This is a genomic window from Paraburkholderia sp. BR10936 (assembly GCF_040965735.1).
Taxonomy (GTDB): Bacteria; Pseudomonadota; Gammaproteobacteria; order Burkholderiales; family Burkholderiaceae; genus Paraburkholderia; species Paraburkholderia nodosa_A.
Map to the genome: position 1 here is coordinate 170101 of NZ_JBFRCM010000008.1, position 56798 is coordinate 226898.

Annotated in this window: 50 protein-coding genes (1 of these 50 running past the window's edge); 30 read left to right on the forward strand and 20 right to left on the reverse strand. The window is 63.7% G+C overall.

From position 1 onward, the window contains the following. The first annotated feature begins 207 nt into the window (after window positions 1–207). Window positions 208–477: a hypothetical protein gene (locus tag AB4Y36_RS18780; protein ID WP_256094966.1), complete on the forward strand. Its 270-nt coding sequence runs from the start codon at window positions 208–210 to the stop codon at window positions 475–477. A gap of 63 nt (window positions 478–540) precedes the next feature. Here the strand turns inward: AB4Y36_RS18780 and AB4Y36_RS18785 are convergent, their stop codons facing one another. Next, window positions 541–2358 carry a winged helix-turn-helix domain-containing protein gene (locus AB4Y36_RS18785; RefSeq protein WP_368683780.1) on the reverse strand — a complete coding sequence of 606 codons (1818 nt, stop codon included), beginning with the start codon at window positions 2356–2358 and terminating at the stop codon, window positions 541–543. A 242-nt stretch (window positions 2359–2600) separates the two neighbouring features. Further along, entirely contained in the window at window positions 2601–3413 is an 813-nt protein-coding gene (locus tag AB4Y36_RS18790; RefSeq protein WP_368683781.1) for a crotonase/enoyl-CoA hydratase family protein, read from the reverse strand. 119 nt (window positions 3414–3532) lie between these two features. Here AB4Y36_RS18790 and AB4Y36_RS18795 point away from each other — a divergent pair, with 119 nt between their 5' ends. Continuing rightward, on the forward strand, window positions 3533–4063 hold the full coding sequence (locus AB4Y36_RS18795; protein ID WP_141710832.1) for a hypothetical protein: 531 nt from the start codon (window positions 3533–3535) through the stop codon (window positions 4061–4063). A 98-nt stretch (window positions 4064–4161) separates the two neighbouring features. Here AB4Y36_RS18795 and AB4Y36_RS18800 read toward each other — a convergent pair whose 3' ends face one another. Continuing rightward, complete coding sequence (locus AB4Y36_RS18800; RefSeq protein WP_368683782.1) at window positions 4162–5124, reverse strand: LysR family transcriptional regulator; 963 nt, start codon at window positions 5122–5124, stop codon at window positions 4162–4164. Between the two features lie 588 nt (window positions 5125–5712). Here AB4Y36_RS18800 and aspT (AB4Y36_RS18805) point away from each other — a divergent pair. From aspT (AB4Y36_RS18805) to AB4Y36_RS18815, 3 genes are all read left to right on the forward strand, one after another. Then, window positions 5713–7395 carry an aspartate-alanine antiporter gene (aspT, locus tag AB4Y36_RS18805; protein WP_368683783.1) on the forward strand — a complete coding sequence of 561 codons (1683 nt, stop codon included), beginning with the start codon at window positions 5713–5715 and terminating at the stop codon, window positions 7393–7395. A gap of 98 nt (window positions 7396–7493) precedes the next feature. Continuing rightward, window positions 7494–9179, forward strand: coding sequence for an aspartate-alanine antiporter (gene aspT / locus AB4Y36_RS18810; protein ID WP_069267746.1), 1686 nt, complete (start codon window positions 7494–7496; stop codon window positions 9177–9179). A gap of 71 nt (window positions 9180–9250) precedes the next feature. Beyond that, window positions 9251–10912, forward strand: a complete 1662-nt coding sequence (locus tag AB4Y36_RS18815) for a bifunctional aspartate transaminase/aspartate 4-decarboxylase (protein ID WP_069267745.1) — start codon at window positions 9251–9253, stop codon at window positions 10910–10912. 143 nt (window positions 10913–11055) lie between these two features. Here AB4Y36_RS18815 and AB4Y36_RS18820 read toward each other — a convergent pair whose 3' ends face one another. Beyond that, a complete protein-coding gene (locus tag AB4Y36_RS18820; RefSeq protein WP_368683784.1) occupies window positions 11056–11640 on the reverse strand; it encodes a YceI family protein in 585 nt (194 codons plus the stop codon). Between the two features lie 489 nt (window positions 11641–12129). Between AB4Y36_RS18820 and AB4Y36_RS18825 the strand changes: the two genes are divergently transcribed. Genes AB4Y36_RS18825 through AB4Y36_RS18835 form a run of 3 tightly spaced genes read left to right on the forward strand, consistent with a single transcriptional unit; the run spans window position 12130 to window position 14178 of the window. Continuing rightward, a complete protein-coding gene (locus tag AB4Y36_RS18825) occupies window positions 12130–12723 on the forward strand; it encodes a cytochrome b/b6 domain-containing protein (protein WP_368683785.1) in 594 nt (197 codons plus the stop codon). Window positions 12724–12729: 6 nt separating this feature from the next. Beyond that, a complete protein-coding gene (locus AB4Y36_RS18830; RefSeq protein ID WP_368683786.1) occupies window positions 12730–13515 on the forward strand; it encodes a molybdopterin-dependent oxidoreductase in 786 nt (261 codons plus the stop codon). A gap of 48 nt (window positions 13516–13563) precedes the next feature. After that, a complete protein-coding gene (locus AB4Y36_RS18835) occupies window positions 13564–14178 on the forward strand; it encodes a hypothetical protein (RefSeq protein WP_069267741.1) in 615 nt (204 codons plus the stop codon). A gap of 458 nt (window positions 14179–14636) precedes the next feature. Here AB4Y36_RS18835 and AB4Y36_RS18840 read toward each other — a convergent pair whose 3' ends face one another. Next, window positions 14637–15887: an MFS transporter gene (locus tag AB4Y36_RS18840; protein WP_083245529.1), complete on the reverse strand. Its 1251-nt coding sequence runs from the start codon at window positions 15885–15887 to the stop codon at window positions 14637–14639. Between the two features lie 475 nt (window positions 15888–16362). On the opposite strand from AB4Y36_RS18840, the gene xdhA reads away from it, so the two are divergent. Genes xdhA through xdhC form a run of 3 tightly spaced genes read left to right on the forward strand, consistent with a single transcriptional unit; the run spans window position 16363 to window position 20895 of the window. Continuing rightward, window positions 16363–17901 (forward strand): xanthine dehydrogenase small subunit, encoded by a 1539-nt coding sequence (gene xdhA, locus AB4Y36_RS18845; RefSeq protein ID WP_368683787.1) that lies wholly within the window; start codon window positions 16363–16365, stop codon window positions 17899–17901. A gap of 40 nt (window positions 17902–17941) precedes the next feature. Beyond that, window positions 17942–20308, forward strand: a complete 2367-nt coding sequence (gene xdhB / locus AB4Y36_RS18850; protein WP_368683788.1) for a xanthine dehydrogenase molybdopterin binding subunit — start codon at window positions 17942–17944, stop codon at window positions 20306–20308. After that, a complete protein-coding gene (gene xdhC / locus AB4Y36_RS18855) occupies window positions 20305–20895 on the forward strand; it encodes a xanthine dehydrogenase accessory protein XdhC (protein ID WP_368683789.1) in 591 nt (196 codons plus the stop codon). The genes xdhB and xdhC overlap by 4 nt, the downstream gene beginning before the upstream one ends. Window positions 20896–20982: 87 nt before the next feature. Here xdhC and AB4Y36_RS18860 read toward each other — a convergent pair whose 3' ends face one another. The 3 genes from AB4Y36_RS18860 to AB4Y36_RS18870 all read right to left on the reverse strand — a co-directional run bounded on the left by AB4Y36_RS18860 (window position 20983) and on the right by AB4Y36_RS18870 (window position 24385). Then, entirely contained in the window at window positions 20983–21993 is a 1011-nt protein-coding gene (locus AB4Y36_RS18860) for a LysR family transcriptional regulator (protein WP_368683790.1), read from the reverse strand. A gap of 159 nt (window positions 21994–22152) precedes the next feature. Continuing rightward, window positions 22153–22806 (reverse strand): 2-hydroxychromene-2-carboxylate isomerase, encoded by a 654-nt coding sequence (locus AB4Y36_RS18865; RefSeq protein WP_342947738.1) that lies wholly within the window; start codon window positions 22804–22806, stop codon window positions 22153–22155. Window positions 22807–22885: 79 nt separating this feature from the next. Continuing rightward, complete coding sequence (locus tag AB4Y36_RS18870; protein ID WP_069267736.1) at window positions 22886–24385, reverse strand: TAXI family TRAP transporter solute-binding subunit; 1500 nt, start codon at window positions 24383–24385, stop codon at window positions 22886–22888. A gap of 570 nt (window positions 24386–24955) precedes the next feature. Here AB4Y36_RS18870 and AB4Y36_RS18875 point away from each other — a divergent pair. Together AB4Y36_RS18875 and AB4Y36_RS18880 are read left to right on the forward strand one after the other, a co-directional pair. Then, window positions 24956–25309, forward strand: coding sequence for a BON domain-containing protein (locus AB4Y36_RS18875; RefSeq protein WP_069267735.1), 354 nt, complete (start codon window positions 24956–24958; stop codon window positions 25307–25309). 338 nt (window positions 25310–25647) lie between these two features. After that, window positions 25648–25908, forward strand: a complete 261-nt coding sequence (locus tag AB4Y36_RS18880) for a hypothetical protein (RefSeq protein ID WP_158757093.1) — start codon at window positions 25648–25650, stop codon at window positions 25906–25908. A gap of 31 nt (window positions 25909–25939) precedes the next feature. Here the strand turns inward: AB4Y36_RS18880 and AB4Y36_RS18885 are convergent, their stop codons facing one another. Then, window positions 25940–26728, reverse strand: a complete 789-nt coding sequence (locus AB4Y36_RS18885) for a sulfite exporter TauE/SafE family protein (RefSeq protein ID WP_368683791.1) — start codon at window positions 26726–26728, stop codon at window positions 25940–25942. A gap of 323 nt (window positions 26729–27051) precedes the next feature. On the opposite strand from AB4Y36_RS18885, the gene rarD reads away from it, so the two are divergent. Continuing rightward, the gene (rarD, locus tag AB4Y36_RS18890; protein WP_342947740.1) at window positions 27052–27939 is read left to right on the forward strand and encodes an EamA family transporter RarD; all 888 of its coding nucleotides are present in this window, start codon (window positions 27052–27054) and stop codon (window positions 27937–27939) included. A 178-nt stretch (window positions 27940–28117) separates the two neighbouring features. Next, window positions 28118–28498: a DUF5594 family protein gene (locus tag AB4Y36_RS18895; RefSeq protein ID WP_368683792.1), complete on the forward strand. Its 381-nt coding sequence runs from the start codon at window positions 28118–28120 to the stop codon at window positions 28496–28498. Window positions 28499–28522: 24 nt separating this feature from the next. Here AB4Y36_RS18895 and AB4Y36_RS18900 read toward each other — a convergent pair whose 3' ends face one another. The 4 genes from AB4Y36_RS18900 to AB4Y36_RS18915 are packed head-to-tail and all read right to left on the reverse strand — an operon-like array spanning window position 28523 to window position 31400. Then, window positions 28523–30139, reverse strand: coding sequence for a sulfur transferase domain-containing protein (locus AB4Y36_RS18900; RefSeq protein ID WP_368683793.1), 1617 nt, complete (start codon window positions 30137–30139; stop codon window positions 28523–28525). Window positions 30140–30179: 40 nt separating this feature from the next. Beyond that, window positions 30180–30632, reverse strand: coding sequence for a YeeE/YedE family protein (locus tag AB4Y36_RS18905; protein ID WP_069267731.1), 453 nt, complete (start codon window positions 30630–30632; stop codon window positions 30180–30182). A 1-nt stretch (window position 30633) separates the two neighbouring features. After that, on the reverse strand, window positions 30634–31068 hold the full coding sequence (locus AB4Y36_RS18910) for a YeeE/YedE family protein (RefSeq protein ID WP_368683794.1): 435 nt from the start codon (window positions 31066–31068) through the stop codon (window positions 30634–30636). Further along, entirely contained in the window at window positions 31065–31400 is a 336-nt protein-coding gene (locus tag AB4Y36_RS18915) for a metalloregulator ArsR/SmtB family transcription factor (RefSeq protein WP_028202089.1), read from the reverse strand. The genes AB4Y36_RS18910 and AB4Y36_RS18915 overlap by 4 nt, the downstream gene beginning before the upstream one ends. 116 nt (window positions 31401–31516) lie before the next feature. Here AB4Y36_RS18915 and AB4Y36_RS18920 point away from each other — a divergent pair, with 116 nt between their 5' ends. Further along, window positions 31517–32404, forward strand: coding sequence for an MBL fold metallo-hydrolase (locus AB4Y36_RS18920; RefSeq protein WP_368683795.1), 888 nt, complete (start codon window positions 31517–31519; stop codon window positions 32402–32404). A gap of 81 nt (window positions 32405–32485) precedes the next feature. On the opposite strand, the gene AB4Y36_RS18925 is transcribed toward AB4Y36_RS18920, so the two are convergent. Continuing rightward, entirely contained in the window at window positions 32486–33682 is a 1197-nt protein-coding gene (locus AB4Y36_RS18925; RefSeq protein WP_368683796.1) for an acyltransferase family protein, read from the reverse strand. Between the two features lie 176 nt (window positions 33683–33858). Here AB4Y36_RS18925 and AB4Y36_RS18930 point away from each other — a divergent pair, with 176 nt between their 5' ends. Together AB4Y36_RS18930 and AB4Y36_RS18935 are read left to right on the forward strand one after the other, a co-directional pair. After that, window positions 33859–34827, forward strand: a complete 969-nt coding sequence (locus tag AB4Y36_RS18930; protein WP_368683797.1) for a zinc-binding alcohol dehydrogenase family protein — start codon at window positions 33859–33861, stop codon at window positions 34825–34827. A gap of 28 nt (window positions 34828–34855) precedes the next feature. Continuing rightward, entirely contained in the window at window positions 34856–35032 is a 177-nt protein-coding gene (locus AB4Y36_RS18935) for a DUF1427 family protein (protein ID WP_342947748.1), read from the forward strand. A gap of 70 nt (window positions 35033–35102) precedes the next feature. Here the strand turns inward: AB4Y36_RS18935 and AB4Y36_RS18940 are convergent, their stop codons facing one another. Then, window positions 35103–35558, reverse strand: coding sequence for a host attachment protein (locus AB4Y36_RS18940; protein ID WP_028202093.1), 456 nt, complete (start codon window positions 35556–35558; stop codon window positions 35103–35105). A 306-nt stretch (window positions 35559–35864) separates the two neighbouring features. Between AB4Y36_RS18940 and AB4Y36_RS18945 the strand changes: the two genes are divergently transcribed. Beyond that, complete coding sequence (locus AB4Y36_RS18945; RefSeq protein ID WP_368683798.1) at window positions 35865–36557, forward strand: pyridoxamine 5'-phosphate oxidase family protein; 693 nt, start codon at window positions 35865–35867, stop codon at window positions 36555–36557. 35 nt (window positions 36558–36592) lie between these two features. Here the strand turns inward: AB4Y36_RS18945 and AB4Y36_RS18950 are convergent, their stop codons facing one another. The 3 genes from AB4Y36_RS18950 to AB4Y36_RS18960 form a co-directional block, all read right to left on the reverse strand. Then, window positions 36593–36727, reverse strand: coding sequence for an entericidin A/B family lipoprotein (locus AB4Y36_RS18950; protein WP_069267714.1), 135 nt, complete (start codon window positions 36725–36727; stop codon window positions 36593–36595). A 159-nt stretch (window positions 36728–36886) separates the two neighbouring features. Beyond that, complete coding sequence (locus tag AB4Y36_RS18955; RefSeq protein WP_069267713.1) at window positions 36887–37990, reverse strand: glycosyltransferase; 1104 nt, start codon at window positions 37988–37990, stop codon at window positions 36887–36889. Window positions 37991–38080: 90 nt separating this feature from the next. Then, the gene (locus tag AB4Y36_RS18960; protein ID WP_368683799.1) at window positions 38081–39286 is read right to left on the reverse strand and encodes a calcium-binding protein; all 1206 of its coding nucleotides are present in this window, start codon (window positions 39284–39286) and stop codon (window positions 38081–38083) included. Window positions 39287–40041: 755 nt separating this feature from the next. On the opposite strand from AB4Y36_RS18960, the gene AB4Y36_RS18965 reads away from it, so the two are divergent. The 11 genes from AB4Y36_RS18965 (at window position 40042) to AB4Y36_RS19015 (ending at window position 54921) form a co-directional block, all read left to right on the forward strand. After that, a complete protein-coding gene (locus AB4Y36_RS18965; protein WP_368683800.1) occupies window positions 40042–41148 on the forward strand; it encodes a sugar transferase in 1107 nt (368 codons plus the stop codon). Window positions 41149–41425: 277 nt separating this feature from the next. Then, the gene (locus AB4Y36_RS18970) at window positions 41426–42520 is read left to right on the forward strand and encodes a polysaccharide biosynthesis/export family protein (protein WP_342947752.1); all 1095 of its coding nucleotides are present in this window, start codon (window positions 41426–41428) and stop codon (window positions 42518–42520) included. A 112-nt stretch (window positions 42521–42632) separates the two neighbouring features. Next, window positions 42633–44831 carry a GNVR domain-containing protein gene (locus AB4Y36_RS18975; protein ID WP_368616834.1) on the forward strand — a complete coding sequence of 733 codons (2199 nt, stop codon included), beginning with the start codon at window positions 42633–42635 and terminating at the stop codon, window positions 44829–44831. Between the two features lie 387 nt (window positions 44832–45218). Beyond that, the gene (locus AB4Y36_RS18980) at window positions 45219–46322 is read left to right on the forward strand and encodes a glycosyltransferase family 4 protein (protein ID WP_368603976.1); all 1104 of its coding nucleotides are present in this window, start codon (window positions 45219–45221) and stop codon (window positions 46320–46322) included. Beyond that, a complete protein-coding gene (locus AB4Y36_RS18985) occupies window positions 46310–47527 on the forward strand; it encodes a glycosyltransferase family 4 protein (protein ID WP_368683801.1) in 1218 nt (405 codons plus the stop codon). The genes AB4Y36_RS18980 and AB4Y36_RS18985 overlap by 13 nt, the downstream gene beginning before the upstream one ends. Before the next feature lie 63 nt (window positions 47528–47590). Continuing rightward, window positions 47591–48991: a hypothetical protein gene (locus AB4Y36_RS18990; protein ID WP_368683802.1), complete on the forward strand. Its 1401-nt coding sequence runs from the start codon at window positions 47591–47593 to the stop codon at window positions 48989–48991. Further along, complete coding sequence (locus AB4Y36_RS18995) at window positions 48984–50282, forward strand: oligosaccharide flippase family protein (RefSeq protein WP_368683803.1); 1299 nt, start codon at window positions 48984–48986, stop codon at window positions 50280–50282. Before AB4Y36_RS18990 ends, AB4Y36_RS18995 begins: the two co-directional genes overlap by 8 nt. A 142-nt stretch (window positions 50283–50424) precedes the next feature. Then, window positions 50425–51363, forward strand: a complete 939-nt coding sequence (locus AB4Y36_RS19000) for a glycosyltransferase family 2 protein (RefSeq protein ID WP_368683804.1) — start codon at window positions 50425–50427, stop codon at window positions 51361–51363. Window positions 51364–51370: 7 nt separating this feature from the next. Beyond that, window positions 51371–52465, forward strand: a complete 1095-nt coding sequence (locus tag AB4Y36_RS19005; RefSeq protein ID WP_368683805.1) for an acyltransferase family protein — start codon at window positions 51371–51373, stop codon at window positions 52463–52465. 237 nt (window positions 52466–52702) lie between these two features. Further along, window positions 52703–53809, forward strand: a complete 1107-nt coding sequence (locus AB4Y36_RS19010; RefSeq protein WP_368683806.1) for a glycosyltransferase family 4 protein — start codon at window positions 52703–52705, stop codon at window positions 53807–53809. Between the two features lie 35 nt (window positions 53810–53844). Further along, on the forward strand, window positions 53845–54921 hold the full coding sequence (locus AB4Y36_RS19015; protein ID WP_368603917.1) for a glycosyltransferase: 1077 nt from the start codon (window positions 53845–53847) through the stop codon (window positions 54919–54921). Between the two features lie 76 nt (window positions 54922–54997). On the opposite strand, the gene AB4Y36_RS19020 is transcribed toward AB4Y36_RS19015, so the two are convergent. Both AB4Y36_RS19020 and AB4Y36_RS19025 read right to left on the reverse strand, forming a co-directional pair. Continuing rightward, window positions 54998–55873, reverse strand: coding sequence for a transcriptional regulator (locus AB4Y36_RS19020; RefSeq protein WP_368683853.1), 876 nt, complete (start codon window positions 55871–55873; stop codon window positions 54998–55000). Then, on the reverse strand, window positions 55770–56798 hold the 3' portion of the coding sequence (locus AB4Y36_RS19025) for a hypothetical protein (RefSeq protein ID WP_368683807.1). 969 nt of this gene lie beyond the right edge of the window; only the last 1029 of its 1998 coding nucleotides appear in the window; its start codon lies off the right edge, out of view; it ends in the stop codon at window positions 55770–55772. The genes AB4Y36_RS19020 and AB4Y36_RS19025 overlap by 104 nt, the downstream gene beginning before the upstream one ends.

A 56798-nucleotide genomic window follows, 5' to 3' on the forward strand; every position in this document is an offset into this window, starting at 1 on the left:
GACTCCGTTCACCGTTCCTTCATATTTCTTGACGATTTCTACAGGTTACGTGCATGGCGCAACGCGCTCGCGGGCAGCACGATACCCACACGATCCAACGAGCGAAACAGTCCGCCCACCGGCCCGCCCGCCGGCGGTCGCCGCCCTCGCGTCGTCCGTCCCGCGCATGACGGAACCGAATATGCGCAACCTTCCTGGAGCGATGTCATGAACACGATGACCACAGTACGCATCGCGGTGGCCGCAGCGGCCGCCTTATTCGCAGGTAGCGCGCTGGCGCAATCGCAGAGCGACGACCCGTCACAACAGGCCAGCACACCGCCGGCTGCGCAGGACGTGGGCGGCTCGCCGATGTCGACGAGCGCATCGGGCGCGCCGATGAGGCTCACGCACGCGCAGGTCTATCAGGACCTGGTGCGCTCCGAACAATCGGGCCAGCAGAAGGCGCTGAACGAAGGGCTCTATCACGGGAACTGAGTCGGCAGGGAGACCCAGGCATCAGGACGGCGACCCGACGCGCTCTCGCAATCTGCGCCACGCTCAGCGTGTCGGGGCGCCGCCAATATGTTTTTCGATGAGCCGCATGCGCCCCGTCGGGCGCCAGGGCGCGAACCATGGATTCGTGCGCAACTCACATAGCCGCGAACTGCGCTCGGCCAGCGCCGTTTCGAGCCAGCGGAACATTTCGTCGGGCTGCGCGAGCCGCGCGTGGGCCTCGGCGATGAGCAGCGGCGAGGTGTATCGCGCCCGCCGCCGCGCGAGCAGATCTTCCAGATACCAGCGCAGCACCGCGTCATAGCCGCCCGTTTCCCAGCGGGCGCGAATGGTGGTCGCACGCGCCTGCTGGTTGCAGCGTTCGAGCGCCTCCACGGTGGCGTCCACGGCCTGCGCATACAGCTTTTTCACTTCGAACGCGGTAGCGAGCAACTGATAGACGAGCGGCGGATGGTCCATGTGCCCCGGCGCGAGATATTCACTCACGACTTCCGCATGCCTGCCCGACATCACCATGCCGAACGCGCGCGAGCCCTGGAACGCCAGCGGATCGATGCGTTCGGCGCGCTCCATCGCGGCGTCGCCTTCGGCGCGGCGTCCCGCCGCCACCAGCATGCGCGCATAGAGCCGATGCGCCTCCGGGTAACTCGGGTTGCGCCGCAGGGCATCCTTGAAGCCGGCCTCGGCCTGGTCCCAGTCCCAGTCGTAGAAGTAGCGCACGGCCGCGAGCGCGTGATGCGCCTCGGGCAGATCCGGGTCGAGTTCGAGCGCGCTTTCGGCGAGCGAGCGCGCAACCGGCCAGCCGTCGTCGGGCGCGACGAAGCCATGCACAACCGTCGATCCGTAGTAGTTCGAAAGGCCCGTATAGCCGAGCGCATAACTCGGGTCGTGCTCGAGCGCGGACTCGAAGTAGGTTCGGCTGCGCACGAAGTCTTCGCCGTCGATGCCGTGATGCGCGCAAAAGCCCGCTTCGAAATGCACGCGTCGATACCAGAAGAAACGCCCGCGCACATACGCGTCGTGCGCGGCGGGATCGACAGGCAGGCGCCGCTCGAGGCGCGTGCGCTGCTGCTCGGAAAGCGTGGTCGCCAGGTTCTCGGCGAGCGCCGCGACCGCTTCCTTGAGGATGTCGAGTGCGCCTTGCGTGGCGCTTTCGTGCGCGCGGCTCCAGATCTGCGCTTCGTCGGCGCAGCGGATCAGACGCGTGAGGATGCGGGTTTGCTGCCCCGCGCGCGTGAGCGAGCCTTCGAGCACGTAGTCGAGCTTTAGTTCGCGCGCGATCTCGCCGATGCTCTTTTGTGTCGCGCGGTAACGCGCCGCCGTGGTGCGCGCGATCGTGAGGAGGCGCTCGGGGTTGAGCGCGCCGAGGGTAACCGAGATCTCATCGGCGAGGGCGCTGCACAGGCTGTCCTGGCTCGCGTCGCCGGTGTGGTTGGTGAACGGCAGCACCAGCATGCGTACGGCGGGCGGCGCGTGCTCGCTCTCGCGCGTCGCTAGCGGGTCGCGCGCGGCAGCCGACGCACCGTGAGCCTCGGACGGCTCGGGCAGGATGCCGTCGAACCGGTAGCCCTTGCCCTTCACGGTGATGAGGTGGCGCGGTTTGGCGGGGTCGTCGGCGAGCGCGATGCGGATCTTGCGGATCGCCGTGTTCAGGCCGTTGTCGGTGTCGCGAAAGGGGCTGCCGGCCCACAGCCGGTCGACGATGTCCGCGCGCGAGATCAACTCGCCGCGGCGCGAGGCAAGCAGGATCAGAAGATCCATCGGCAACCGCTCCAGCTTGACCTCCATACCTTCTCGGCGCAACTGGTACCGCTCGACGTCGAGTTCGAAGTCCGCGAAGCGGATGATTCGATCCGTCGGCATGAGATCTCTCCCGTGATGCGGCATCAGGGAAGGGGGCGCCGGGGCGGTTCGTCTGAAGATTGCCGTTAGACGACGCAGCAGTCCTCAGCGTCATTACACATGGCGGCAGGGGCGGGGGCAGCGGCGCGGATCAATTTCAATGTAGTGGGTCGGGCGCGCGCCTTCAAGCGTCAAGCACTGCGCATTGTGGCCATCGACACGTCAATCGGCTGTCACGACGTTCGCGTGCGATTTTGTTTAGCTCACTTCTGTTTCAGCGGATCGAGCGGTTCGCCGTGACGGCCCGCGCCGGCCGCGAAGCGCGCCGCGAGTGCGAGCCCCTCGTCGAGCACCGCGCGATAGCCGAGCGCGCCTTCGCGGCGCAACGCCTCGGCAGTGTCGGGCAGCATGCTGTGTTCGAGCGCCGAGCGGCGGTCCGCGAGCAACGCGGCTTGGGGCAACGCCGCGAGTTGTGCGGCAAGTTGCTCGGCGGCCTGGCGCGCGCCGCCTTTGGCGACCACACGATTGGCGAGGCCGAACGCGAGGGCTTCCTGCGCATCGACGGCGCGCCCCGTGAGGATCAGATCGAGTGCGCGCGACAGCCCGATCAGGCGCGGCAGGCGCACCGTGCCGCCGTCGATGAGCGGCACGCCCACACGGCGGCAGAACATGCCGAGCACGGCGTCTTCTTCGACCACGCGCAGGTCGCACAGCAGTGCGAGTTCGAGGCCGCCCGCAACGGCGTAGCCTGAAATCGCCGCGATTACGGGCTTGCTGAGCGACATGCGCGTGGGGCCGAGCGGGCCGGGGCCGCTGCCGTCCGCGCGGATTTCATTGCGGCGTTCGGGGTCGGCGAGCGCGGTGAGGTCCGCGCCCGCGCAGAACGTGCCGCCCGCGCCGTACAGCACACCCGCGAGCCATGCGGGATTTTCTTCGAAGCGTGCAAAGGCGGCAGCGAGTGCAGTCGCAACGGGTCTGTCGATGGCGTTGCGCTGCGCCGGGCGGTCGAGCACGACAATTGCTACATGTTCCTGGCTTTCGATACGCACGTGCTCGCCGAAGGTTTCGATCGTCATGTGTCAGTCCTCGATGCGCCCCGCATTCGTCATAAAAATTTAATGGCTCATCCGTAGCTTAGGCCGGTTTCATTTCCTGAACTACGTCTCCACCAAAAGCACGCATGCAATCGACGTCCATGTCCAGCATCACCTCCGTTTCGGATTCCTCGCCGTATCCCGCTTGTGGACCTCTTTGGACTGTCCCGTTGCCCGACCACGACGCGTATGACCATGTGCGCTTCAAGCGCGTCTTCACGACCGACGGCACGCGCCACGTCGTCGTGATCGTCGATCTGCAAAAGCTGCTTCTCTGTGCCGACCGCGACGACACCGACTACGTGCTCAAGCCCGTCGACGACTGGCATAGCGGCAAGATTCGCGGCATACGCGAGTTTCTCGATCCGGACAACGAGCGCGTGCCGCAGATGCCCTACGTGACGATCAGCAAACGCCGCGTGGCGGGGCTGGCCGGATGGCTCGGACTTGCGCACGAGGGGGTAGTGGCGTTTCGCAACGGCCAGCATCGCGCGCGCTACCTCTCCTGGGCGGGGGCATTGTGGCTACCCGTGGAAGTGCACGAGCGCGAGGCGGCATTGCTGCGCGAACTGTGCGGCGCGGGCGACGGGGGCCTGCTGGTTCCGGTCGACGGCAGTTCGCCCCGGCTCTGATGCATCGTCGCGCGAACGGCATGTTCGCTAACGGCGCATTTGCAAGCGGCATGTTCTCAAACCATCGGGTGGGCACATTACGCCCGCCCGCTGTGTGCTTACGCCACGCTCAGCGGCCGGCTCGCTGCACCATTGGAACTCGCCGCCATGGGCGATGCATGACGCGCAAGCTCGAAATGCTCGACCGTGTAGTCGACGAAGCGACGCGTCTTCGCGGGCAAATACTGGCGGCTCGGATAGACGATGGACATGCGGGCGTCGGGATCGTCGATGTCGTAGTCGGGCAGTAGCCGCCGCAGCGTGCCCGCGGTGAAGTCGTCGGCGACGAGCGGCGCGGGCACGACCGCCACGCCCATGCCGGCCAGCGCGGCGAGCCGCACCATCAGCATGTTGTTGACGGCGTAGCCAGGCTGCAGCGTGACCTGCTGTGCACGCTCGCCGGGCTTCGCGAACTGCCACGTCGCGCTGCGCTCCTCGGGAGGCAGTGCGACCGCCGCGCATTGCGCGAGCTCCTCGGGCGTATGCGGCTCGCCGTGCTCGGCGAGCCATGCGGGCGCAGCGCAGGGGACGAACGTCGTGGTGCCGAGCGCGCGCTCCACGCACTCGCCGTTGCGTGCGGGCGTAGCGCCGACGATGCCCACGTCGAAGCCGTCTTCCATGAGATCCACGGGCCGTTCGGCGAGCGTGAGGCGCACGTTCACGCGTGGATACAGACGCCGGTAGCCGTCGATGAGCGGCGTGAGCGTGGCAAGCGAGAGCGCGCCGGCGGCCACCACGCGCAGCGTGCCGCTCGGCTCGCTTTCCGAGTGCGCCAGCGAACGCTCCAGATGATCGAGTTCCTCTAGCACGCAACGACAGCCTTCGAGGTAGCGCTGACCCGCCTCGGTGAGCGCGAGATTGCGCGTGGTGCGATTGATTAGGCGTGCATTCAGGTGCGCCTCGAGCATCGCGACGGAGCGCGTGACGAGCGCGTTGGAGACGTCGAGCTGCTGCGCGGCGCGACGAAAGCTCCCGGTTTCCGCCACCCTGACGAAGACGCGCATGGCATGTATCTGGTTCATGTGTAGCCTCGTATGCTCGATGCATGGACCGGTTGAGGGACACCGCAACTGCTGGCGAAGTTGAGGAACGAAGCGATGTGTCGCGTTGTTATGGTCAATGTGCCTCGAATGAACTACTGCGATGGACGACCGCGGGAATCTAACAAAAATAATATTGACAGTCCGTGAGAATTACAATATCTATCTCAACACGCGGCAGCATTTCTTACTTGTAAAAGATCCAATACGCAGTCGGCATGTATTGAGTGAGGAATGCGTTGTGCGTTTTTGTCACTATCTAAATATTGTGCATTGCGGATAACGTGTTTGCGTAATTCACGCGAGCAGCGGATGTCTGTCAGAACTGCCAGCTTCCAGGCGGGACGCCCTTTGCCTCTGGCGAATTGTGAGTCATTGCGGTCGGTGAATTTCCCGTCATTTACGAGCCGGAATTAAGCGCGCGTTGACGCTTTTTCTGTGTGAATGAATTGTTGTGCGTGAGGGCAAATAACGACCGGGAATTAGCGCTGCATGTTATTTAATGTGCATTACCGCTCGTTTTTTGAGCACGCTTTCGGGCTAACTAAAACGTAAATCGGCAGACCAGACATGATCGTCGAATTGCTGAAGTCGCAACCCGAGATTGCCCTGTTCGTGAGCCTCGCGCTCGGTTATCTGATTGGTTCGATCCGCTTCGGTCCGATTTCCCTCGGAGGCGTGTGTGGCACGCTGATCGTCGCGCTCATGCTCGGGCAAACCGGCGCGCGCATCTCGCCCGACCTCAAGAACGTCGCCTTCGCACTCTTCATCTTCGCGCTCGGCTTCACGGGCGGTCCGCAGTTCTTCGCGAACGTCGGGCGCGGCTGGCGCTACGGACTGCTCTCGATCGTCGAGATCGTCTCGGTCATGGCGCTCGTCATGATCGCGGTCGTCGTGATGAAGCTCGATGCGGGCACAGCGGCGGGCCTGCTCGCGGGCGCGGCGACCGAATCGGCCGTGATCGGCACGGCTTCCGAAGCGATCACGCGGCTCGGCCTGACCGACGCCCAGGTGAGCACGCTGCAGGCGCATATCGTGACCGCATACAGCGTGAGCTACCTCTTTGGCCTCATCACCATCGTGCTCTTCACGAGCCAGATTGCCCCGCTGATCCTGCGCGTGAACCTGCGGGAAGAGGCCGCGCGCCTGTATCGCAAGCTCGGCGGCGACGGCGCGCTCGACGAAGGACAGCGGCTCGCGCTCGCGCCGCTCGAAGGTCGCGCCTTCAAGGTGGGTCCCGCAGCCGGCGCCGCAGTCGCCGCCTTCGAGGCGCGTTTTGGCAATAACGTCACGATCGAGTACGTGCTGCGCGAGGGACGCCAACTGGACGCCAATGCGCAGTCCGTGCTGCAGCCGGGTGACATCGTGCTGATCGCCGGGCGCCGCGAAGCCGTGATCGAAGCAGCAGGCAGTCTCGGCGAAGAGATGCCGGGCGAGGGCTTGTTCAAGCTGCTCGCGAAACGCGTGGACGTGATGGTCACGCAGCGCGACGTCAGCGGCCTCACGCTCGCGCAAATGCGCGAGCGCGCCGCGCCGGAAGCGGGCCGCGGCATCTACGTCGGCGCGATCACGCGGCTCGACAACACGGTGCCCGCCTTGCCCGGCATGGTCGTGCATCGCGGCGACGTGCTGACGCTGGTCGGCACGCCCAGCGACGTTGCGCGCGGCGCGAAGCGTCTTGGCTACGTGATCCAGCAGACCCAGAAGACCGACTTCGTCTATCTGGGCCTCGGCGTGCTGGTCGGCATGATGATCGGGCGTTTCGGCGTGAACGTGGGCGGCGTCACGCTGGTGCTCGGCACGGGCGGCGGGTGCCTGCTCTCGGGTCTGTTCTTCGGCTGGCTGCGCTCGCGTTACCCCCTGGTAGGCTCGCTGCCCTCGGCCGCCGCGCAGGTGCTCAAGGACTTTGGTCTTGCCACCTTCATCGCGGCCGTCGGGCTTTCCGCCGGCCCCGACGCCATCAAGCTCGTGCGCGAGTACGGTCTCGCGCTGCCGCTCGCAGGCATTCTGATGGTGCTGATTCCCGGGCTCCTCTCACTGTGGATCGGGCACATGTTCCTCAAGCTCGAAGCGCCGATGCTGCTCGGCGCCATCGCCGGCCAGCAGTGCAGCACGCCGGCGATCAGTGCGCTCGTCGGCGTAGCCGGCAACTCGACTCCCGTGATCGGCTACACGATCACCTACGCGCTGTCGAACATCCTCTTGCCGCTCATGGGCCCCGTGGTGGTAGGGCTCGCGGCGAAGTTTGGCTGACGCATCCTGGCTGGTGTTTTCGGCTCGATCTGGCCGGCGGTGTCTCATTGCCGGCCATCCCCAGCAGCAAGGGGGTTCTTTCTCAAAGCGAGGACACGATGGAATGGCTACATGACATCTTTCACAAATCCCCGGAAATCGCGCTATTTCTTTCTCTGGCCGTTGGCTACTGGATCGGTCAGATCAATTTCGGCAAGTTCCAGTTAGGCGGCGTGGGCGGCTCGCTGCTCGCCGCGGTCGTCGTGAGCCAGGTGGGCGTGACCGTCGACAACGGCGTGAAGGCGGTGATGTTCGCCGTCTTCATCTACGCCGTGGGCTACGACTCGGGCCCCGGCTTCTTCAACTCGCTCAACCGCAAGACGCTGCGCGAAATCGCCATGGCCGTGTTCATGGCCGTGGCGGGTCTCGCCACCGTGCTGGTTTGCGCGAAGCTCTTTCACCTCAACAAGGGCCTTGCCGCCGGTCTCGCGGCGGGCGGCATGACGCAGTCGGCCATCATCGGCACGGCCGGCGACGCGATCGCGCGCCTGGGCTTGCCGCCCGACCAGGTGAAGGCCATGCAGGCCGACGTCGCGATCGGCTACGCCGTCACCTACGTGTTCGGCTCGCTCGGCGCGATCATCGTCTGCGTGAACATCCTGCCGAAGTTCATGGGCCGCAGCCTCAAGGACGCGTCCGCGGACGCCGAGCGCGAGATGTCGGGCGGCAACGCCGCTGCGGGGCCGGGCCAGATCACGGCGTTGCCCGAGTTGTTCGGGCGCGTGTTCCGTGTCGAGAAAGCCGCGGGCAAGACCGTCAAGCAGATCGAGCTGGCCGAGAGCGATTTCGTCGCGGTCGAGAAGATTCGCCGCGCCGGCAAGGTGCTCGACGCCACCCCCGACTTCGTGCTGAGCCGCGACGATGTCGTGCTGGTCGTGGGCCGCCGCGAGCAGATGGTCGAAGTGGGCGCGCTGATCGGGCCGGAAGTGCCGGACTCGGGCGGCATGAGCCTCGTGATGCAAACGCGCCAGCTCGTCTTCACGCGCAAGGGCATGAACCACACGACGATTGCCGAAGTGCGCAAGAACGTGGACCGCGATCTGCGTCACGGTGTGTACATCGAGAAGATCGAACGTGTTGGCCAGCCCGTGCCGCTCCTGCCCGAAACGAAGCTCGAGCACGGCGACGTGGTGACGATCTATGGCACCGCAACGGATACGAAACGCGCCGTGCAGGCCGCCGGCTACGAACTCGCATACAGCAACAAGACCGACTTCATCTACATGGGCGTGGGCCTCGTGCTCGGCCTGCTGGTGGGCCTGATCGTCGTGAACGTGGCCGGCATTCCGCTCACGCTCGGCTCCGGTGGCGGCTGCCTGCTCGCGGGTCTCGTGTTCGGCTGGATGCGCGGCAAGCACCCCATGTACGGCGTGATGCCGCCTGCGGCTTCGCAGCTGCTCAAGGACTTCGGGCTTGCGGCGTTCGTCGCGGTGGTCGGCCTGAACTCGGGCCTGCAGGCCGTTGTGACGGTCAAGCAGAGCGGCATCACGATCTTCCTGCTAGGCGTGGTGGTGACGCTGGTACCGCTCTTCCTCACGATGCTGTTTGGCCGCTACGTGCTCAAGTACAACAACGCGGCCATTCTGGCGGGCGCGCTGTCCGGCGCGCGCAGTGCGAACCCGGCGTTCGGCGGCATTCTCGACAAGGCGGAAAGCGCGGTCCCCACCGTGCCGTTCGCCATTACCTATGCGATCGCGAACGTGCTGCTCACGCTGCTCGGGCCGCTCGTGGTCGGTCTTGCATGACATGCACTCAACGTGTGCTGCGCGAGGAAAAAAGCGCGCGGCACACGCAACGTCTTCCAATGGAGAACACCATGGCAACGAAAGCGAAGGGTAACGGCGCGAAAGAAAAGTCGGGTCTCGATGCACTGAGCCCGTTCGAGCTGAAGGACGAACTCATCAAGGCGGCCGGCGGCGGCGCGACCGCGCGCCCGGCCAATCTCGCGATGCTCAACGCGGGCCGCGGCAACCCCAACTTCCTCGCCACGATTCCGCGTCACGGCTTCTGGCAACTCGGCCTCTTTGCCATGCGGGAGTCCGAGCGCTCGTTTGCCTACATGCCCGAGGGCGTGGGCGGCTTCCCGCAGCGTGACGGCATCGTCGAGCGCTTCGACCTGTTCGTGCGCGAGAACAAGGGGCAGCCCGGCATCAGGTTCCTCGCGGGCGCGGTGTCGTACGTGCGCGATCAGCTGGGGCTCTCGGCGGGCGACTTTCTCTATGAGATGTGCGAAGGCATTCTCGCCTGCAATTACCCGGTGCCGGACCGCATGCTCAAGCTTTCGGAGATCATCGTCGGGCAGTATCTGCGCCGCGAGATGATCGGCAAGCATCCGTTCGTCGGCGAGTTCGACGTGTTCGCGGTAGAAGGCGGCACGGCGGCCATGACGTACATCTTCAACACGATGCGCGAGAACTTCCTGATCAAGGCGGGCGACACCATCGCGCTCGGCATGCCGATTTTCACGCCGTACATCGAGATTCCGGAACTCAACGATTACCAGCTCAACGTGGTGCATCTGAACGCCACGGTGGAAAACAACTGGCAGTACTCGAAGAAGGAGCTCGACAAGCTGCGCGATCCGAAGGTCAAGGCGTTCTTCCTTGTGAACCCGAGTAACCCGCCTTCGGTAAAGATCGATGACGCGAGCCTCGAGTACATCGCCGAGATCGTGAAGGAGCGTCCGGACCTCATCATCCTGACCGACGACGTGTACGGCACCTTCGCCGACAACTTCGTCTCGCTCTTCGCGCTCGCGCCGAAGAACACGATTCTCGTGTACTCGTATTCGAAGTACTTCGGCGCGACCGGCTGGCGTCTGGGTGCGATCGCCACGCACCGCGACAACGTGCTCGACCACACGCTCGCAAAGCTGCCGAAGGACGAGAAGAAGGAACTGCACAAGCGCTACGAATCGATCACCACCGAGCCGGACAAGCTCAAGTTCATCGACCGTCTGGTGGCCGACAGCCGTACTGTCGCGCTGAACCACACGGCCGGTCTTTCGACGCCGCAGCAGGTGCAGATGGTGCTGTTCTCGCTGTTCTCGCTCATGGACACGCCCGACGCGTACAAGAACGCGCTCAAGCGCCTCATTCGCAACCGCAAGCGCGCGCTCTTCGAGGAAATGGGCGTGCCCTACGGCGAGGGCGATCCGAACCAGGTCGACTACTACACGATCCTCGACATGGAATACATGGGCGAGAAGCGTTTCGGGCGCGAATTCGTCGACTGGCTGCTCAAGCAGGTCAAGCCCAACGAGTTGCTGTTCCGTCTCGCGGAGGAAGCGCGCGTGGTGCTGCTGCCGGGCAAGGGTTTCGGCACGCCGCATCCGTCGGGGCGCGTGTCGCTCGCGAACCTCAACGAGTCGGACTATCGCAAGATCGGCCGCGCGGTGCGCAAGCTCACCGAGGAATACGTGCAGCGCTATAACGAGGCCACCGGCAAGAACCTCGATCCGACTGCCGTGAAGAAGTAAGCGCAGGCGGCGCCTGGCCACCTCGAGTCCCAATACGTTTGCAGTCCGGGCCGCATCCGGCGTAGTTGCCGGGTGCGGTTTTTTATGGTTCCTGGCAGATTCCCGGGATAGGTCTCTGTTCGAACCGGAAGCAGACCGCCGATTCACGGATCGGCACGTTCCTTGACGAATTCGGCGCGGATTCTCATGTGCACGTCATCCCCGACAGCGGAGGACCATTTCGTCAGCCCGAACGCTGCCCGGCTGAAATGGCCGTCGGCGGAGAAGGCCAGCGTCTCGGGAGCGCCCGGTGGATCGTCCGGGGCTGTGTCGAAGGTGACATCGAGCGTGACGGGGCGAGTCGTCGTGCGGATCGTCAGATCCCCTGTCAACAGGCCATTGAACGGACCAATCCGGACAAGGCGGGTGCTGACGAAGCGAATGGCCGGATAATGCGCCACGTCGAGCATGCCGCCGCTTTCGACGATTCGGGTGACAAACGGCGCGTTCGCTTCGAGGCTTGTCGCGTCGATCGTCACCACCACGCGGCCCGAAGTCGCGCCCTGGAATCCATCGAGCTCGGCACCTACGCGGCTAAAGCGCATCGTGAGATTCGAGTGCCAGGCGTTCGCGACGTCGAATGTCACACCGGAACGGGCCGGATCCAGCCGATACTGTGCCAGCGGTGCGGACGTGTCGACAGGAGCGGCGCTGACCCCGACAGCTGCAATGGCAGTGCAGGCAAACATTGCGATTGCGCTTGCGTGGGGTTTGAGACAAACCATGGTCACGCCACGCCGACGGATGGGGTTGCGACCCAGCACGCTCTTTTACCTCCACTTTTCCGGGCGGGAGCCGCCCGCGGCGAGCAGCAATCGCATGTGCTCGGACGCGCGCAAAAGTTGTGCCGCCACCGTACTGACAGGTGGACCACCCTTTGGTTGCCGGCATGCCCCATTCACGCGGAAAGCATCTGTCGAGATAGCACCACGGCCTTGTGACGAAATGAGGACACCGGGAAAACGTCCTGCATGCTCCCTTTATTTCACTGCGCTTGAAAGCCCGATGCGCTCAACGTGATTTCGGCGTTCGTGCCTGTCGGAAAACTGAAAGGAAAAAATTCCCGGCAGCAGTGGAATAGGGACGTGAGTAGGAGGTTTACCCACCAACAAGGAGCCGACCACGGAACGATCGGGCCAGATCCGATCGCAGACGAACAACTTCCACGAAACCTGCACATGAGCCGAACGATCATTCAGCCTCTCTGGGTCCGCGCGACACACTGGATCAACGCCGTCGCGGTCGTGCTGATGGTGACCAGCGGCTGGCAGATTTACGATGCCTCGCCTATCTTTGCCGGCCTGAAATTTCCCGCGAGCATGACCTTGGGCGGCTGGCTGGGCGGCGCATTGCAGTGGCATTTCGCGATCATGTGGGTGCTGGTCGCGAATTACCTCGTCTACGTGTGCCTCAATCTCCTTTCAAGGCGCTTGTGGAGAAAGCTTCTCCCGATCCGCTTGAGTACGCTACGCCGGGACCTTGTCGCCGCGCTGCGCGGCAAGCTGGCACACGAAGATCTGGCGCGCTACAACGCCGTTCAGAAACTGGCGTATGTCGTGGTTATCGTCGACATTGCAGTCGTGATCCTTTCCGGCCTCGCGGTCTGGAAATCGGTTCAGTTTCCCCTGCTGCGAACGCTCATGGGGGGGTACGACAACGCACGGGTCGTCCACTTCTTCGCCATGAGCGTTCTCGTAGCGTTTTTCGTGGTGCACGTCGTCATGGTCGCGCTTGTGCCGCGCTCGCTGCGCCTGATGGTTCGCGGACGGTGATCGAACATGCCCTCTCGCAAAAAACCACTCAATGCGTTTCTCGTTTCAAACGCGGATTCGATCATCAAGGACGCTCGCGGCGAATTGAAGAGTCCCGCTCGCAGGTTGCTCGGCAGACACATACTCACGCTCGGCGGCATTGCGATGCTCTCGGGCTGCGATCTCTCGAACGACAAGTCGGTGAATACCATGCTGCGCAAGATGTCGTTCTTCAATGACCGCGTGCAGGCGCTGCTGTTCGATCCGAACAAGACGGCGCCGACGTATCCGGAGTCGATGATCACGCGGCCTTTCCCTTTCAACGCGTTCTATGACATCGACGACGTACCGGAAGTCGATTCCGCGACCTATCGGCTGCAAGTGGGAGGACGTGCGAACGGCAAACGCATATGGACCCTCGACGAACTGCGAGCGCTGCCACAAGAAAGCCAGATCACGCGCCACATCTGCATCGAGGGCTGGAGCGCCATTGGGCACTGGGGCGGTGTGCGTTTCTCCGATTTTCTCCGCCGTGCCGGGGCCGACACGACAGCGAAGTACGTCGCGTTCCATTGTGCCGACAACTATTGGACCAGCATTGATATGCCAACAGCGTTGCACGCGCAAACGTTGCTTACGCTGACCTATGACGGGGACGTGCTGCCGCCGAAATACGGCTTTCCGATGAAGCTGCGCATGCCGACCAAACTCGGCTACAAGAATCCAAAGCATATCGTCGCCATCACGGTGACGAACGAGTATCCCGGCGGTTACTGGGAGAACCAGGGCTACAACTGGTTCGGCGGTTCCTGAAGTCCAATCGACTCTTTCCTCAACGCATATCCGCTACATGGAGCATTCATGACCATTCGACTCAAAGTTGCAGCGACTCTTGCCGCAATGGCGCTTGCCGGCAGCGCGCTGGCGCAAACGCCTGACGCGAAGCCCGTGCGTATTCGCGGCAGTATCGTTTCTCTCGATGGCGATGTTCTCAAGGTCCATCGACGCAGTGGCGATACGGTGTCGATCGATCTTGCGGCCAACGTTCCCGTCTCGTCTGTCAAGGCGATGCAGCTATCCGACATCAAGCCGGGTACGTTCGTCGGCACGGCCGCGACGACCGGTACTGATGGCAGGCTGACGGCGACCGAAGTCGTGGTCTTCCCGGAAGCCGCGCGCGGCACGGGCGAGGGACACTACGCGTGGGACCTCGGCCCGAACAGCACGATGACCAACGCGAATGTCGATACTGTCGTGCAGGGCACGGACGGCCGCAATCTGAAGCTGTCGTACAAAGGCGGCAGCAATGAGGTCACGGTTCCGCCCAATGTACCGATCGTCACCTTCGTGCCGGCTGCGCGCTCCGATCTGGCGCCAGGCAAGCAAGTGTTCGTGGTCGCGAAATCCGCGTCACAGGGTGCGTATGCCGCGCAGCGCGTGGTGGTCGAAAAGAACGGCGTCGTCCCGCCGATGTAAGCGAACGCGTCCGGGTTTCCCGGAAGTTCCTGGGCAACCACACAATCCGCGCGCCGGACCGGAATGCGAACGAATTTACAGTCCGGCGTGCCTTGTGGGCCAGGAAGTTTGCGCCCGGCGACGTACCGCGCAATGCGGCTTGCGGTGCTCAATAGCCACCGCCTGAAGAGTTGGTTGAACTGCTCGACGCGCCGTTACCGCCTTGATTCATATCGCCACTCGCGGCAACGGACCCGGAAACCGCGGCCATGCCGAGGCAGACGAGACACGCAAGAACCATCCTGAATCGCTTCATGATGATTTCCTCCTGGGTAAGCTCGCAGGAAGTCCCGCGCAGGGGCATCCGGCGAGGCATTAGCCGCGCGATTGCCAACGACGCCGACCTGCGGGTGCATTGCGGACGCGTCGCGCGGCTTGTCGCGAACGCTGGCATCGACATAGTAACTAACGCCGCCCGCCTACGACTTATTCCCCGCGGCGGGGTTTGCGTTGCTCGTGCTTTGCGTATCTTGTCCCGCGTGCGCGCGCACGCTCTTGCGATGAAGCGAAACCGAAAGCGCCACGGCGGACGCTGCGGCGATCGCGGCGAAAAGAAACACCGACCCATAGCCGAACAGATTCGCCACGTAGCCTGCGAGCGGGCCGGTAATGCCCAGCGAGAGATCGAGGAACACGGAGTAGGCCGAGAGCGCCGCGCCGCGGCTGGCGGGCGGCACGAGCCCGACCGCCTCGACGCCGAGCGCCGGGAACACGAGTGCGAAGCCGAAGCCGGTGAGCGCCGCGCCCGCGAGCGCGACTTGCGGCGTGGGTGCGAGCCACAACAGCAAGAGGCCCGCGCATTCGCACGAGAACGAGACGATGGCGACGCGGAAGCCGCCGAAGCGCTTGATGGTATTGGCGAACAACAGACGCGCGCCGATGAACATCAGACCGAACACCGTGAGCGTGAACGCGGCGTTGGGCCAGTGGCGCGCGGCGTAGAACAGCGTGATGAAGGTCGCGATGGAGCCGAAGCCCGCCGAGCCGAGCGCGAGGCCGATGCCGTGCGGCAGCACGCGCGTGAACACGCTGCGGTACGACATGCGCTCGCCGTGCACGACCGGCACCGGCGCGATGGGCCGCGCGAGCCAGAAGCCGAGCGCGGCCATTGCGATGACCGAAATGCCGAGCATCCAGTATCCGAGGGCGTGCGCCATCACGACGCCCAGCGGCGCGCCGATCGCGAGTGCGCCATAGGTGGCGATGCCGTTCCACGAGATCACCTTCGCGTTGTGCGCGGTGCCCACGCGGCCGATGCCCCAGAGGATCGCGCCGGTGCCGCACAGGCTTTCGCCGCAGCCGAGCAACAGGCGGCTCACCACCAGCAGCGCGAGCGAGAGGCCGGGCCAGTGATCGACGAGCGTGCCGAGCAGCAGCAGCACGCCGCTCGAGCCGCAGATCGTCAGGCCGATCGTCACGGTTTTCTTGGGGCCGAGCGTATCCGCCGAGCGGCCCGCGAGCGCGCGTGAGCAGAGCGTGGCGATGTACTGCACGCTGATGGCGGCGCCCGCCACCACGGTGCTGAAGCCGAGGTCGTTGTGCACGTAGCCCGGCAGCACGGCGAGCGGAATGCCGATCGTCAGGTAGCAGAGGAAGGTGAAAAAGACGACCGGAATGATCTGCAGGGTCGTCGACGCGGCTTTGCGCGGGGGCGCCAAATCAGCGGACATGGGGAAAATGCGGATGGAAAACGGCGGGAAAGGCGTGATTGTCCCATGGAACCGGTTTTTATGCAGAAACTGAAAAGCTGTTCCGGCGCGCGGAACACGCGTTTTCTGCGCTGATGACGGCCTTTTGCAACCGGGAATCCAGCTGCGAAGATCCCGCGATTTTGCGCGACGTTGGCGGCAATTCGCGTTGCCGCGGCGCCTTGGCCCGACCGTGCGGGCGGAGAAATCAGCATCTGAACGGGTTAATAGTCAGTCGAATATGTCCGATATTCGCCAATCGGCTCTGAAATCGCGCAATCGAGACGCTTCGACATAAGCACAGCCGCACTGCAGCACACCGATTTATCGACTCAACGATATATTCCCCATGCTCCTCTCGCTATGGGTTGCCAATATTGGCAGTGATAGTTTTCGAACCGTCCACTCGAGCGGCATACGCCTTTTGCGAGCTGCATCCAACGACGAGCCAGAAACCATGAGCCAGCCGATCCGCTTTTACCACCGCAACGCGATTCGCGAAATCAGCGACGCGGGCGTCACCCGCACCGTTCTCCAGTACCTGCGCGAAGACGCACGCTGCACCGGCACCAAGGAAGGCTGCGCCGAAGGCGACTGTGGCGCCTGCACGGTCGTGGTGGGCGAGCGCAATGAGGCGGGCGGCGTGAGCTTCAAGGCCGTCAACGCCTGCATCCAGTTCCTGCCGACGCTCGACGGCCGCGCGCTCTTCACCGTCGAAGACCTGCGCCAGCCCGACGGCTCGCTGCACCCCGTGCAGCAGGCCATGGTCGACTGCCACGGCTCGCAATGCGGTTTTTGCACGCCGGGCTTCGTGATGTCGATGTGGGCGCTCTACGAGAAGCATGGCCACGAGCACGCGGGCCAGCCCAACCACGCCTGTGCTACGAAGGGCGCGTGCAGCGTGCCTTCGCGCGACGAGATCGCCAATGCGCTCACGGGCAACCTGTGCCGCTGCACGGGCTACCGGCCGATCCTCGACGCCGCCGAGCAGATGTTCAAGGCCGATGCGCCGAAGCAGCCCATCGACGTGAAGGCGCTCGCCCAGACCCTCGCCACGCTCGAGCGCGAGGACACCTTCCACTACGAGAGCCGCGGCCAGCAGTACGACGCGCCGCGTACCGTCGACGCGCTCGCCGCCATCAAGGCCGCGCGCCCCAACACGCGCATCCTCGCGGGCAGCACCGACATCGGCCTGTGGGTCACGAAGCAGATGCGCGAACTTGGCGACATCGTCTACGTGGGCCAGGTCGACGCGATGCGCCGCATCGACGTGAGCGACGACTGGATCGAGATCGGCGCGGGCGTAACCGTCGAGCGCGGCTATGCGGCACTCGCGAAGCATTACCCGGAACTCGAAGAGATGTGGCAGCGCTTCGCCTCGCTGCCGGTCCGCAACGCGGGCACGATCGGCGGCAACGTCGCGAACGGCTCGCCCATCGGCGACTCGATGCCCGGGCTCATCGCGCTCGGCGCGCGCGTGGTGTTGCGCGGCGGCGAGATCGAGCGCGAAATGCCGCTCGAAGACCTCTACCTCGCCTATCAGAAGAAGGACATGGCCGAGCACGAGTTCGTGCTCGCGCTCAAGGTGCCCACGCGCACCGGCGCGCGCGCGAACCTGCGTTTTCGCACCTACAAGGTCTCGAAGCGCTTCGACTCGGACATCTCGGCCGTGTGCGCCGCCTACGCCTATATCGCCGATGGCGACGTGATCCGCGAGCCGCGCATTGCGTTCGGCGGCATGGCCGCTACACCAAAGCGCGCGACTCACGTGGAAGGCGTGCTCGCCGATGCGCAGTGGCACGAAGCCACCGCCCAGGCCGCGATGATCGCGCTCGGCAAGGACTACGCGCCTCTATCCGACATGCGCGCGACGAGCGACTACCGCCTCGAAGCCGCGAAGAACACGCTGTACCGTTTCTGGCTCGAAACGCGTCCGCATAACCCGCTCGCGCCGCAAGCGCTCAATGTGCGCAACGTAGCCGCAGAAACCGCTTGAGACATTCGGGAAACGGAAAAGACATACGGAGAACGAAACAATGAACCAGCAAGCCGAACCGTTCCTGGACGAACTCAAGGCACGCGAGCCCTTCGCGCAAGTGCACGTCTCGCGCCCGCACGAATCCGCGCATCTGCACGTGAGCGGCCGCGCCACCTATACCGACGACATTCCGGTCGTGGCCGGCACGCTGCACGCCGCCCTCGGGCTTTCGCAGAAGCCGCACGCCCGCATCGTGTCGATGAACCTCGCGAAGGTGCGCGCGACGCCGGGTGTCGTAGCGGTGCTCACCGCCGAGGACATTCCCGGCGTGAACGACTGCGGCCCGATCATCCACGACGATCCGGTGCTCGCCGACGGCGTCGTGCAGTACGTGGGCCAGCCCATGTTCATCGTGGTGGCGACGTCGCACGACACGGCGCGCCGCGCCGCGCGCCGCGCCGAGGTGCAGTACGAAGAGCTGCCCGCCGTGCTTACGGCGCAGCAGGCGCGCGCTGCGCAGCAGTCGGTGCTGCCGCCGATGAAACTTGCGCGCGGCGAGGCGTCCACGCGCGCGGCACGCGCCGCGCATCGGCATGAAGGCGAGATGCTGCTGGGCGGCCAGGAGCAGTTCTACCTCGAAGGCCAGATTGCCTACGCGGTGCCGAAGGACGACGACGGCATGCACGTGTGGTGCTCCACGCAGCACCCGAGCGAGATGCAGCACCTCGTCGCGCATGTGCTGGGCGTCGCCTCGCACAACGTGCTCGTGGAATGCCGCCGTATGGGCGGCGGCTTCGGCGGCAAGGAATCGCAGTCGGGCCTCTTTGCCTGCTGCGCGGCGCTCGCCGCCTGGAAGCTCCTGTGCCCCGTGAAGCTGCGCCCCGACCGCGACGACGACATGATGGTCACGGGCAAGCGCCACGATTTCCACTACACCTATGAAGTGGGCTACGACGACCAGGGCACGATCGAAGGCGTGTCGGTCGACATGACCTCGCGCTGCGGCTTTTCCGCCGACCTGTCCGGCCCGGTGATGACGCGCGCCGTTTGCCACTTCGACAACGCCTACTGGCTGCCCGACGTGTCGATCGCCGGTTTCTGCGGCAAGACCAACACGCAGTCGAACACGGCGTTTCGCGGCTTCGGCGGCCCGCAGGGCGCGTTCGCGATCGAGTACATCATGGACGATGTGGCGCGCACGCTCGGTCTCGATTCGCTCGACGTGCGCCGCCGCAATCTCTACGGCAAGACGCAGAACAACGAAACGCCCTATGGCCAGGTCGTCGAGGACAACGTCATTCACGAGCTGATCGACGAGCTGGTGGAAACGAGCGGCTATCGCGCGCGCCGCGCCGCGATTCGGGAATTCAACGCGAACAACGATGTGCTCAAGAAGGGCATTGCGCTCACGCCGGTCAAGTTCGGCATTGCGTTCAACGTCACGCATTTCAACCAGGCGGGCGCGCTCGTTCACATCTACACCGACGGCTCGGTGCTCGTGAACCACGGCGGCACCGAAATGGGCCAGGGCCTGAACACGAAGGTCGCGCAGGTGGTGGCGCACGAACTGGGCATCGAGTTCGGCCGTGTGCGCGTGACCGCCACAGACACGAGCAAGGTCGCGAACACGTCCGCCACGGCGGCATCGACCGGCACCGACCTGAACGGCAAGGCGGCGCAGGACGCCGCACGTCAGTTGCGCCAGCGCCTCGCCGCGCTGGCGGCGACGACCTACGGCAAGGGCGAAATCAGCGCCGCGGACGTGGGCTTTGCCAACGACTCCGTGATCGTGGGCGAGACGATCGTGCCGTTCGAGACGTTGGTGTCGAAGGCCTATTTCGCGCGCGTCCAGCTCTGGTCCGATGGTTTCTACACCACGCCCAAGCTGTACTGGGATCAGGCCACGCTGCGCGGGCGGCCGTTCTACTACTACTCGTATGGCGCGGCGGTGTCGGAAGTCGTCATCGACACGCTCACGGGCGAAATGCGCGTGCTGCGCGCCGATGCGCTGCACGACGTGGGCGCGTCGCTGAATCCGGCGCTCGACGTGGGCCAGGTGGAAGGCGGTTTCATTCAGGGCATGGGCTGGCTCACCACGGAAGAACTGTGGTGGAAGCCGGACGGCAAGCTCATGACGCACGCGCCGTCCACCTACAAGATCCCGACCGTAAACGACACGCCAGCGGAATTCAACGTGCGGCTCTTCAAGAACCGCAACGCGGAAGACAGCATCCACCGCTCGAAGGCCGTGGGCGAGCCGCCGCTGTTGCTGCCGTTCTCGGTGTTCTTCGCGATTCGTGACGCCGTGGCGAGCGTGGCCGATTACCGCTTCAATCCGCCTATGAATGCGCCGGCCACCGCCGAGGAAATCCTGAAGGGCGTGCGCGCGGTGCGGGCGATGGCGCGCGAGGGGGCTGCAAAATGAATCGTCATCCTCAGCATTGCGTGCGCGTCGATGAAACCGGGCGCGTGATCATTGGCCGCCGCAGCACGCCGGTGCCGCACTACGGGCCGATGCACATCGTGCTGTTCGGCGCGGGCCACGTGGGCCATGCGCTCGTCACGCTGCTCGGCATGCTGCCGTGCGTGGTGCAGTGGGTGGACGAGCGCGACGAGCTGTTCCCCGACGAGGTGCCCGCCAACGTGCAGATCGAAGCGACGGACACGCCGGCGGCCATCGTCGACGAAGCGCCGGCGGGCGCGTACTTCCTCGTGATGACGCACAATCACGCGCTCGACTTCGAGTTGAGCGAACGCATCATGCGGCGGCGCGATTTCGCGTGGTTTGGCCTCATCGGCTCGAAAACGAAGCGCGTGAAGTTCGAGCGGCGGCTCATGGAGCGCGGCGTGGAAAGCGAGCGCATGGACGAGATGACTTGCCCTATCGGCGTGACGGGGATCGTCGACAAGGCGCCTGCGTCGATTGCGGTGGCGGTCGCCGCGCAACTCATGCAGATGCGGGTGGTGCAGCGCCCGGCGGTGGTGAGAACGGTCGCGCTCGAGCGCGCCTGATTCCACGCGCCATACAAGCGAAACGGGCGCGCCTCGATGATGAGGGCGCCCGTTTGCGTTCGCTTTGCGTTATCGCTTTGCGTTATTTCAGGCAGCTTCGAGCGGCGGCGTGGGCGTCGCTTCGCTCTTCGCGCTCGCGGCCTTCTTCGTCGCGGCACGCTTCGTCCCGCGCTCGGCGGTCAACGATCCCGACACCTCTTCGATCAATCCGCGCAGCCATCCGACATCGCTCGGCCTGTCCGGCAGCGGATGCCACATCTGATAGCAGTGAATGCGCGGAAACGCGAACGGCGTCTCGACGACGGCGATGGGCAAGAGCCTCGCGTAGTGCTGCGCGAAGCGCCGTGTCGTCGTGAAGATCAGATCCGATTTCAGCAAGACCTGCGGCACGAGTCCGAAGTAGGGCAGCGTCGCGACGATGCGGCGCTCGGCTTTCGCCTTCGCAAACCCCAGATCGATCGCGCTCGCATGGGAGCCCGTATAGGGCGTGGGTGCGAGATGGGGAGCTGCGAGATAGGCGTCGCGCGTGAGTTCGCGGCGCGCGAGCGGATGGTCCGCGCGCATCATGCAGACGACCTTGTCGGAGAAGAGGTCGCTGCGCGCGAAACGCGCCTCGGGCTTCGGCCAGTTGCCGATCACGATGTCGAGTTCGCCCGCGTCCAGCGCGCCGTGATGATCGAGCGTGGGCGAGAGTGAGAGGATCTCCAGCCGCGCCGCCGGCGCCGTCTCGCGAAAGCGCGCGATCAGCGTCGGCATGAAGAAGTCGTTGAGGTAGTCGGGGGCGGCGAGGCGGAACGTGCGCTTCGAGCGTTCCGGGTCGAAGTCGCCGTGCGGCGTGGCCACGAACTCCACGTCGCGCAGTATGCGCTGCGCGTGCTGCAGCAGCGACTCGCCGTACTCGGTCGGCACCATGCCGGCCTTGCCGCGCACGAGGATCGGATCGCCCAGGATCTCGCGCAGCCGACGCAATGCCGTGCTGATGGCAGGCTGGGTCTGGTTCAGGCGCAGCGCGGCCTGTGTGACGCTGCGCTCGACCAGCAGGGTGCGCAGCACGCGCACCAGCCAGATGTCGAGGGTGAGGGCGTTATCGTCGTCCATGGGGTGTGGCGGGCAAGGGCGCGTGCGCGACGACGCATAGCGTTGCGCGCACGGATTCAGCCATAACCATATGCCTGCTCGCGCGCCACCGCCATAGGGTGCGCGGCATGACCGGCATCAGAAGGGCACGCGTTGGATGGTTCCGCGGCGCGCAGCCCGTCACTCGGTAACCGGTTTCGCGAGCCCCGAAGGCAGCGTGCTGATGCGCTTGACCTCGCGCGAGTCGAGCCAGTTCGGGCTGCGTGCGCAGTAGAGCACCATCGGCAAGGCGTCTTCGCCCCAGAAGAGCTGCTTGTTCATCCAGAACGTCGGCACGCCGAATACGCCCATCGCGATCGCGTCGTTGGTGTTGCGGCGCAACTGCGCGCGCACGACTTCTTCCTCGATCAGCGACTCGCCGTGCGGAATGCCCACGCGCTCGCAAAGCTGCTCGAAGCCCTCGTCGCTCGACGGGTCGCGCCCCTCGCGCCAGATGAAGCGGAAGATCTCGCGCACGCACGCGAACTCGCCGCCCGCCGCAATGGCGAGCAGCATCGGCCTGACCGAGTCGAACGGATGAGCGGGCGGCATCTTGAACGGAATGCCGAGTTGCTCGGCGCGAAAGAGCGCGTGCCGGTACGTGAACACGCGCTTGGCCGGGACCGCGGAGCCGAACGGCTGGCCCCAGTGGCGGTATAGCTCGGAAAGCAGCACCGGCGTCGGCACGAAATCGAAGCCGGGCCACTTGTCTTGCTGCTCCAGCAACAGATACGAAAACGGCGACACGAAGTCGTAGAACCAGGCCGGCTGGCTGGCGTCGATGCCGTCGATCATGCTGTTTCTCCTCTCCAGGGCGATATCCGGGCCATTGCTTGCATGGCCCATTGTTCGGTTCAAAATGCGTGCAGCGGCGCTAATGCGTGCGCTCGCCTGTTTCATTGCCGCCGCTTTCGTTTGCATGGCTCGCCTCTGTACCCGCTGTGCCTGCGTCGTTGCTGCCGCCTTCCGGCGCCTCTGCCTCTTCTGCGCTTTCCGCTGTCTGCTCTTCTTCTGCCCCAACGCCTGCGTCCGGCGCTTCGCGCGTGCCGGACAGCCGCGCGCGCACGAAGCCGATATGCTCGCGCAGCACGTAGAACTGCTCCGCGTAGGCGAGCGGCATTTTCATGCCATTCACCGATTCCTCGATCTTGTCGAGCTGGCGGATCAGCGCCCGGCGCTCGGTGGGCGAGTTGTCGGCCATCGCGGCGCGCTCGAGTGCGATGAGCGAGCCGTACCAGCGGTAGATGCGCGATTTTACCCGCCACGCGTAGAGCGAAGGCACGATCCGCAGGCCCGGAATCAGCACGACGATGATCGGCACGAGCAGCACGACGAGCCGGTCGGCGAGGCTCGCCACCCAGAAGGGCAGCACGCGGTAGAGGAAGCTCTTGCCCGACTTGTAGTAGCGCGCGGCGTCGGCGCTGATCGGGAAGTCCTGGGCGCGCGGCGCGGGGAATTCGCCGGCGCGTTGCAGCAACGTGGAGCGGCCATGCACCTCCTTGGCCGCTTCGATCAGGAGGTCGGAGAGCGCGGGATGCAGTGAGTCGCGCGCGACCAGTTCTGCCGTCGGCGCGATGAAATGCAGGGGCGCTGCCGGCAGGTTGCGGCCGAAGTCGAACGCGCCCATCGGGATCGTGATGGCCGTGAGGAACGGAAAGCGCCGCGCGTAGGCGTCGGCCTGGACGAAGTCGAAGAAGCGCACGCCCGGCATGCGCATGAGGCGGCCCATGACGGGCGGCTGCGCGGAGTCGCCCGCGAGAATCGCGACGTCGATCTTGCCGGCCACGAGTTCGCGCGCGGCGTCGTCGCCGGAAAGCGGCAAAAGCCTGGTCGGGCCGCCGGGCTCGATGCCGTTCGCCTTGAGCAGCGTGAGCGCGAGCTCGCGCGTGCCGCTGCCCTCGGCGCCGATGGCGATGCGCTGGCCTTCGAACTGCGAGAGCCGCGTGGCGACGGGGCCGTGATAGAACACCACGAGCGGCACGTAAGCGACGCTGCCGAGCGACACGAGGCCGCCTGGCACCTTGCTCGCGAGGCCGTCCTGCACGAACGCGACGTCGACGTTCGACTTCGGGTCGGCGAGACGCTGCAGGTTCTGCGCCGAGCCCTCCGATTCGAGCACGTTCAGCGTGATGTTGTTGCGCGCGAGGATAGCCTTGTACTTTTCCGCGGCGTTCCAGAAGGTGCTGCCTTTGGGCCCCGCGCTCATGGTGAGCGTGCTGGGCGGCGCGGGCTGGATGAGGCGCACTGCGAGCCAGATGGCCGCCGCGCTCACGAGCAGGATGGGACCGAACGTGACAGCCAGGTCGCGCCACGAGATCGCCACGAAGCGCGCGACGAGACGGGGAGGAGGTTTGCGGCCGGTGCGGGACTTCATCGGGGTTGGGCGGGCCTCGGGTAGTTCGGGGGAGTGCGGGTCGGGTCCGCGTCGGGTCCGGCGCTGGCGCCGGGTCGGCTCAGGCGCGCGCGCCGCGCGGGCTCTGTGGTGCCGATGGTACATGAGATTCGGCGTTGCGGCGGCATGCCCGCGTGCCTCGCGGAACAGCTTAAGCGCATGCCACATGCGCCTGAGCTAAACTCTTTGCGCTTGCGCCACAGCCAGGCTAAATTGTGGTTCGCCTGCTGCGCTTCGCAAGGCGCGCCGGGGCCCGGGAGGGGTGGAGAAGTTGAACGAGCGGGCTCGGGCGAGCATCAATTCAAAACAACAGGAAACGGGCGCAGACCTGTTCCGGCGGGTGTAATTCGACGTCCTTTCATCCTTTTGCCTCTCGCATCGCGCCCAGACCCTGGCCGTGCACACGCGCATTGCGCGCTGTGCGCTGCCATCGGTAGTGGTAACAGCCGTCAGACCATGGCTGACGGGCGGCCTCCGAGCCGTCCTCCGGCAAGGCAGGCGGTCCTATTGCAGACAACAACCCGCAACAACGCGAAGACACAAGGAGAAAATATGAAATCGGTCGCTATTCTGAAGACGCTGGGCGTGGCGCTGTGCCTGTCGGTAGCTTGCAGCGCGTCGTACGCGCAGGACGAGTCGGCAAGTGCTCCCGCCGCCACCACGGCCGCTCCGGCCACCTCGGCCAAGAAGGCCGACCGCAAGCTGGGCTACACGGTGCGCAAGGCGCTCTCGAAGACTCAGGGCCTCGACGTTTCCAAGCTCAACGTGCGCTCGCACGGTGGCGCTGTCACGCTGACCGGCACGGTGCCGGATCAGGGCCAGATCGACAAGGCTGGAGAAGTCGCGAAGGGTGTGCCTGGCGTGACGTCGGTCTCGAACAAGCTGACGGTCAGAGTGGAGCAATAAACGCAGCAGCGCGCCCTGGAAACGGGGCGCCTGTGCTCGAGCGACAGCAAAAAGCCCGGCCGCTACAGGCCGGGCTTTTTTTGTGCGCATAGGTCTGGCAGGCGTAAGGTTGGCGTGTGCTTGGGGGGCAGTTATCGTTCGAAGCCGGCAGCTTGTCCGCGTAACGCGTGAACCTGCAGCCTGCAAACGCAAGCGGCATGCGATTGCGTCATGTTGCACTGCAGCCGCCAAAGTGTAGTTTGACACACAGTCTTCCCGCCGTTGGGGGTATACCGTGGGTATCGCGCGTCTTTCCCGAGGTCGAGCGCGGCCTCATCGCTGGAAAGCAGGAAATCGCCATGACCATTCACACCTACACCGACTTGCCGCTCGTCGACCGGGCGGCCTTCGAGCTGGCCTGTGCGCGGCACGGCTTTGCGCCCATGCAGTTCGACATTCGCGGCGAAGCCGATCCCAACGATCCGGACCATGGCGACATGCTGATCGTGCGGCGCGGCGCCTGGGCGCAGGCTTACCGCATCGACGCCCGCGGCCAGTGGCTGCGCCAGTTCGAGGTCGATCTCAACGGGAGATTTTTCCGCCAGGCGCCCCACGCCTGAGCGTGCGCGGCGGGCGCGGCGTGTGCCGCATTCAGGAGAGCACGAGCCGCACGCCCACGAGCGAGAGCGTCGCGGCGAGCAGCACGCGCAGCAGCTTTTCGGGAGCCTTGGTGGACAGCAGGCTACCGATCGCGATGCCGGGCAGCGAGCCGCACAGGAGCGAAAGCAGCATGTGCCAGTCGATCGAACCGAGCAGCCAGTGGCCGGCGCCCGCGAGGAGCGTGAGCGGCACGGCGTGCGCGACATCGGAGCCGACGATGCGCACCGTGGGCAGCGCGGGATAGAGCAGGAGCAGTACAGTCACGCCGATGGCGCCCGCGCCCACCGAGGTGAGCGAGACGAGCGCGCCGAGCACCGCGCCCGTGAGGATCGTGAAAAAGAGCGTGCGCGCTTCGCCCGGCTCATGCCGGTGGCGCGAGGCGAACGCGGCGAGCTGCGGGCGGAAAATGAGCGCGACGGCCGTAATGAGCAGCGCCACGCCCAGCACGGCCTGGATCAGATGCCCCGCGCGCGGCGTGTCCATGCCATAGCGGTGCAGCAGGATCAGCGTGATCGTCGCGGCGGGCACGCTGCCGGCCGCGAGCCGCAGCGTCACCCGCCAGTCCACCGAACCCTTGAGCCCGTGCACGAGCGTGCCCGCGGACTTCGTCGCGGCCGCATAGAGCAGGTCGGTGCCGACTGCCGTGGCCGGGTGCACGTTGAAGACGAGGACCAGGATCGGCGTCATCAGCGAGCCGCCACCCACGCCGGTCAGGCCGACCAGAAATCCGACGAACAGGCCGGACAGCGAATACAGCAGATCGATATGGGGGAAGGACATCGCGCGCGAAGAGGCCGGTTCAGGGGGCTACGCCGTCGCCTGCCGTGTCGAGAACAGCGCGCGCCGTAAGCGGCGCGTCAGGCTGGACAACGGCCAAGGCTGGCGGCGAAAATCCGCTATTGTCGCAAAACCGGCGGCTTGGCGCTGGGTTAAGCGAAATCGGACGCGTTGCGCCTGGCTTTCAATTACCTTGACTCCGTCCCACTGGCAGGATGCGGGCCAGATGCCGGCTCGCAACTTCACGTGCCGTGAGCGTCCTTCGCGCGCAGGCACGTGCCGAACAGCGCCACGCAGCACTGGCGCCACCATAACCAGAACCCGACATGAATCCCGGCATCCTCTACGCGTTCGCTGCATTCGTTCTCTGGGGGCTCTTCCCCATCTACTTCAAGACGCTGCATCAAATCCCCGCACTCGAAATGCTCGCGCACCGCATGGCGTGGTCGCTCGTGTTCGTGATCGCCGTGCTCGTCGTGCGCCGTCACTGGCGATGGCTTGGGCCCACGCTGCGTGACCGTCGCCTGCTCGGGCGCTTCGTGGCGAGCGCCGTGCTGCTCTCGGCCAACTGGGGCATCTATATCTGGTCCGTCAATGCCGGGCACATCGTCGAGGCGAGCCTCGGCTACTTCATCAATCCGCTCATCAACGTGTTGTTCGGCTATGCGTTCCTGCGCGAACGCCTGCGCCCACTGCAATGGGCCGCTGTGGCGCTGGCCACCGCGGGCGTCGTGTGGCTCACCTGGCAGAACGGTGCGCCGCCCTGGATCAGTCTTGCGCTCGCCGTGACCTTCGGCGGCTACGGGCTTTTGCGCAAGACCGCGCAGCTCGGCGCGCTCGAAGGCCTCGCGCTCGAAACCGTGCTGCTCTTTCCCGTTGCGGTCGTTTATCTGACGATCGTGGGTCTCGCCGGCGCGAGCCACTTCACGCATGCCTCGCGCGGGCTGCAGCTGCTGCTCGCGGCCTCCGGCCCGATCACGGCGGTCCCGCTGCTTCTCTTCGGCGCGGCCGCGCGGCGCATTCCGCTGTCGATGCTCGGGCTGATCCAGTACGTCACGCCCACGCTGCAGTTGCTCACCGGCGTGCTCATTTACGGAGAGCCGTTCGGCGCGGTGCGCGCCGTGGGTTACGGCGCGATCTGGCTTGCGCTCGGCGTGTATTCGCTCGAAGGCGTGCGTAGCCTCGTGGCTGAACGGGAGCGCCGCGCGGCGTGAGGGGGCTGAGTGGTGCTGCTGCCCTGTCGGGCATTGGCTGACCTGCCGGCGGCGCGGTAGGATGCCAGCACGATGGCCGCACGGTCGTAGCATCGGATTTGTGTGAATCGGATGCGCGAGTCAGCGGCGACCGGCAGAGCCTTAACCCTTGGCCAATCCTCAGTGGAGTGCCCCGCGCATGAGTATCGAAGCCGTCCGCCGGTTCGAGGAAGAATTCGCACCGCGCATTGCGGCGAAGCTGGCGAAACAGTTCGGCTCTTCGGTGCACGTCGATGTCGTGCCCAACGTCGGGCACGGCCACCCTACGCGCGTGCGCCTGCGCGGCGTCGCGAACGAGCACCGGCATCCGTATGTGTATCCGCTGAACGTCTCGCTGACCTGGGACACCGAGGAGATCGAGCGCCTCATGGAGCCCGGCGGCGAAGCGCGCTTCGAGCACTACCTCGAAGCGACCGGGCGCAAGCTTGCGTCATGGGAGTCGGCGCGCTCTGTCGATTTTGCTTCGCGCACGCAAGGCGAGCCCGAGGTGCTGCTAGGCGGGCTCGATTTCGAGGGCTAAGCGCGCCTTGGCCCTCGAGGTTCATCAGCCGCGCGCAGCCCGCGTGAGCCACTCGCGGCCCTTGAGCATGCCCCACCAGTAGAAGCTCGGCAGCACACTCGCCTTGAGCAGCCACATGAGGCGGCGGGGCCGCGTGGGGTCGAGCGGGAAGGTAGGCAAGAGACGCCCGCCATAACCGAACTCGGCCAGCACGACTTTGCCCTTCTCCACGGTGAGCGGGCACGAGCCGTAACCGTCGTAGCGATACGCCAGCGGTGCGCCCGCACGCGCGGCGAGCAGGTTCTCGGCCACGATCACGGCCTGCTTGCGCGCGGCCGCGCCGGTCTTGGCGTTCGGTGCCGAGCACACGTCGCCGAGCGAGAACACGTTCGGATAGCGCGGATGCTGGAGCGTGGCGTGATCCACGTCGCACCAGCCGGCTTCGTCGGCGAGCTGGCTGTCGCGGATGAAGTCGGGCGCGACCTGCGGCGGCACGGCGTGCAGCATGTCGAAGCGCTTCTCCACACGCGTGACGTTGCCGTTCGCATCTTTGACCTCGAAGGTGGCGATACGCGCGGGGCCGTCTACGGCCACGAGATTCGACGAGAACGCGAGGTTCGCGTTGTAGCGCTTCACGTACTCCATGAGCGGCGGCACGAAGGTCGCCACGCCGAATAGCACGGCGCCCGCGAGATTGAACTCCACGTTGACCTGGCCGAGTACACCCTGGCGTCGCCAGTGGTCGCACGCGAGGTACATGGCCTTTTGCGGCGCGCCCGCGCACTTGATCGGCATGCCGGGCTGACTGAAGAGCGCGGTGCCGCTCTTCATCTGCTGCACGAGCTGCCAGGTGTAGGGCGCGAGGTCGTAGCGATAGTTCGAGGTCACGCCGTTCTTGCCGAGCGTTTCCGTGAGGCCCGCAATGCGCTCCCACGCGAGCCGCAGTCCCGGCGCGACGATGAGCTGGCGGTAGGCCACGCGCACGCCGCTGTCGAGCTGCACGACGTTCGCGTCCGGCTCGACGCGCGTAGCGGCCGCGCGGAACCACTTCACGCCGGCGGGGATGACGCTCGCCATGGGCCGGCGCGTTTTCGTCACGTCGTATGCACCGCCGCCGACCAGCGTCCACGCGGGCTGATAGTCGTGGTGATCGCTCGGCTCGACGATGGCGATCTTCAGGTTCGGCTCGCGGCGCAACAGGCTCGCCGTGACGGCGACGCCCGCCGTGCCGCCGCCGATCACGACGACGTCCCAGGTTTCGCCTTCCCACGCGCAGGCCGCCGTCGTGGCGCGCGCGGCATTCGCGGTTTGCGCGGCCTGGGTGGGCGCGCCTTGCTGCGCGAGCCGATAGAGGCTCGTGGCGCGGTTGCCGCTGCGGCAATACGCGAGCGCGGGGCCGGGCAGGTCGATCAGCAGCTGGGCGAAGCGCGCAGCGTCTTCGGCGGTGATCTGGCCGGGCGTTACCGGCAGATACGCGAACTGCAGACCGAGCTGCGAGGCCGCGGCGCGCAGCGCCTGCGACGTGGGTTGCGAGTCGCCGCCCTCGCCATCGGGCCGGTTGCAGATGATCGAGCGATAGCCCGCCGCCTGGATGGCGGCGAGGTCGTCGGGCGTGATCTGGTCGGCGCTCCCGAAGCGCGCGTCGTGTTGCGTGATTTGCATGTAATTTTTGTCCCGAGGCTGGTGCGGCGTAGTGCTGCTTTTATTGCGGTTTGGTATGGATCGATGCGGCTTCTTGCGAGCGGCGGCGCTGCTCCAGCACGGCGAAAATTGCCATGCCCGCGAGCATGGCGGCGACGAAGAGCCAGGCGCGCGGCTGGCCGCCGCCCGCGGCGACGAGCGCGGGGCCGGGGCAGAAGCCCGCTAGCCCCCAGCCCGCGCCGAACAGCAAGGCGCCGCCAACCAGTCGGCCATCAATTCGACGCGACGTGGGCAGCTGAATCGGGGCGCCAGCGAGGCTCGACGCACGCCGGCGCGCGAGCCAGAAGGCGGGCGCGGCGAGGGCGATGGCGCCCGCCATCACGAAGGCAAGCGACGGGTCCCAATTTCCGGCGAGATCGAGAAAGCCGAGCACCTTGGCCGGGTTGGCCATGCCCGAGACGAGCAAGCCGATGCCGAACAGCAGACCGCACGCGAATGCGCTGAGTTTTCGCATCTCAGCCTCCGATCAGGTGACGCACGGCGAACACGGTGGCGAAGCCCGCCGCCATGAACGCGCCCGTGGCAACGAACGAGCGGCGCGAACCGCGCGCGATCCCGCACACGCCGTGGCCGCTCGTGCAGCCCGAGCCGTAACGCGTGCCGATGCCGACCAGCAGGCCCGCCACGACGAGCGTGAACGTGGACGCATCGATCTGCGTGACCGGAAGCGTCGCGCGCAGCCGCCACAGCAACGGGGCGGCGATGAGGCCAATGACGAACGCGGCATTCACGCCGCGCTCGCCGCCCGAGCCCGGCAGCAACCCACCGAGCAAGCCGCTGATCCCGGCGATGCGCCCGTTCACGAGCACGAAGAGCGCGGCCGCCGCGCCGATCATGAGGCCGCCCGCGAACGAGGCGTAGGGCGTGAAGTGAGCGAGGTCGAGACTCATGCCGGATGGACCTTGAGCCGCCCGCAATAGAGGCTCGAGAGCGTCTGCATGACCTGAATGACTTCGGGGCTCGCGAGGCGGTAGTAGATGTATTTGCCTTCGCGGCGCGTATCGACGAGACCTTCGTCGCGCAGCTTGCCGAGGTGCTGCGAAAGGCTCGGCTGATGCACGCCCACCAGCTCCTCGAGCTCGCCGACGTTGCGCTCGCCTTCGGTGAGCTGGCAAAGCAGCAGGAGACGGTCTTCGTGGGCAAGCGCCTTGAGCAGTGCGCAGCACTTTTCGGCGGATTCGCGCAGGGCCGCGAGCGCTTCGGGGGTGAGTGGTGAGTTCATGGGTCGCCCCGTCGGACGAGGTAGCAAGTCAATGCGCCAGATTATACTTTGTCTAAAAACATTATATAAATTTATAATATGTGTTTCAATAGAGGGTCATCTTTGCGGAGTCGTTGATGTCCCACCCAGCCCAGCTACCCACACCCGAGCCCACCGTCGAGTCCTTTTTCGACCCCGTCACGGCCACGGTCACCTACGTCGTGCACGCCGGGCGCGGCAGCGCCTGCGCGATCGTCGACCCGGTGCTCGACTACGATCCGAAATCGGGCCGCACCTCCACGGAATCGGCCGATCGCGTGATCGCGTTCGTGCGCGACTACGAGCTTCGCGTCGAGTGGCTGCTGGAAACGCACGCGCATGCCGATCATCTCTCGGCGGCACCGTATCTGAAGGCGCAGCTGGGCGGGCGCATTGCCATTGGCGAGCACATTCGCGACGTGCAGGGTGTATTTAGCGCGGTGTTCAATCTCGCCGAGACGCTCAGCCCGGACGGCAGTCAGTTCGACGTGCTGTTCCAGGACGGCGAGACATTCCGGGTCGGCGCTTTGGAGGCGCGCGCGCTGCACGTGCCCGGCCACACGCCTGCCGATCTCGCGTATCAGATCGGCAACGCCGTGTTCGTGGGCGACACGCTTTTCATGCCCGACGTGGGCTCGGCGCGCTGCGACTTTCCGGGCGGCGACGCGCACACGCTTTACCGTTCGGCGCGCAAGCTGCTCGATCTGCCGGGCGACACGCGCCTCTTCATGTGCCACGACTATCCGCCGGCTTCGCGCGGGCCGTGTTTCGAGACCACGGTGAGCGCGCAGCGCAGCGGCAATATCCACCTGAACGAGACTGTGAGCGAAAAGGCGTTCGTGCAGATGCGCACCGCGCGCGACCGCACGCTCGCCATGCCGAATCTGATCCTGCCGTCGATCCAGGTGAATATCCGCGCGGGTCGCCTGCCGGAGCCCGAAGCCAACGGCGTGCGTTATCTGAAGATTCCGATTAACGCACTTTGAATATGTGCGGCGTGAGTTCCGCTAAGTGCCTCTGGGAGCGCGGGAAAACGTCGCTTGCTGCCCGCGCGCTTCGCTGTTCAGTTAGCAGTGAGCGTCCTCGTTGACTGGCAAGTTGCCGGCCGGTTCCTCCTGCAAGCCTGTGCCTGCATCGCTCGCGCCGGCAGCGCGCGATCTGCGCAACCGTATGGCCGGCACAGCGTGCAACAGACGACGCGCGCGCCTATGCAGCGGCCAGTCGACGAACTGGTAGAGCGCGGCGCCCATCGCCGTAGCCACGATCATCGTGAGCACCACCCCGAGCGGCGCAGTCGGATCAAAGCCGCCGAGAGCGCCCGGCAGCAGCTTGCGCGCAGCTTCCACACAGTATGGATGGCTCAGATAGATGGCATAGCTCGCATCGCCGATGAATATGGCTGCGCGTGTCAACGAGCCCGAGCCCATCGCCGGTTCCAGGCTCAGTGTGCAGCCGATCAGTACGAAAGCCGGCAGGCCGTAGTAAAGCAGCGGTGCGTTGGAAAGGTTGTGCCAGTTGATGTAGGCCATCCACGCATAGGCCGCTACCGCGATGCACCCCGCAAGCGGCAGCTTGATTCGGACTCCGGATTTCCAGATCTGGTAGGCCATGAAGCCGAGCGGGAACTCGAATAAACGCTGATTCGCATAGAACGCGGTGAATACGCCGTGCGAGTTCGATGCCTTAGTCGCGCAAAAGATCGCAAGGATCAGCGCAGAAGTGAACAGCAGGCGGCGACGGCGCACCAGCATCAACGAAACGGCTGTGACCACGTAAAACAACATTTCGTAGTTCAGCGTCCAGCCGACGAACAACATCGGGAATATCTGGCCGCTTTCCTTGCGATAGGGAATGAAAAAGAGCGACTTCAGCAGATTCCCGAGGTCCGCTGTGGTCGAATTCAACAACTCCGGCGCAATGAGTGCCCCGGCGAATACACCGAACGTCAACACCCAATACAGCGGCACGATGCGGGCAACGCGGTCCGCGAGAAAGCGCTGTGTGGTCAAATTCGGGTTGTCCAGCACGAGGGCGATGACGAAACCGCTTATCACGAAGAAAATGTCGACGCCGAATTCACCGAGCGTATGTCCAGTCGGCGACATGATGTGAAAGAAGATGACCGTTGTCGCTGCAACAGCGCGCAGCACGGTAAGAGACTTTAGCTTTTGCATGGTGGATGCGCGGTCTGCGCGTTCGCCAATGGCGGGCGGGACGGATGCTCTGCGTTTGATCGAGGCTATTCTGACATCGCCAAAACGCACGCGTGTGCGTAGTTTTGTGTGTGACCGTACACAAGTCAGCAATTAGTTAAAGAGTTACCTTGTCCGAAATTCGAAAGCGTCTGTCCACACGACCGGCCTGCAGCAAACTACATTGACGGTTCGATAACGCGTTCGCGTAAGGCGTTGCGCAAAAACTGATTGCACGGAGTCCCGCCATGAAAGCCATCCAGTTCAGGACCTTCGGCAAGCCCGAGGTGCTCGAGTATCTCGATCTGCCCACGCCCGCGCCAAAGGGCGGCAGCGCGCTCGTGCAGGTGCGCGCCGCCTCGGTCAACCCGAGCGATGTGAAGAACGTCGCCGGCCATTTCGAGCACACGGTGCCCCCGCGCGTCCCGGGGCGCGACTTCAGTGGCGTGGTGGTGGCTGGCCCCGCGGAGTGGCTCGGCGCCGAGGTCTGGGGCACGGGCGGCGACATCGGCTTCACGCGCGACGGCACGCATGCCGAGTTCATCGAGGTGCCCGAGGCTGCGCTCGTCCGCAAGCCCGCGGCGCTCTCGCACGCGCAGGCCGCATCCATTGGCGTGAACTTCGTCGTAGCGTGGCTGGGCACCGTCGATTACGCGCGCCTCGCCGAGGGTGAGACGATCGCCGTGATCGGCGTGTCGGGCGGGGTGGGCGGCGCGGTTACGCAGATCGCGAAGGCGCGCGGCGCGCGCGTGATCGGCGTGGGCCGCGAGGCGCCGCTTGCCGGCTCGCCGGCTGCGCGTCTCATCGACGCCTTCGTTCCCATGAACGAGCACACCGCCGAGCGCGTGCGCGAACTGACGGATGGCGCAGGCGCGGACGTGGTCTACGACGCCGTGGGCGGCGTGGCGTTCGAACTGGCGCTCTCGCTTGCGAAGCGGCGTGGCCGCGTGGTCGAGATCAGCGCGACGGGCAAGCGGCGCGTGGAGTTCGACCTGATCGACTTCTATCACAACGAGACGCAGCTACTCGGCGCCGATAGTGCGAAGCTCGGCGTGGCCGAATCCGCACCGCTCATGCGCGCGATTGCCGAAGCGTTCGACGCGGGCCAGTTCGAGCCGCCCGTCGTGGCTGCGCACTTTCCGCTCGCGCGGGCACGCGAAGCCTACGAGGCGGTCGCGGCGGGCACGCCGGGGCGCGTCGTGATCGACATGGCGTGAGCGCCCGAAGAACGAACAGGAGATAGAGATGAAGGCCTACCTGGTGTCGTTCGCGGTCGGCGCGCTCGCGGGCCTGCTCTACAACGTGCTGCAGGTGAAATCGCCCGCGCCGCCGACCATCGCGCTCGTCGGGCTGCTCGGCATGCTGGCGGGCGAGAATGTCATCGGCGTCGTGCGCGCATGCGTCGCGCATCTGGCGGGGTGAGCGGGGCAATCCTCACTCACCGCACCGGATATCGCCCTGCGGCGCGGATTTTACCGACTGACGGGCTGGCTCACGCCCCGGCCCGCACGAGCCGCTCCGGCAAGCGCGTGCGTAGTTCGCGCGCGTCGAGCGCCGCGAGATCCTTGTCGAGTTCGAGCGTGACGAGGCTGCGCGTTTGTGCGTCGATCGCCTTGCGCAACGCGCCGAGGAACGCGGGCGGCGCCGCGAGGACGAGCGTGCCGTAGCGCGCGTCGTTGCGGGCCTTCGCGAGCGTCGTCGCGATCTCGGCCGCGAACACGGTGGCTTCGTGGTCGTGCTGGCTGGTGTCGGGATCGGTCGCGCTGCGGCCGAAGCCGACGCGGTCGGTGGTGCGCCCCGGCTTGTCGGTCACGAGGTTCTCGTCCGACATGCGGCCTTGCAGATGGAGCAGCGTCTCGACCTCGTCGATGGCGCCCAGCGGGCTTTCGGCGGCGAAAATGCGCGCGGTCACACGGTTGGCGACAACAATCCAGATCGTTTTCGACATGTTCGACTCCCTGCCATGGCACCCGGCGCATGCGGCCGCCGGGCGGTTGAGTGGACTCGGGCCTCGCGGCGTAAACGTCAAGGGTAGCGCGCTTCGGGCCGCACGGCACGGGAAGTGCCGCCACGCTCGTCGGCGCACCGCTGGCGCTCGCGCGGGACGCGAAAGTGTCGCAACAGCGAGCCGCGTGCCCGCAGGCCGCTTGCCCTCCCAGAATTCGGAAGGATGATTCTTGCTGGCGGTGGATTATCTTTTTCTGTGCAAGCGCCTAGCCTTTAGACTCCGCAGCGCGCTGCACAGGAGTCCGCCATGAGCCCGAACGACTCGACCGCCTCGACCGCCGATCGCATCCTCCGTTATCCGAGCGACATCGCCTTCACGCCGACGGTCAAGGCGATGCAGGAGCGCCTGGGTTCGCGCGAGCTCTATGCGAGCGTGGAGCGCGATCACGCCTGGGGCGTGGCGCTCACGCCCAAAATCCAGGAATTCATCGCCGCGCAAACGAGCGTATTCCTCGGCACCGCGAATACCGAAGGGCAGCCGTACATCCAGCATCGCGGCGGCCCGGCGGGCTTTCTGCATGTGGTGGACGAGCACACCATTGCCTTCGCGGATTTCATCGGCAACCAGCAATACATCACGCTCGGCAACCTCACCGATAACCCGAAGGCGCATTTGTTCGTCATCGACTATGCGCGGCGGCGGCGCGTGAAGATTTGGGGCCGCGCGCGCGTCGTCGAAGACCCGGCGCTGGTCGAGGAATTGATGCCTGCGGGCTACAAGGCGCGCGCCGAGCGGGTGATCGTCTTCACGGTGCACGCGTGGGACATGAACTGCCCGCAGCACATTCCGCAGCGCTTTGAGGCCGCGGACGTGAAGGCCGCGTTAGACGAGCGCGACGCGCGCGTACGCGAACTGGAGGAGGCCGCCGCGCAACGCGAGGCCCGCGTACGGGAACTGGAAGCGGAAGTCGCGCGGCTGCGCGAGGGCGCCGCAGTGTGAGCGGGTGCTCGCACCGCGATTCACGCGCAGGCGGCTTACTTCGCCTTTTCCGCCGAATTGGTGATGGCCTGACCGCCCTTCGAAAGGTCCTCACCCGCGCCTGCGATGGTGTTGCAGGCGGCGAGTGTCACAGCGAAAAGTGCAAGCGCAAACGCGAGATAACGGGTCATCCTGGCTCTCCCTGAATCGAATAGGCGGCAAATAAGCGTCGAATGGAAGCGGTGGCGGGCACGAGGCATGCGCGCTGCCGTTCCTTTCAATTCTACGCGCGAAGCGGGGACACATGCGCCGAGGCTGCGCATGGGCGCGTGCGTGACATCGAGCCGTTTTCAGCGCTTGCGCGTCCGGCGCACGACGAGCCACTTGGGCGAGCGAAAGCGCACGATGCTCACATAGAGCCACACATAGGTGAGCGCGAACAGCACCACGAAACAGAACAGATGGAGCGTGTGGCGCCAGAACAGCGTGGCCGGAATCACGGCGATCAGGCAGAGCAGCCACAGGTAGGGCGAAGTGAGCGAATTGCGCCGCGTGAGTTCTCGCGCATTGCGCGCGCCCACGACCCAGCGCATGAGACGCTTGTACACGAGCATGTGCAGGTGCACGCCGTCGGGGATGCCGGGCGACATGCCGCGCACGAACTTCTTCCGGTAGATCGAGAAACATGTCTCGAAGATCGGATACATGAAGAGCAGCACCGGATACCAGGCCGACACATCGCGGTTGCGCATGACGAGCAGGATCGACAGCTCGGCGAGCATGAAGCCGATGAAATACGCGCCGCCGTCGCCGAGAAAGATCAGGCCAGCGGGGAAATTCCACATGAAAAAGCCCAGCACCGCGCCCATCATGATGAACGACGCGGAGAGCACCACGGGGTCGTGCACCTGGAAGGCCACGTAGGCGAGCGAGGCGAACATCATGAACGCGACCATCGAGGCGAGGCCGTTGAAGCCGTCGATGATGTTGATCGCGTTGGCGAGCGCGGCGACCGCGAGCACGGTGATGACGAAGGAAATCGCCGCGTAGGAAAGCAGAAAGTCGAGCGGCGGCACGCTGATGCGCGTGACCGCGATGCCGAGGAACCAGAACGCGAGCGCGGCGGCGGCCATCGTGCACAGGAGGCGCGCAAGCGGCGAGACGCGCTTGGTCAGGTCTTCGATGAGCCCCGAACCGAACGCCGGCAACCCGCACGCGACAATCCCGAGTATACCGCCGGAGACGGCCGGATACGCCCCGTGCAACTGCGCGGCCGCCACGATCAGCCCCGCGAGGATGCCCGTTCCGCCGATGCGCGGCACGGGACGCACGTGGAATTTCTGCACGCCGACGAGATCGGAATCGACGGAAAACCTTTCATGCAGATGCGCGTAACGCACGATCAGCAGCGTGACCAGCAAGGAAACGAGAAAGCCGAGGGCAAAACTGAGCATGAAAGGAAACCGCGACCGGAAGAAGGAATGCGCGATTATACAAAGGTGGACAGGCTGCCCGCCCCGAACCTCTTGCGGCCGGCGCCGCGCTCAGGTTCCCGGCGCGTTCGCGGGTGTGACTTCGAGCAGGATGACGTGGTCGGGTACTTCCACGGTGAGTTGGCGCACGTCGCGATGGATTTTGCGCGGCTCCGCTGAAGCGAGCGGATCGTAAAGCTCGACGCGTTTTGCTGTTTCGCCAAAGTCGAGACCGACGCGCGCGGGCGGGCTGGTGAGCGGCTTTCCTGTCGCACGGTCCCAGATGAGCGTTTCGTTCCAGAGCACCAGCACGAAGCGGCCATCCTTTTTCTGCAGCAGCAGACTATTCGCCGATTGCGGCATATCCGAAAGCGTATAGGCGAGCGTGTTGCTCGCCGCTGCGCTTGCGCGCCGTGTGATGTTGGCGTTCAGGATCGACGTGAGATTGCGAATGGCATAGGCCACCGGCTTAGGACTGTTGTCGTTGCGAAAGAGCCCGTAGTGCATTTCATCGTTCTTGTGCGCCGGATCGGGCTTTTGGTCGAGCAGTTCATAAACATAGAGCCGCTTCACGCCCGCCGACGCCGCATCCATATAACCGTTGAGAATGCCCTTGGCCTGCGTGTCCTCGTCGACGCCGAGCATGTACCAACCCGCTTGCGGCAATGAAAAGTAGCCGAACTCGGTGATGACGAGCGGCAACTGAAATCTCTGGCCCAGGTGAATCGCCGCAAGCATCCACTTGTCGCCGTTCGCGTTCCAGAGGGGCTGCTCGCCGTTTTGCGGGTAGACATGCTGATTCGCAAAGTCGGCCGAAGCTGCACGCGTCTCGACTGACTTGGGGTCGAAGCCGGTCGCGTCGTATACGGGCACCGCTTTGAGCTCCGGCATGCCGTGTACGCGTGCGTAGAGGTCGCGCTGCACAGCGAGCCCGGCTGCAGCGCCGGTCAGCCCCTGGTAAGCGACTGGAAAGTTGTTGAGTTCGTTGGGGCCTTCGATGGCCGCAACGCTGCCGGGCACCTCGGTATTCAACTGCGCAACCTGCCCGATGTGTTTCTCGAAGTCCGCGCCCATCAGGAAGTTGAATTTCACGCCGCGCTGCGCGAGATAGACATAGCTGGAAAACGGGATGGAAGAGCCGGGCGGGTAGTCGCGGACGTGGTGAATACCGAGCCACGCCATATCGTCGGCGACGTTGTGCACGTTGACGTACGCGCCGTCGGTATAGCTGACGTGGGTGTCGACAGCGAGCGTCTGGAGGAATTCGTCGGCTGGCATGGCGTGCACAGCGTCGCTCGCGTGCACCGCCGATACACATGCGAGTGCGCAGATACCTGCCGCCAGGCTTTCAATGGTACGTATGCCGAACGGCCAGGTCCGTTTCGCGTGTCTCGCGTCTCGCGAACGGGCGGTATCGGTGGGCAGACGATGGGTGCTTCCTGCGGAATGCATCACGGCGTATTCCTCGCGTGGAGCGGTTGCCGGCTACCGATTACGCGCGCTTGCTCGCTCCACGCCGGCATTTTCAATTGGCTTACCCCGGTTGGAGGCGCAGCCAGAAAGCATTTTGCCGTGTCATTGGCCACTTCATGTGTGCGACGGCGAACGGATAGGCACTCCGCGGGAGACTAGATTCCGTCTATCACAGATGTCGCGATCAAATAAGGAAAATAGAGTCGATTGTCGCGATCTCCAGGGTAAACATTAAGGAATCCTTTATATCAATCAGGCGAACCGGGTCCGAGAGCCGTTGCGTTATGTGCGGTTGCGCACATAACGCAACGCTCGCATTGTGACTTGCAGAGCGCCCCCAGCGTGGTTCGCATCATGAGGCAGCGGCGATTGGAAACTGTTGGTGGGATTGCGCACGGTTCCTGCGTCGCTCGCGCCGTAATGTGTTGTCGTGGGTTATCGGGGCAGGCGGCACGTGACGTAGGGATCGCCTGAGACGGGGATTTCCGTGCGTTCGCCGATGGCGGACGACTGCCAGCCCATGAATGTCTGACGAACACGACACGCACTGGGGTAGGGAAATGTCAGAGTTAACGCAACGGTCAGAGTTTGCGCAACGTACGGTCGACATCGTGCTGCAACGTACGGTCGATGTCGTGCTGATCGTGCTGGGCGCCATTTGCGCCGTACACCTGAATCTGAATTCCGGACAGGTGGCTGAGGTGCATCACCCCGATCCCACGCTGGTGGCATTTTGCGCGGCACTCGCGCTCTCGGTCTTTCCCGCTTGCGGGACCTATGGCACGCGCGGCAGCCGGTCGCTTTTCAGCGTCGCGGGCCGCACGGCGTTCGCCTGGCTCGCGGTGCAGCTTTGCGGACTCGTGCTGCTTTATGCGATTCATCACGATCATCTGCTGGCGTTGCCGTGGTTCATGTACTGGACACTGACGACGGGTATTTCGCTGTTGCTGTCGCACACGCTGTTCTTTTCGGAATTCAGCGTGCTGCGAGTGACCCGTGAATGGTGGCGCGGGGAAGCTTACGAAATCGGTTCGCGCGACAAGGTTCGCAGCGCTGTCATCGGGCACGCCTTGAAACGCGTCTTTGACATTGTGGCGGCAGTGAGTGCGATCGTGCTGCTCTCGCCGCTGCTCGCCGTGCTCGCGCTGCTGGTCAAGCGCGATGGCGGTCCGGCGCTTTACGGCCATACGCGCGTAGGCCGCCATGGCAAAAAATTTCGCTGTCTCAAGTTCCGGTCGATGGTGGTGAACTCGGAGCAGGTGCTCAAGGATCTGCTCGAGCGTGATCCCGAAGCCCGCGCGGAATGGGAGCGTGAATTCAAGCTCAAGCACGATGTGCGCGTAACGCGGATCGGCCACTTCCTGCGCCGCTCGAGCCTCGATGAACTGCCGCAGCTCTGGAACGTCCTGCGCGGCCAGATGAGTTTTGTCGGCCCGCGCCCGATCATCGACCAGGAGCTGGAGCGCTATGGCGAGGCGAGAAAGTACTACCTGATGGCCACGCCGGGTATCACGGGTCTGTGGCAGGTGAGCGGACGCAACGATATCGACTACGCGACGCGCGTTCTGCTCGACGTTTCCTATGTGGAGAACTGGACCTTCCGGAAGGACATCGGGATTCTGTTCAAGACGTTTTTTGTCGTGATTCGCGGAACTGGCGCGTATTGAGCTGCGAGCGAGCCGAAAAAGAGGGTGAAAGCGGGCTGCAAACGTGTTAGCACGAGACGCGGTTGACATATCAGGTATCCGGTTCACACGGCATGACCCGGGACGCATGTAACGGATTGGGGGTGTTGCGATGGGACTGAATGCGATGAACTGGATCGGGAGTACGCACGCGCGTGTCGGGCGGGATGTTGGACTCGCGGGCGCGCTGCGCCGCGGGGTTGCGTGTGCCGTTTGCCTGGCGCTCACGGCGCTGAGCGGCTGTGCTCTGGCGCCGGGCATGACCTACACTTCCGGAGCGGCGGGCTCCACGGCGAACCCGGGTGCCGTTGCGGCATCTGGCGCAGCGGTGCCTGATAGCGTGGCGGCCAAGGGAATCGCTGGTGCACCGACCGGTACGCTCGTCGAGATCACGAGGGACCTCGTCGACAAGGAGGCCGCGGCGCGGCCCAAGGGCATTCCGGCAGACGTGCAGCAGATGTTCGCCAAAGCCACGCCGTATGAAATCGGCCCCGGCGATATTCTCACCATCGTCGTCTGGGATCACCCCGAACTCAACCTGCCCGCGGGCGGCGGCGGCGGCGACGGTCCTTCGGGCGCCAGTTCGGTTGCGTCCGGCTACACCGTCGATAACAACGGCTTTATTCAGTATGCCTATATTGGCCCGCTGAAAGTCGCGGGCCTTTCGGAAATGGGTGTGCGCGACATCCTCGCGGAGAAGCTCGCGAAATACGTGCGCCAGCCGCAGATCACCGTGCGCATCGAAACCTATCGCAGCAAGCGCGTGTATCTCGACGGCGAGGTCAAGACGCCGGGCGTGCAGGTGCTCAACGACCGGCCGATGACGTTGCCCGAGGCGATCAACCGGGCCGGCGGCTTCACGAGCAATGCCGACCGCTCGCATGTGTCCGTGACACGTGGAGACACCACAGTGGATATCGATATGCCGGCGATGATCCGCAAGGGGTTCAATCCCGACCGGATCGTTCTACACGATGGTGACCTTGTGCGGATCTTCGCGCAGACGGACAGCAAGGTTTTCGTGGTCGGCGAGGTCGAGCGTCCTGGCGGCGTGATGTTCAATAACGGACGCATGTCGCTGAACGAGGCACTTGGCAATGCGGGAGGGATCAACCAGTCGTCGGGCGACGCCTCGCAGGTGTATGTCGTGCGTGGACGCGATACCAGCCAGCCGACCGTGTTCCATCTCGACGCGAGCAGCGCGTCGGCAATGGCCACGGCCGATTCGTTCGAGCTCAAGCCCAACGATGTCGTATTCGTCGATACGTCTACTCTCGTGAAGTGGAGCCGTGTCATCAGCCTGATTTTGCCGACGACCCAGGCCGCTGCGACGAGCCGAGCGATTGGATACTGATGCGTACATGAACGATATAAACCACACGAACCGCGTCGATCGACCTGTTCGCTTTCGGGGGCACAAGATGAATAACCGCGACTCTCTTCTTGAAGGGCCTGCGGAGGCGATCATGCCGATCGCCCCCGACGGCGGCCATATGGGCAATATGCTGGATACCCTTTACGCGGGCCGCAAGACGATCCTGATCGTTACGCTGATCTTTACGCTTATCGGCACCCTCTACGCGGTACTGGCGTCCCCCGTCTATCAATCGGACATGCTCATTCAGGTGGAGGAGAGCCCGAACGGGGCAAAATCGGCGCTGGCCGATCTTTCCTCCCAGTTCGCGGTCAAGACCCAGGCATCGGCGGAAATGGAGGTATTGCGTTCGCGGATGGTAGTGTCGTCCGCCGTGGATGCGACCAAGCTCTATATCAAGGCGACCCCACGCTATTTCCCCGTGGTGGGCCGCTGGGCGGCGCGACATCTGAGCCTCGGCAACTGGTCGGGATGGGGCGGTTACGCCTGGGGCGACGAGGCGATCGAGGTCACGCAATTCGACGTGCCGACGCGCCTCCAAGGCAGACCGTTTGTCTTGACCTACCGGGGCGAGGGAGCCTACACGCTCGAGGGGGGCGGCATCACGCTCGAAGGGAAAGTGGGAGAAGCGCTGCACGCGCCGACGGTGGGTGGCGCCATCGACCTCGTCGTCGGCAGGATCGACGGGCAGCCGGGCACGGTCTTCAACGTGATGCGCCTGTCCGAACTGAGCGCGATCCAGGGGCTGCAGACGGCAATCGCCATTACGGAAAAGGGCAAGGAATCCGATGTCATCGGCGTTGCGCTGGATGGCGAAGACCCGGTACTCACCAGCAACATTCTCAACGCGGTCGGCAACGAATACATCCGGCAGAACGCTCAGCGCACGCAGGAAGAAGCGCAAAAGCAGATTGCCTTCCTCGACCGTCAGTTGCCTCTGCTCAAGGCCCAGCTGGAGAAAGCCGAGGACGAGTTCAACGCATTCCGCTCGGCGCACGGCGCCGTCAATCTGGATGCCGAAGCTTCGGCACTGTTGCAGAGTTCGGCGCTGGCGCAGCAGCGTATCGCCGATCTACAGCAGCAACGCGCGCAGGCGATGGCCCGTTTCACCGACGACAACCCGGCTCTCGTCGCCATCAATGGGCAACTGGCCGAAGCGCAGAAGTCGCTGGAACACCTGGCCGGCCAGACTCGCGCCCTGCCGCCGGTGGAGCAAGAGGTCGTGCGCCTGCAGCGGGAAGTGACCGTCGATACGAACATCTACACGAATCTCTTGAACAACCGCGAGCAGCTGCGTCTGATCAAGGCAGGCCGCGTGTCGAATGTCCGCATGATCGACGCCGCGGTGCCGCCTGAAGGACCGATTCGGCCGAAGCGCGCCATTATCGTGGTCGCGGCCGTGTTCACCGGCTTGTTTGCCGGCGCCGCGCTCGTGCTGCTGCGTCAGAGGCTCAACCGCGGCGTCTCCGTCGTGGACGAGATCGAAGCGGGCACCGGGCTGGCAGTCTTCGCGGCCGTACCGCGCAGCCGCATTCAGCATTCGCTTGCGCGCCGTTTGCCGTACGGCGCGCCGGGTGCGAACACGGTGCTCGCGCATACGGCCGTTTTCGACCCGGCGGTCGAGAGCCTGCGCAGCTTCCGCACCGCGCTCGAGCATTCGCTGGAGGACGCGGACAATCGTGTCGTGCTGCTGGCGGGGCCGACACCCATGGTCGGCAAGTCGTTCGTCTCGGTCAATCTGGCCGCCGTATTCGGTGCGTCGGGCAAGCGTGTGCTCCTGATCGACGCGGATCTGCGGCGCGGCTCGCTGAACCAGCATATGGCGGTGCCGAGCATGCCGGGCGTCACCAACATCTTTGAACCCTGCCAGAGCTACGACCACGTGGTGAATCGCGACGTGATGCCGGGCGTCGACTTCGTTGCGACCGGGGGTTATGTCACCAATGCCAGCGAGCTGCTGCAAAAAGATGCTTTCCGGAACTTCGTGGCGTGGGCCAATTCGACGTATGAACTCGTGCTGATCGACGCGCCGCCGATTCTGCCGGTGGCCGACGCCGGGATCATCGGAAGACTGGCGGGCACCGTGTTCGTGATCGCGCGCCAGGGCGCGACGAGCGTGAGCGATCTGCGCGAGTCCGTGCGTCGCTTCGAACAGGTTGGCGTGCCGATTCGCGGCGTGATCTTCAATGACATGACATCGCGTCCGGGGCGCTATGGCAACGAATATGCCGCGTACGGCTATTCGAGCTACGGCTTTGCCAAGGATACGGGGAGCGCCAAGGCGGAGTAGCGCACTGCGAGGTGTGCAAAATCGCCCGATCTTTTCGTCGATGACGCCGCGGTCCATCGAATTGCCAGTCAAGCGGCGCCTGATGGGCTGGAGCGAATTCGCTCTGCTTCAGCCCGCTTCACCGGCGGCAGTGTGATTGTCCGCCCGCATGAGGCGCGAACTCATCACGCGCTTCAGTCGTCCGTGACTTGACCGTATCCGTCAATCGCATTAGCGGCGACTTTCCATCGCAATTCGCCACCGACTCTCCGGGACCGGCTTCGGATGCGTGAGTTGGCGTGACATGAGCGACGGCGAACATTCGCCGGTGCGAAGACCGGCCACACTTCAAGACATACGAATTGCATGGCGCGGCCCGTTGAATCCGGCCGTGCCTTCTACCTTGGGATGAATCACGTGCTTGCCCCCAATCTGATGATTAACGGCCGCTTCCTGGGTCGCCGCGCGACGGGTGTCGATCGCTTTGCGTTCGAGACGATCCGCGCACTCGACCAGCTGATCGAGCTGCGCGATCCACGCGTCGCCGGATTGCGGACCGAGATCATCGTTCCCGAAGCGCTGGCCGCCATGCCGAATCCGTTCCGGCACGTCGCGTTGCGCGCGAGCGGAAAGGGCGGTGGCCTGCGTTGGGAACAGCTCGCGCTGCCGCAAGCCGCACGCGGCCGGTTGCTGCTCAATCTCTGCAACTCCGGGCCCCTGTGGTATCGCCGTCAAATCACGGTGCTGCACGACGCGGCGCCCGCGCGCGTGCCGGACAGCTACAGCCGGTCCTTTGTTGCCTGGTATCGCCTGATGGCGCCGCGTCTTGGCCGCATATCGCGGCGTGTCATTACCGTGTCGGAATTCTCGCGGCGTGAACTAAGTGACGCTTACCGGATTCCGGTAGACAAGATCGGCGTTGTGTCGGAGAGCGGCGAGCACATGTTGCGTGTGCAACAGGATGCGGCTCCAACGTCAGTCACGCGCGACGAGCGTCCATTCGTGCTTGCGGTGGGAAGCCTCAATCGTCACAAGAATTTTCAGCTCGTGGCCGAGGCGGCGCGCCTCATTCGTGACGCGCAGTTCGACATCATCGTGGTAGGCGGGGGCGACGCACGAGTCTACGGTACGGGCCAGGATGCGTTGCCTGCGTTCGTGAAGCATCTCGGCTATGTAAGCGATAGCGAACTCGCGGCGCTCTATCGGCGCGCGGCGTGCTTCGTGTATCCGTCACGCTACGAGGGCTTCGGGTTGCCGCCGGTCGAGGCGCTGGCGCTTGGCTGCCCGGTCATTGCTTCGCGGCTGCCGGCTGTCCAGGAAGCATGCAGCGACGCCGTGCTCTACACCTCGCCAGACGATCCTGCGGAACTGGCGAGCTTGCTCGAGCGAATCACGCGCGATGCCGCGTTACGCGAGAATCTGCGCGAACGGGGCCGCGCACGGACTGCGGAGCTCACCTGGCGAGCGACTGCGACCAGGTTGATCGAGGAGATCTCGCCGTGGCTAATGTGACGCTTGCATCCAATCTCGCGAAGGACACTCGCCGTTTCGGCCGCGTCGCGCTCGTGCATGAGTGGCTTGTCACTTACGCGGGGTCGGAGAAGGTCGTGGAGCAGATTCTTCAGCTCTTTCCACAGGCCGATCTATACAGCGTTGTCGACTTCTTCCCGGAGTCGCAGCGGGGCGTGCTGGGCGGCAGGCATGCAACGACTTCGTTCATTCAGCATCTGCCGCGGGCGCGCAAATCGTTTCGCACTTACCTCCCGCTCATGCCGCTGGCGATCGAGCAGTTCGATCTCTCGTCCTACGATCTCGTGATCTCCTCCAGCCATGCTGTGGCCAAGGGCATTCTGACCGGTCCGAACCAGGTGCATGTCAGTTATGTGCACTCGCCGATCCGGTATGCGTGGGATCTGCAGCATCAATATCTGTGCGAAGCCGGGCTGCAGCGCGGTATGAAAAGCTGGATCGTGCGCGCGTTGCTTCACTACATGCGGATCTGGGACCAGCGTACGGCGCATGGCGTGGATGCGTTCGTCGCCAATTCTGCATTCGTGGGGCGACGCATTCGCAAAGCGTACGGCAGCGAGGCCACGGTGGTCTACCCGCCGGTCGATGTGGAGCGGTTCGAATTGGGTGACCAGCACGAAGACTTCTATTTGATTGCCTCGCGCATGGTGCCATACAAGCGCATTCCGCTCATCGTCGAGGCATTCGCCAGGATGCCATCGCGGCGTCTCGTGGTGATCGGTGACGGCGCCGACTTTGCGCGTGTGAAGGCGTGTGCCACGCCCAATGTGACGTTGCTCGGCTATCAGCCCGATGAGGCTCTGGTCGACTACATGCAGCGTGCGCGGGCGTTCGTCGTCGCCGCCGAGGAAGACTTCGGCATTTCAGTTGTCGAAGCACAGGCCTGCGGCACGCCGGTCATCGCTTTGGGTCGTGGAGGCTCGCGGGAGATCGTGGTGGATTCGCCGGACCCCGAACGCGGCACGGGGCTCTTCTTCAGCGAGCAAAGCGTGGAATCAATTGTCGATGCGGTGGAGCGCTTTGAGCGGCAGCCGCCGCTCAAAGCGGAAGTTTGCCGTCGTAATGCGATGCGCTTTACGGAAGAGCGGTTCAAGCAGGAGTTTCTCAGTGTAGTGGAACGCGCGATGGATGCCGACAAAGTGCTCGCCGACACGCCGCCTGTGGTGCGGCGCTGGCATTCAGCCTGAGTTGACACAATAACGAGAGCGTTCACGCACGAATGCTGCGTGAATGCATAGGGGTTTCGGCAAGTGGAACTGACGATATTCGGAGTCATCGTGTTCGTCGCCGGACTGGCGGCGCTCTACGTGTCGTATCGCGGCGCGATTTACGGCATGGCGGCGTTTTCCCTGTTTGGATGTACGCTCGCGCTCGGCCTGGGCGGCATCGGCATTTTGCCGGCGCAAGTCTTTCTCGCGTTCTTCGCACTCAGGGCGTTCAATCTCGTGGGCGGGAAGGGGCTCGCTGACGCGGTCTCGCAGGGCAAGCCCGGCTTCTGGCTGTTCTGCACCTGCCTCTGGGGCGTTACGGGTGCCATCATGCTGCCACGCTTGCTGAGCGGCGCGACACTCGTGTTCCCTGTCGACCGCAGCAGCCAGTTCATCGTATTGCAGCCGCTTGGCCCTGTCTCCGGCAATCTGTCTCAGACGATCTATTGCATCGCCGACGTCATAGTGTATTGCTCCATGTTCGCGTTCCTGCAATATCGCGGTGTATACCGGACGCTCGCCAACGCCATCTTTCTACTCGCCTCGCTTGACGCGCTTGCCGGCGTGATCGATATCGTTGCGCACGCGGCGGGCCTCGACGTTCTCTCCGCTATCAAGACGGCGCAGTTCGCCGATTTGACCGGCCAGGAAATGGCCGGGATGGTTCGCATCAGCGGCACGTTCAGTGAAACGTCTGGCTTTGCGGCTTTTACGCTGCCGATCTTTGTCTTTTGCCTGAATCTCTGGCTCGTCGGCTATCGCCCGAAACTGGCCGGTCCGCTTTCGATTGCAACAGGAAGCCTGCTGCTGCTGTCGACTTCGGGAACCGCCTATGTCGGTTTAGGCGCGTATCAGCTGGTACTGCTCTTTAGCCGGCCCGCGGTGATCTCGCGTTTCGCCCCGGTACGCAAGCAACGGCTGTGTGTTATTTCGGCATGCGCGGGTCTGTTGGGCGTTCTCTACGTGATCGTCTTTTTGCCGGGGGTGGTGAAAGTGCTCAGTGATTTCGTCGATGCCGCGATCCTGAGCAAGGCAGGTAGTGACTCCGGTGTCGAGCGAATGGGCTGGAATTCTCAGGGCATCACCAACTTCTTCGATACGTACGGAATAGGCGTTGGACTGGGAAGCATTCGTGCGTCGAGCTTTCTGGTGGTGCTGGTGGCAAGCCTTGGCGTCGTGGGTGTGGTGTGTTACGGGACGTTCCTTGGCAAGACGCTGCTGACGCCGGTGCCTGGCCATTACCCGTTCGCGGAGCGGGCCATCGCCTATGCGGCGCGTCACGCCATGATCGCGACGTTGATCGTCGCCTCCGCTTCGCTTAGCGTCTTCGAACTCGGTACGTGTTTTTATTTATTTGCGGCCGCAGCGGGCGCACTCTCGCCGCGTGTGCCGCGACGTGTGCCCGCGCGCGGCGGATGGGTTGCCAGGGGGGCTCATGAATAAGGTGCATTCGTCGCTGTCAAAGCTTGAACTGCTGGCAGTATATTTTTCGTACGCAATACGCTACCTCTACCCGCTCGTTCTCATTCCTTATTACGGAAGAGTGCTGGGCTCGAGTGGTTACGGAGTGGTATTGGCCGGACTGTCGCTTTCCAGTGCTCTCTGGCTGCTCGTCAACTTCGGATTTTCTACCATCGGCGGGCGGGATATCGTCCACACCGAGGTCGCGAGCGAACGCGATACGATTTTTCGGGATCAATTCACGGCCCGGCTGCTATTGTCCGTTCCCGGTGCGATCGTCGGAGGCATCGCGGTTTGCAGGTCGGACATCATTGCCAATGTGCCGCTTGCGGGGTTTTTCGTCGTTGCCGGAGGGCTGCTGTCCGCCTTTAACATTGGCTGGTATTTCACCAGCACGGGACGCCCGCGCACGAATGTTCTGATCGAAGTCATGGGGCTCCTGCTTTCGCTCGCACTGATCTTTACCTTCATTCGCAAACCGGCTGACGTCGACCGGGCGTTTCCCGTGATTTTTACCTCCAGCATGATCCAGACGCTGGTGGCATATTGGCTTGTTCGAAAAGAATACACGGGCTTCATTGCACCCATGCGGGCGGCCGTGGGTCTGATCAAGCGGTCGGCCACGATCTTCATCTACAGCGGAACAGCGGTCCTGGTGCTGGATGCCTCCACCTACATTCTGTCGCTGCTGGCCGCGGCCCCGGAAGTGAGTGCCTTTGGTCTCTCCGAGCGCCTGGTGGGTGCCGCGTTGAGCATCATGGCGCCCGCCGCCCAGATTCTGGCGCCGAAGGTCATGTATCTGGTTACCCGTAACCCGGACCGAGCGAATCTGCTTGCCCGGCGAACATTTGCCGTCTTCTTTGTCGGCGCGGTGGCGGGAGTGATCCTCACGAGACTTCTCTCTGAATGGCTCATACCGCTGGTATTTGGACCGGAGCTCGGCCATGCCGTCCCGGTTCTGAATATCATGATCTTCATTCTGCCGCTTACCGTTTGCACGCGGGTACTCGGTATCTATTTCCTGATTCCCCGAAAACTCGAAAGGCAGCTTGCCTGGAGCGGTGTGATCAGCGCGGTGGTGAACCTGATGGTGGCCATTCCCCTTGCCAGCCACTGGGGGGCCACAGGTATGGTCTACGCGCGAATCCTCGCGGAAGGATCATTGCTGGTCATGCTGACTTTCGGAATCTGGAAAGCCGGCTTGTTTCGCGAGATTCTCGGAATCAACGAAGGTTTCTCTTTGCCCGGGAGATTTGGAAGATGGCTCGAATGACGAACGCCGCGAATCGCTTTGCGCATGCGTTGTGGTGTACGCGCGAGATCTGCGGGTGCATGCGGCAGGCAGGAGTGCGATGCCTCGCGTGTCGATGCCGCGTCCCCCGCATTCCTGCAGGCAATGATCGATGAGGTCAATGATGGAATCGAGCTTCAGTTCACAAGTCACGATGGCCGAGCCGATGAGTCAGCCTTCACCTGACCAAGATCCGAGAATCTGCCTGATCTTCGCCACTCGTGGTCGCGCAGACATTCTCAAAGACGTCGTTGCCTTCGTCGACTTGCAAACGGTCAAACCCGATCTGATCATCGTCTCCTGCGTCTCGGACGAGGACGTTGGCGACCTGTCAGTCCAGCCTGGAATGATCGTGCTGAAGGGGCGGCCTGGACTGACGACGCAACGCAATCACGCGTTGAACCATGTGCCGGACGACGTCGACGTCGTGATTTTTCTGGACGATGACTTTCTGATGCACAGCGAGTGGATTGCGGAAGTCCTCAAGGCGCTGGATAGCGATCCATCCATTGCCTGTGTCACCGGAACCGTCATCGCGGATGGCATTCATGGGCCGGGTTATTCCTTCGAAGAAGGGCAGGCCATCGTTGCCAGGATCGGCGAACTTCCGCAACGGTTGATCGTCGCGCCGACCGGTGGCCCCTACGGGTGCAACATGGCATTCCGCGCCAGCAGCATCGCTGGTCTGCGCTTTGATGAGCGCCTCGTTCTCTATGGCTGGCAGGAGGATCGTGATTTCGGAGGTCAGATCTGGAACCGAGGCTATTTCGTCGTGCGTATCAATACTGCGCTCGGCGTGCACATGGGAGTCAAACGCGGCAGGGTATCCGGATGCAAACTGGGTTATTCGCAGGTCATCAATCCGTTCTATCTGGTGAAAAAGAGAACGATGCCTCTGCGCCCGGCGGTCGACCATGTCATACGCAATATCGCGAGCAACATAGTGCGAAGCTTTGCACCGGAGCCATGGATCGACCGGCGAGGACGTCTAATGGGGAATCTGATCGGATTGTGGGACTTCTTTCGCGGAAGGCTCACGCCTGAGCGACCCGAGAGCTTTTAGCAATCTGATGAACAAAGATTCTCATTTGGCGGTGCCTGATTGCCTGCGCGGTCTCGCAGCCATATCGGTCCTGCTCTTTCACTTTAATCACTGGCTGGGGATCCCATGGTTGGCCCCCAACGCCGGTATTGCTGTTGACTTCTTCTTTGGCCTGTCGGGTTACGTCTTGTGCGTGGCGTATCGTGGCCGCTTCGAAAGAGGGCTGAGCGGTGCGCTTTTCGCGCGTATCAGACTCATACGGCTGATGCCGATGATCGTGATCGGAACGCTGTTGAGTGCATCGTATCTGGCGGCGAAATATGTTCTGCTTCGCGATTCCGACATCTCTCCGGGCTGGCTCGCGGCCGCCACGCTCTTTGGTCTATCGTGCATTCCGGTCTTCGGTGCTCCGCATGCAATTGGAGGGCCGCAGGTGTTTCCGCTCAACGGCCCCGAATACACGCTGTTCCTCGAGCTGGTCGTCAATCTCTTCTGGATGCTCACACGCCGATTCGACGGAATAAAGTTCGCGCTCACCATGGCGATCGGGGGCTACGCGCTTACCGCGGTATCCGGTATGGGAGGCGATACGCCGCAGACTTTCCTTTCCGGCTTTCCACGTGTATTCGGCGCCTACTATCTGGGCGTGCTGCTTTATCACGCTCATATGAAATTCGGGCTGCTCTCGTTGAAGATCTGGAAGTCACTATTTCTTCCAGCGTGCGTCGCAACGATGGTCATTATGGGGTGGAATGGCCAGATCCCCTTTTTCGTACAGTGGCTGTGGGCTGCCGCTGTGATGCCGTTGCTGATCCTCGGCGGATCTTCGATTGCGCTCACCGGGCCCGTACGGACGGTCGCGCTCGTTCTTGGTGAACTGTCGTATCCCGTGTACGCGTTGCACTACCCCACGTTTGTCTGGCTCAACGGCGTCTATCAGGAGTTGATGCACAGAAAGGATCCGATTCTGGAGGCCGCCGTGTTCTTGCCCGCGATCCTGCTGACCAGTTATCTCATCATGCGTTTCATCGATACGCCCATCCGTGCGTGGCTCGTGTCCCGATTTGGCCGATCGACGCCTAAACCGGTTCTCGACACCACGGCTGCCGATACACCCGTTTGAGCCGGCGCGGAGGCTGGCTATGCACGCGTTTGCGTGCGGTATCCAGCAGTGCTGCGCCGCGTGCGTCGATAGCATACCTGTCGAAGCAAGCGGCACTTTCCTGCGGAAGGACGGGAATCGCGTAGCGCGAATCTTGCTCGAAACCTCTGGGCTAACGTTGCTGCCGCTTGAGTTGGCATCTGATCGATTGCCGGGCCATTGACTGAAGAGCACTGACGCTTGAACGTGGAGGGGTTTATGAAAACGATCGCGTCGAAGACGATAGCGTTCAATGGCAAGTTCTTCGGGGCAGCGCCGACGGGCGTGCACAAGGTTGCCGAGCAACTCGTCGCCGCGACCGATGCGCTGATTGCCGGGCAGGCTGGCAGCGGCGTCGATTGCACCCTCGTCGTCAGAGACCGCGTCGAGATTCCGCGTTACCGAAACATTTCGTGCGTTCGCGAGAGTCGCTGGGTTCGCAGGATTCATCGGATCGCGTGGGAGCAATGCTATCTTCCACTGGCTCGCAGAAGGGATTTCATTCTTAATCTATGCAATCTCGGGCCTTTGCTTCATCGGGATTCGGCGACGATGATCCACGACGCACAGGTGTATTCGGCCCCAGAATCCTATTCGCTTCCTTTCCGGCTTTGGTACAAATCGCTCTACTTTTTTATCGGTAAACGTCACAAGATCATCTTTACCGTATCCGAGTTCTCAAAAGCCGAGCTTGTGCGCTATGGCATTGCCAACGCCGACAAGATTGTCGTTGTACATAACGGCTGCGACCATGTTCTGCAGGTCCAGCCGGACGCGCGACAACTCGCGGCGTTGAGCCTGAAACCGCGGCGCTACGTGCTCGCGCTCGCGAACACCCAGAAACACAAGAACGTCGGCATTTTGCTCAAGGCCTTCGCAAGCGCACAGCTGAGCGACGTCGAACTGGTACTGTTCGGCAATGCGACGCAGGCCGACTTCGAAGGTCTCGGGCATGTCGTGCCTCCCAACGTGCGATTTACCGGCCGCATTAGCGATGCCGAGCTCGTTGGGCTGATGACCCACGCCGGCGCACTTGCCTTTCCCTCACTTACAGAAGGGTTTGGTCTGCCGCCGCTGGAGGCAATGGCGCTGGGTTGCCCGGTCATCGCCGCACCGTTTGGCGCGCTTCCGGAAGTTTGTGGCAAAGCGGTGCTTTATGCCGATCCGTTCGACGCGGACGCCTGGCGAATGAATATTTTGGCGATACTCAACGATGAGTCCGTGCGGCAGTCACTGATATCCGCCGGACGCCGGCAGGCTGGTGGCTTCACCTGGAGACAGGCAGCGCGCAGCATGTTCGAGACCGTGAAGGCCGTGAGCGGCTGAATTCCTTATAGAAAAGCGATGTTGGGGGGCACGTAATGTCTATTGATGTCGACTTCTCATTGGCGCTCAATGATCGAACCGGCAAGCTCTTTTTGGGGAAGGACATCATTTCAACGCTCGGCGCCAGGGTGACGAGGGTCCACTACGGCCGATTTCACGAATTTCCCCATAGTGATCTGATGCGCCGGATTGCGGGCCGCTTGACCCAGAAGGAAACCATTGCGCGAGTGAACAGGTCGCGGCTGGTTTCACTTTTGCCGGTTATTCGCGATCCACGCCCTACGCTGCATCTCGATCCGCTGAGCGTCGTGCGCCATCGCCTGGAAGCACGCGACATCGTGCTCTGCCACGATGTGGGTCCGATCACCCATCCAGAATATTTCGCGCCGGGTGTCAACGAACTGTACGTTCGGGCTTATGACGAGATCCGGCGAACGAAGCCCCATATGGTTTTCGTCAGCAAGACGTCGCAGCGGGAATTTCACGCGCTGTACGGCAATGACTTTGCCTCGTCGAACGTCATCTATATTCCAACCCGTTTGGGAGTCAAGAAAGGAGAAGGTCGTCCGGTGGAAGGCGTTTCGCGTCGTTTTCTGCTGACGGTGGGCAGTATCGGCGATCGGAAGAACCAGGCCCGCTCTATCGAGGCGTTCTCGGCAAGCGGGCTTGTGGAGAAAGGGTGGCAGTATGTCCTTGTCGGAGGGCGCGAGTCTGGCGCCGACGTCGCGATTGAACTCGCCAGGCAATCACCGGGTGTGGTGATGCCAGGTTATACGAAAGACGAAGAGCTTCGCTGGCTTTATCGCAACGCATCCGGCTTCGTTCTGATGAGTCTGCTGGAAGGATTCGGAATGCCGGTGATCGAGGCGATAGAGCACGACCTGCCATGCCTCGTTTCCCGCGGGAGCATTTTGACGGAAGTTGGCGGCGGCGCGATGCTGTGCGCCGATCCGCTTGCTCGAGAATCCATCGCGTATGGTATGCGGTCGCTAGCCGAAATGCCGGACGAAGAGCGTGATCGGCGGATTTCGGAGGCGCGTGCGCATCTCGCGCTTTTTGCGCGCGAACCGATACTCGCTAGCTGGCGAGCACTGGTTGAAAAGGTCGGGTGATTCGCTGGGTCGGGTCCGCGGGCAGCATGTGCGTACAACAACAAGGCCCGCCGTGGCGGGCCAGGGCGACGTAAGACTAGTCGCTTCCTTGCAGGGGCGACTTCGCAACGCGGCGGGCGGTATTCATCGCCGAGAAAGCCGCAGCCTTGGCGCGATCCCGCACGCCGCTTCGTCCAGGCGGCGTGGGGTTGAGACCAAGCTTGCGCAGGTAATAGTTGGCCCGATAGACATCCGCGCGCAGCGTGTTGAGAAACTGAAAGTTCACGCTCAAGGTCACCGAGATATTGTCGCCGTTCTTCAACCAATGGGGGCAGTTGACAGGAACGTGAACGCCGTTTCCGGGTGCCAGTCTGTACGTCTTCGCCCTGTCCTGCAACTCGGGTCGATAGTTCGGCGCGTTGTGGTCGATCGTCCAGAATCGCTCGAGTTCTTCTTCCGGAAGCACCTGCCGGTCTTCCCGATCAAAGACGTACAAATCCTTTTGACCGTGGATTTGAAGAATGAAATTGCATTCCCGATCGATGTGATACGCCGTCACACGCTTCGGTGACGTCACGAAAATGATGAGGTCTTCGCGCTTGATCTGCGATTCGATGTCACCGCCAGCCATACCCTTGATCTCCGCCATCGCATGCCTGTACAGCTCGGCGTAGGCCGGGTCTTGTTGCGGGCCTCTGAAAATGAACCAGGCGTTGGAGTCTTCCAGCTGCTTTAAAGCGTTGAGCGGCGAGAACGCACGATTCGTATCTTTCCATTTCTGACCGGGCGCGACATCACCCATGTCGAAGTAGAGGTCATCTGGACGTGTTTTCAGGGTTCGCTCCGCCAATTCCAGCAATTGAGGAAGCTCAAAGAGCGGATGAGACGCCAGGTGGTGGGAGACGTCGAAGCTCTTCCGCTCGAAATTCTCCCGAAACACCGAGGAATCCGCGTCGATCCATTTGTCCGGCAATTCCGCTTCGAGAGCGGGGGGAACCGCAGTAGTCTCCATGTGATCGCTCCTCTTGGTCAAATGGGGGGTAAGCAATACCCCTAGGCACCGTCGAGACGTCGGATAACGAATTACTTGCGATCGTGGATTTATTGACCACATCGTCGAACTTGTAAAGCCACGCGGGCGTTCCCTTTAGGGCTACCCAGCCAGGACCGGGCTGAATATTCGGCATTGCGAGGGACACGACCGCTCGCGCTCCGGTTTGATGGAACGCTTGCATGATCTCTTCACGCTGTTGCGCCGTAAGCTTCGTCCAGAATGTTTCACTAAAATTCGGCCAGAGGACTTCGTCTTTGCGATCAAGGCGGTTACGATCCTGCGGCTCGATACGGTACGGGAGACCGCCGAACTCGGCGACGATGCGCAAGCGTGAGACATAGGCCCAGCTGACCCTGACAGTGGGATAGCTATCCCGGATCACGGCAACTGGATCCCCCGGCTGCAACCCTGAGGCAGTGAGCGCGTCAGCAATCCGCCATTTCGGGTCGTCGTGAAAGTCCGATCGATTAACCGCCGCCACGAACGAAGGCCCATCGGTCATCGCAAGCTCACCGAGAGCGCCTGCACCATAGATGATGACGAGCGCTGTCGCGAGCAGGCGGCGCGATTGCAGGGTTGCGTCGAGCAATGGCGCCCATGTCAGGAGCGCGATAACCATAACGAACGCACTGAGATAACGATCTTCAACGTGGACAATAAAATAGGTGGCGAAGCCTCCGACGGTTGGCAGCAGCAATGGCCAAACGCGGGTTATTGTCTTGAGGAGCGATGCTCGCCATGACCGCCTGGCAACGATAAACAAGAGCGCCGCGGCGAGCGAAAGCACCGTTGGGTGTTGCTTGAGTATCTGCTGCAAGCTCCACAGAGACCGGCCCATCGCTAT

Bases quoted from the DNA above. Each gene is read 5' to 3' on its own strand.
- AB4Y36_RS18825 (WP_368683785.1), top strand. From the start codon at position 12,130: ATGAGCCGAACGATCATTCAGCCTCTCTGGGTCCGCGCGACACACTGG.
- AB4Y36_RS18980 (WP_368603976.1), top strand. From the start codon at position 45,219: ATGAATCACGTGCTTGCCCCCAATCTGATGATTAACGGCCGCTTCCTG.
- AB4Y36_RS18865 (WP_342947738.1), bottom strand. From the start codon at position 22,806: ATGATCGACGGCATCGACGCCAGCCAGCCGGCCTGGTTCTACGACTTC.
- AB4Y36_RS18860 (WP_368683790.1), bottom strand. From the start codon at position 21,993: ATGGACGACGATAACGCCCTCACCCTCGACATCTGGCTGGTGCGCGTG.
- AB4Y36_RS18785 (WP_368683780.1), bottom strand. From the start codon at position 2,358: ATGCCGACGGATCGAATCATCCGCTTCGCGGACTTCGAACTCGACGTC.
- xdhC (WP_368683789.1), top strand. From the start codon at position 20,305: ATGAATCGTCATCCTCAGCATTGCGTGCGCGTCGATGAAACCGGGCGC.
- AB4Y36_RS18835 (WP_069267741.1), top strand. From the start codon at position 13,564: ATGACCATTCGACTCAAAGTTGCAGCGACTCTTGCCGCAATGGCGCTT.
- AB4Y36_RS18920 (WP_368683795.1), top strand. From the start codon at position 31,517: ATGTCCCACCCAGCCCAGCTACCCACACCCGAGCCCACCGTCGAGTCC.
- AB4Y36_RS18950 (WP_069267714.1), bottom strand. From the start codon at position 36,727: ATGACCCGTTATCTCGCGTTTGCGCTTGCACTTTTCGCTGTGACACTC.
- AB4Y36_RS18955 (WP_069267713.1), bottom strand. From the start codon at position 37,990: ATGCTCAGTTTTGCCCTCGGCTTTCTCGTTTCCTTGCTGGTCACGCTG.
- AB4Y36_RS18910 (WP_368683794.1), bottom strand. From the start codon at position 31,068: ATGAGTCTCGACCTCGCTCACTTCACGCCCTACGCCTCGTTCGCGGGC.
- AB4Y36_RS18970 (WP_342947752.1), top strand. From the start codon at position 41,426: ATGACCTACACTTCCGGAGCGGCGGGCTCCACGGCGAACCCGGGTGCC.
- AB4Y36_RS18965 (WP_368683800.1), top strand. From the start codon at position 40,042: ATGTCAGAGTTAACGCAACGGTCAGAGTTTGCGCAACGTACGGTCGAC.
- AB4Y36_RS18830 (WP_368683786.1), top strand. From the start codon at position 12,730: ATGCCCTCTCGCAAAAAACCACTCAATGCGTTTCTCGTTTCAAACGCG.
- AB4Y36_RS19010 (WP_368683806.1), top strand. From the start codon at position 52,703: ATGAAAACGATCGCGTCGAAGACGATAGCGTTCAATGGCAAGTTCTTC.
- AB4Y36_RS18945 (WP_368683798.1), top strand. From the start codon at position 35,865: ATGAGCCCGAACGACTCGACCGCCTCGACCGCCGATCGCATCCTCCGT.
- xdhB (WP_368683788.1), top strand. From the start codon at position 17,942: ATGAACCAGCAAGCCGAACCGTTCCTGGACGAACTCAAGGCACGCGAG.
- AB4Y36_RS18880 (WP_158757093.1), top strand. From the start codon at position 25,648: ATGACCATTCACACCTACACCGACTTGCCGCTCGTCGACCGGGCGGCC.
- AB4Y36_RS18870 (WP_069267736.1), bottom strand. From the start codon at position 24,385: ATGAAGTCCCGCACCGGCCGCAAACCTCCTCCCCGTCTCGTCGCGCGC.
- AB4Y36_RS18790 (WP_368683781.1), bottom strand. From the start codon at position 3,413: ATGACGATCGAAACCTTCGGCGAGCACGTGCGTATCGAAAGCCAGGAA.
- AB4Y36_RS18815 (WP_069267745.1), top strand. From the start codon at position 9,251: ATGGCAACGAAAGCGAAGGGTAACGGCGCGAAAGAAAAGTCGGGTCTC.
- aspT (WP_368683783.1), top strand. From the start codon at position 5,713: ATGATCGTCGAATTGCTGAAGTCGCAACCCGAGATTGCCCTGTTCGTG.
- AB4Y36_RS18885 (WP_368683791.1), bottom strand. From the start codon at position 26,728: ATGTCCTTCCCCCATATCGATCTGCTGTATTCGCTGTCCGGCCTGTTC.
- AB4Y36_RS18930 (WP_368683797.1), top strand. From the start codon at position 33,859: ATGAAAGCCATCCAGTTCAGGACCTTCGGCAAGCCCGAGGTGCTCGAG.
- AB4Y36_RS18780 (WP_256094966.1), top strand. From the start codon at position 208: ATGAACACGATGACCACAGTACGCATCGCGGTGGCCGCAGCGGCCGCC.
- AB4Y36_RS19015 (WP_368603917.1), top strand. From the start codon at position 53,845: ATGTCTATTGATGTCGACTTCTCATTGGCGCTCAATGATCGAACCGGC.
- aspT (WP_069267746.1), top strand. From the start codon at position 7,494: ATGGAATGGCTACATGACATCTTTCACAAATCCCCGGAAATCGCGCTA.
- xdhA (WP_368683787.1), top strand. From the start codon at position 16,363: ATGAGCCAGCCGATCCGCTTTTACCACCGCAACGCGATTCGCGAAATC.
- AB4Y36_RS18895 (WP_368683792.1), top strand. From the start codon at position 28,118: ATGAGTATCGAAGCCGTCCGCCGGTTCGAGGAAGAATTCGCACCGCGC.
- AB4Y36_RS18935 (WP_342947748.1), top strand. From the start codon at position 34,856: ATGAAGGCCTACCTGGTGTCGTTCGCGGTCGGCGCGCTCGCGGGCCTG.
- AB4Y36_RS18840 (WP_083245529.1), bottom strand. From the start codon at position 15,887: ATGTCCGCTGATTTGGCGCCCCCGCGCAAAGCCGCGTCGACGACCCTG.
- AB4Y36_RS19000 (WP_368683804.1), top strand. From the start codon at position 50,425: ATGGAATCGAGCTTCAGTTCACAAGTCACGATGGCCGAGCCGATGAGT.
- AB4Y36_RS18940 (WP_028202093.1), bottom strand. From the start codon at position 35,558: ATGTCGAAAACGATCTGGATTGTTGTCGCCAACCGTGTGACCGCGCGC.
- AB4Y36_RS19005 (WP_368683805.1), top strand. From the start codon at position 51,371: ATGAACAAAGATTCTCATTTGGCGGTGCCTGATTGCCTGCGCGGTCTC.
- AB4Y36_RS18875 (WP_069267735.1), top strand. From the start codon at position 24,956: ATGAAATCGGTCGCTATTCTGAAGACGCTGGGCGTGGCGCTGTGCCTG.
- AB4Y36_RS18995 (WP_368683803.1), top strand. From the start codon at position 48,984: ATGAATAAGGTGCATTCGTCGCTGTCAAAGCTTGAACTGCTGGCAGTA.
- rarD (WP_342947740.1), top strand. From the start codon at position 27,052: ATGAATCCCGGCATCCTCTACGCGTTCGCTGCATTCGTTCTCTGGGGG.
- AB4Y36_RS18800 (WP_368683782.1), bottom strand. From the start codon at position 5,124: ATGAACCAGATACATGCCATGCGCGTCTTCGTCAGGGTGGCGGAAACC.
- AB4Y36_RS18960 (WP_368683799.1), bottom strand. From the start codon at position 39,286: ATGCCAGCCGACGAATTCCTCCAGACGCTCGCTGTCGACACCCACGTC.
- AB4Y36_RS18915 (WP_028202089.1), bottom strand. From the start codon at position 31,400: ATGAACTCACCACTCACCCCCGAAGCGCTCGCGGCCCTGCGCGAATCC.
- AB4Y36_RS18900 (WP_368683793.1), bottom strand. From the start codon at position 30,139: ATGCAAATCACGCAACACGACGCGCGCTTCGGGAGCGCCGACCAGATC.
- AB4Y36_RS18975 (WP_368616834.1), top strand. From the start codon at position 42,633: ATGCCGATCGCCCCCGACGGCGGCCATATGGGCAATATGCTGGATACC.
- AB4Y36_RS18820 (WP_368683784.1), bottom strand. From the start codon at position 11,640: ATGTTTGCCTGCACTGCCATTGCAGCTGTCGGGGTCAGCGCCGCTCCT.
- AB4Y36_RS18795 (WP_141710832.1), top strand. From the start codon at position 3,533: ATGTCCAGCATCACCTCCGTTTCGGATTCCTCGCCGTATCCCGCTTGT.
- AB4Y36_RS18905 (WP_069267731.1), bottom strand. From the start codon at position 30,632: ATGCGAAAACTCAGCGCATTCGCGTGCGGTCTGCTGTTCGGCATCGGC.